The sequence below is a fragment of the uncultured Methanobrevibacter sp. genome (assembly GCF_947169325.1).
In the GTDB taxonomy this organism is placed as follows: domain Archaea; phylum Methanobacteriota; class Methanobacteria; order Methanobacteriales; family Methanobacteriaceae; genus Methanocatella.
The window spans coordinates 1-57,671 of sequence record NZ_CAMVPN010000002.1 but is presented as its reverse complement, the minus strand read 5'-3'; the positions used below and the strand labels follow the sequence as shown (position 1 = coordinate 57,671).

Sequence of the window (57,671 nt, the reverse complement as noted above, 5' to 3'; positions counted from 1 at the left end):
ATACTAATTTTAAAAATGGTAAATCTGATTTAGGTGGAGCTATTTACTTTAAAATGGAATATGTGACTATTGATAATTGTTCTTTTGTTAACAATAGTGCATCTAGTAATGGTGGTGCTATTTATTGTGGTGCCAATTATGGAAATGGAAATAAAATTTCAAACTCCGTTTTTATAAACAATTCTGTAGGTTCAACAGGTTATACTGGAAGTGCTATCTATAATTATGGGTATTATGGTACTGTTGATAAATGTATTTTTATTAACAATACTGGCAATCATGTTGTTTTCCAGTATTCCAAGGAGTATATATCAAATTCTATTTTCTTAGATAATTCTCCAAGTTCAATATATAATTCTTATGGGAAATTTAATAATAATTGGATTGGAAATACATTAGATAATTTTGATGCTGCATTGGTTTCTGGTCATGCTGATAAATGGTTATACTTAAAAATTAAATTTTATGAAGACTATGCAGTTATCTCCTTAAATAATTTATATGATACTAATGCTGCTTCATCAAGTGTTATTTCTGATTATAATCTTCCTGAAGTTACACTAAATATCAATTCAACTACTTTAAGTTTAAACATAAATAAATTTACACTTGATAGTACAGGTCAAGTCAGAGTTCCATATGAATTGATTGGAGAAACAGGTGCATTAACTGTAAGTTATGGTGACATATCTTTAACTAAAGAAAGAGTTTTAGGTGAATTTGATTCACTTCAAACTTTAATTGACAACGCCGATGAAAACTCAGTAATTGAATTTAATCGTGATTACACATACAATGATGATGATGAAATAACCAAAGGAATTCTCATTAATAAAAACATTACAATTGATGGTAAAGGCCATACTATTGATGCAAAAGAAATGACAAGGATTTTCAATGTGCAAGCTTTAAATGTCACCTTCAAAAACATCATATTTGCCAACGGTAAAGGCAATCTGGGTTATGATGATGGAGGTAACCCTGGTGGAGCAATTTACTATAACTTAGACAATACTGATGCTATTGAGTTTAATGTTGATAACTGTACTTTTGTAAATAACACTGCTTATAAAGATAATTTCGAACAAAAATATCAAGGTGGTGCAATTTACATAAAAGCTAATGAAGGAACATACAATATTAAAAATTGTGCATTTATAAACAATAATGCTCTTGGTGATAATGGTGGAGCTATCTACTTAAATATTAAAGATTCTAAATTTGATTTGTATAATTCTAGCTTTATAGGAAACAAAGCATACTATAATGGAGCATTGTACATAGAAACAGATAATACTGAAACAACCATTGACAAATGTCTTTTTAGGGAAAACACCATAACAAGTGCTTCATATTCAAGTATAGGTGCTGCAATTATATGGAAAACAGCAAATGATAATGGAAATAATGTTGTCAAAAATTCAATCTTTATAGATAATGATGGTAATTCTGCTAAAAATAACAATTTTGCATTTTTATTAAAGTCAGGTACTGTAAATATTGATGATAACTGGTGGGGAAGCACTAGTGTAAATTATGATAAACTTGGTGAAACACAGTATGATTATTTTGGAGGAACAATAACTCCGAATAATTGGCTATTTATAGATGCCGTTGTTAGTTCTTATGAACTTAGTTATAATGAAACTTCTACAATCAGATATTATTTAAAATCATTTGATGGAAATGAAATCATAGAATTCGACAATTCACACTTGCCTAATATTGATTTGAATGTTGATTGTGACAAAATAGGGTTGAATAAAAACTGTGTATCTCCTAATGAAGAATTCACTTACACTGCAATAGATTGTGGAAATGCATATATTGTAATTTATTGTAATGGCGTGTCAAATGAGTTGCCAATTACAATATACGGTCCTTATATGGTTCCAATAGTTGATGTTCCTTACATCATGTATGCTGGGCATTACTTAAATAAAGATAAACTTATTAAAACAGATTCAGGTAATTATAATGGAATCACAGTTTCTTGCAATTCTTCTTTAATAGACCCTAATACCGATGTAGGTATTAGGGCAGGGTCTAACGAAGGAACTGCAAAACTCATATTTACTTATGATGGGTCTGTAACTAATTATGGTACTCCTGAAACATATGAACTGGTTGTAAAAGTCTTTAAAGTACCACTTACAATAAATGTCACTAATCTTGAAAGTAGGGAAATTACATTGAATGTCACTGATACATTGGATTTGGATATCGAAGCTATTGTTGATAAAATCCATAATGGTTATGCTCCTGCAGGAGCTTATGTAATAGATTATAAATTTGACAGCAGTGTAATTTCATTTACACATGACTACTATAACAAAACTGATGACCCAAGTTATTATGCAACTGGACATATCACAGCTAAAGGCGGTGGAACTACAAACCTAACAATATGTCTGGCTAGGCTCAATACAGATAAATTCAAATGTGAAAATTATACAATCAAAATCACTGTTAATAAAGCACCAACTGCAGTTGATTTTGATGATAAAGATTCATTTAAAGTCGATGATGAAGGCAATGTTAATGCAATCTTCTATAATAATGGAACACAGGCAACCACTGCACTGATTTATGAAAGCAGCAATGAAAACGTATTCAAATTCATTAATAATGATGGTAACTATAATGCTATGGGCAATGGTACTGCTGTTATAACAGTTAGGTTTGCGGGCAATACAACACATGAAGCTTCATCCAAGACATTAACAGTCACTGTAACCAAATATGGCACTACAACTGCCGTTACCAGCAACAAGGACCTTTCATTAAGGATTGATGAAAAATCTCAAATTGTAGCTAATGTCGATCCTAATGCTGGTGCTTTGGAATATATCAGCTGTAATGAAAGTGTTGCAACTGTTTCAAGCACTGGTTTGATTACCGCACACAGAAACGGTACAGCAACAATAACAGTCAGATATCCTGGAGACAGAAAATATGAACTCTCAGAAGACACCATATCATTAACCGTTTCAAAGAATGCAACTGAAATCACTGCAGAAGATAAAACATTGAAATCAACTGACGAAAACATTGACATCGGTGCTACATTAAACATAACAGATGCATACACTTTAGAGTATTCAAGTGACAATGAAAGTGTCGTAACCGTTTCTTCTGACGGTAAATTAACTGCTGTTGGCGGTGGCGAAGCCCATATAACAATAACCTATGCTGAAAGCGAAAAATATCTCTCTTCAACCAAGACAATTACAGTAACCGTTAATAAGCTTGCATCCGAAATCATTGCAGACACTTCAATATCAACCAATTACTTAAAGCAAATCACAATCAATCCTACTGTTAAAGCAGACGGCAAAGAAGTGAATATTGGAACAATATCCTACTTCATTGGTGATGAGTCAATTTCCAATCCGTTTACTGTTGACCGTGTCGGCAAGTTCAACATTACTGTAAAATATGCTGAAAACAATAAGTTCCAAGCAAGCGAGCTGAACATCTCAGTAACTTCAGATAAAGCTGACAATATCATCAAGGTTGCTGTGGATGATGCGACATATCCTGACAGCATCACCATTAAAGTGAATGCTACAGTTGCGGGAACCTACACAATCGACATTAACGGAACTGCTTATGATGTCGTCGCCAATGACACTGCAGGAAGGTCAGTTAAACTGGCTGCAGGAAGTTATTATGCAAACATCACAGGTTATGCAAGTGATTATTACTACGGCATAACCACTAACGACACATTCACAATAAGCAAGGCATCAAATGATGTCACTGTAAGCGTCACCGACAAATACCTGCCTGGAGATGTAACTGTCAGCGTATCAGCCAGTGTGGCCGGAACTTATCATGTTGTAATCAATGGAACATACTCAGTTGATGTTGTTGTTGGAGCAAACGGTGTCGGTCAAAACACAATCTTACTGCCGGCAGGTGTGAAATATCAGGCCAATACAACATTTGCTGACCATCAAAACTACACAGTAAGCATAACAAATGCTACATTTGATGTAAACAGATCCAACATTAATCTGGAAATCATCATAAACGAAATTGTTTATGGGTCTAATGTAAACGGTACAATAAACACTAATTTGAGCGGAACATACACCGTAAGAATAGCCAACCTCGTAGAGTTTAATGTTGAGTTGAATACTGGCAGTAACACATTCTCCCATGAAGTTCCTCTTCCTGTAGCGACAGGCTATCAGGCAGAGGTAAGTATTGCCCAAAGCGATGACTATAATGCCCAAACTGCCCAAACAACATTTGAAGTTGTACAAACTGCAACAGACTTCAATGCATCATCAACAAAACAAACATATAAATATAAGGAGGAAATAATCCTTAAAATCGAGCTTCCGGATGATGTAACAGGCAATGTCACTTTCAACTATACTGACGGAACATTCATCGGTGAAATCAGTGATGTCACACAATCCAATGAGTTTGCAATGCCTGTTGTAAAGGTTGGTTCATATTCAATTCAGGCCAGATTCAATGGGGATGGAAATTACAGGGCAAGAACCCAAACAGTAAACTTCAATGTCATTCCTGCCGTAAATCAAATCACAGTCGCCGTTGATGAGGTTACCTATCCAAATGTGGCCACAGTCAAAGTCACTGCAGATGTGGAAGGCACTTATAAAGTCAACATTAACGGAACAGATTATGATGTTGTGGCTAATGGTGAAGGTAAACTTATAAAACTGGCTGCAGGCTCATATTATGCAAACGTTACATATTCAAATGAAAACTACACTGCAGACACTCACAATGCCACATTCACAGTCAATAAGGGAAACAACATCATAGTTATCAATGTTGAGGACATCAGTTCTCCGGGTGAAGTGACAGTTAAAGTAACTGCAACTCTTGCCGGAACATACACAATTGACATTAACGGAACCAAAGTGAATGTTGCAGTTGGAAATGAGGGTTTAGGATCAAACAAAACTACTTTAGCGGCAGGTATAGATTATGTCGCAACAGCAGAGGCTGTAAGTGATGAAAACTACACTGTCATTGTCAATGAATGCACATTCACAATTAATAAAATGAATCCGAACATCAGTGCTGGTGATTTGGTAGTTGATGTGGAAGGCACTAACAAGACTAATGTTCAAAAACCTGATAAATTTGACGGAAAATTCACATTCAAAAGCGGCAATGAGTCAATTGCAACAGTCGATGATGACGGTGTCGTAACAGGTGTGTCAGGAGGAACAGTAACTATTACAATAACTTCTCACGATGCCCAAAACTACACTGACGATTCAGTTGAGATAACAGTAACTGTCAATAAGATAGATTCAAACATTGGCGTTGAAGCCGATTCCTTTGATGTTAATGTGAAAGCGAACAAATCCATTGTAATCACCGGTGAATTTGTTGGTAAAGTCAGCTACACTAGCAATGACACTTCTGTAGCTACTGTTGATGAAAACGGTATTGTAACAGGCGTATCAAGCGGAAAAGCAAAAATAACAGTAAATGCAACAGATTCTGTCTATTACAACGATGCAGTTAAATATGTCGAAGTAACTGTCAAAAGGATTCCTTCAGACATTGGTGTTGAAGTCGATTCCTTTGATGTTGATGCAAAATCAAACAACTCCATTGTCATTACAGGCGAATTTGATGGTAAAGTTAGTTACATAAGCAATGACACTTCTGTTGCTACTGTTGATGAAAACGGTGTTGTCACAGGTATAATTGGTGGTAAAGCAAGAATCACAGTTAATGCAAATGAATCAGGCAAATATGAAGATGCAGTTGTTTATGTAACTGTTACAGTTAACAAAATTGCTCCGAATCTAAATGCCAGTGATATAATAGTTGAAATTGATAAATCACAGGCCATAACCGTTCAGCCGAGTGATTTTGGTGGCAAAATTACATTTATCAGCAGCAATGACACAATTGCAAGTGTTGACAGCAATGGTAATGTTAAAGGAATCAAAGCCGGAAATGTAACAATTACAATAAGTGCTAAAAATTCTCCTAAATACCTTGACGATAGCATTATAATAAATGTGACTGTAAATAAAATTAAAGCTAACGGTTTGGATGTAAAAGACACAATTGAAATGGATGTGGATGGTTCCGATGACATTATTGCAAATGATGAATTTGGACGTCAACCAGTATATTCAAGCTGCAACGAATCCATAGCCAAAGTCGATGCTGATGGTCATATCACTCCTGTTAGCGGTGGAATCGTAAACATCACAGTTAGCGTTGATGAAGACGAAATACATCTAGCGGAAAGTAAAAACATTACATTAACAATCAAAAAGATCCCTGCAACCATTGAAGTCGATGAATCTGTAGATGTGGATGTAAAGGAAAATAAGATAATAAATATTTATGGCAGCTATGATGGAACTGTTATATTTGAAAGCACAGATTCTTCCATTGCCACTGTTGACAGTGATGGTAAAGTCACTGGAATCAAGGCAGGAAACGTAACTGTTACCGTCAAATTCTTAAACTCTCCAACATATCTCGATGAAACTCATGAAGTCAATGTCACTGTCAAAAAGATTTCCGCCCAACTTAACGTTAAACCGGATTCAATCGAGATGATTGGCGGTGAAAAAACACAATTGGCAATCAGCACAGAAGTTGATTATGACGGTGAAATCACTTTCACAACTTCAAATTCCTCAATAGCTACCGTTGACAAAAACGGCCTTATCAAAGCTATTGATGACGGAAAAGTAACAATAACAGTTAATGCATCAGAATCTGAGAAATATATTGGTGATGTAAAAGAAATAACCCTAAGGGTAGGTAAACTGACCTATGAAATCACTTTAGACATAGGTGATGTTACTGCAGGAGAAAATGCAACAGCAATCATCACAGCCACTGATGACGGAAAATTGAATGTTACAGTAACAAAAGACTCAAAAATCATTAAAACAGAAATTGTTGATGCAAACAAATACAACAGATACGCAATTTCTGATTTGGGCGTTGGAACTTACAAGATAACTGCCAAATATGATGGAAATGAAAGATACAATGACTTTGAAATAACTAAAGTGTTCACAGTTAATCCAATCTATAACTATGAATTTGATGTGAAAGTTGCAGATACTGTTTTAGGCCAAAAAGCTAATGCTACAATTGCCCTGCCGGCAGGAGCTACAGGTAAAATCAGAATTGGTGAACAGGAATATGACATTAAATCAATAATTGAGTTGCCTGTCCAAAACATTGCCGGTAAAAACAATATTACTGCAGCATATCTTCCAGATGAAAGCTCTCCTTACGCTTCATCTGAAATCACAGCATATTACAATGTTGCCAAAAAGCAATATGATGTTGAAATCATCATTCCAACAGATATTAAAGCTGGAGATGACGCAATTATTGCAATTGACGCTTATGATGGTGCAGTCATGACAGTTTATGTTGACGGTGAAAAGCAGGATGTCAAAGACAGCAAATTCACAATCACTGCAGCTGCAGGAACCCATAATGTCATTGTCAATGTGGTTGAAAGCGATGAATACGTTCAATTGACTGCTAATGCAACATTCAAAGTCACTAAAAGGGCTGCGGCATTGACAGTAAATGCATCCAACACAAAAGTCGGTGAAAAGGTCACTGTTGACATTAACATTACCGGTCCAAAAACAGGAATTGTCATCGTTAATGTGAACGGAAGCGATTATACAGTCAACATATCTTCTGCAAAATCAGTTGAAGTCACCTTGGATAAGGCTGGAAAATATGATGTTTCAGCAAAATATCTTGGTGATGAAATATTTGAAGAAGCACAATCCGATAAGATCGTCATTGAAGTTACTGAAAAAGAATCATCAGGCATTGCTGTTGAAATTCCTGAAAACATCAAGGTCGGACAGACAGTTGTCATCAATGTCACTTCAGCTAATGATCAAATTGAAGTGCTGATTAACGGCGTTGCGCAAAAAATCAACAATTCCAAAGTTGAATTTGAAGTAACAAAAGCTGGCGCATACACAATCATTGTAAACACTAATGAAACCGCAGATTACAGGCCAGATTCATACATTGATTCATTCAATGCCGATAAAAACACAGCTTCAATCGACATTTCCAAAGGAAATATTGTAATTGGTGAGGATATTGAAGTGACCGTCAAATCATATGACGGCGCACAAATTGCAGTATACGTGGACGGCGTTGCACAAACATTGACAGACAACAAGTTCAAAGTGAAAGCAACTGCAGGAACCCATACAATCACTGCAAGCGTTGAGGAAACAGATGAATACCTTAATGCTGCTGCTAACGACACATTCACTGTTGATAAATTGGATTGCAAAATCACAATCAATGCATCCGATGTCAAAGTCGGCGAAAAAGCTGTAATTGACATTAACATCACAGATTCTGCTTCTGGAATCGTCAGCGTCAATGTTAACGGCACAGAGTATCTCATAAATCTGGAAAATGCCAAATCAGTTGAAGTCACTTTCGATAAGGCAGGCAAATATGATGTTTCAGCAAAATATTTAGGTGATGACATCTACAACGGTGCAGATTCAAATAAGATTGCCGTTAAAGCAACTGAAAAGGCATCATCAAACCTCATTGTTGAAATTCCAGATGGCATTAAAGTCGGACAGACAGTGGTCATTAATGTCACTTCACCTAATAATCAAATTGAAGTGCTGATAAACGGAACCGCTCAAAAAGTAAGCAATGGCAAGGTCGAATTTGAAGTTGTCTCTGCAGGCAGTTATCCGATTGTTGTAAACGCATTTGAAACCCCTGATTATAAGTCAGATTCATACATCAACGCATTTTCAGCAGGCAAAAACACTGCAGCTGTTGACATTAACGTGGGAGATATTGAAATAGGATATGATATTGAAGTAACCGTCAAATCATATGGCGGTGCTGACATTAATGTCTATGTCGACGGCATTCGCCAAACAGTTATATACGGCAAGTTCTTTATCAGGGCAACAGCCGGAAACCACACAATCGTTGCAAATGTTGCTGAAAACGACAAGTATCTTTCAGCATCTGCAAACAGGACATTTAAAGTGGACAAAAAGGCCCCGACAATAACAATTAAAGCAAACGACGTAAGGGTTGGTGAAAAAACAACTGTTGACATTAACAGTCCTGATTTCATAACCGGAATCGTCATTGTCAATGTGAACGGCTCTGAATATACAGTGGACATGAATTCAGCCAAATCAATTGATGTCAAACTTGATAATGTTGGAAATTACAGCATTTCAGCCAAATACTTGGGTGATGAACTCTTCACTGAAGCGGATTCAAATGCGATTTCAGTGAAAGCTACAGAAAAAGATCCATCCAACATTGATGTTGTGATTCCGGATAACATCAAAGTCGGCCAAACTGTCATTGTCAATGTGGTATCCGATAATGATAACATAACCGTACTGATTGATGGCAATCCGCAAACCGTAATCGATGGCAAGGTTGAATTTAAAGCTGATGATGCAGGCATTTATCCTGTTGTTGTAGTTGCAGGAGAAACTGCTGATTATGCTCAAGAAACCTATATAGGTTCACTTGCTGTTGAAAAATACGATGCTTCAGTTGAAATAATCTTGCCGAAAGACATTGAAATCGGAAAAGACATTGAAGTTGCTGTCAAATCATACGACGGTGCAGTCATTGCCGTTAATGTCGACGGCAAAGCCCAAAGTGTAAAAGACAATGTCTTTACCATGAAAGCTACTCAAGGATTGCACACAATCATTGCAGGCGTTGCAGAAACTGACAAATACTTAGGCACCACAGCCAATGCTACATTTGCTGTTGACAAACTAGCTTCAACACTCACAGTGAATGCAACAGACGCTAAAGTCGGTGAAAAATCAACCGTGACAGTAAATGTCACAGCAAAAGCAACCGGAATCGTCATTGTAACTGTTGGTGATAAAGAATATTCAATTGACCTTGAAAATGCAACATCAGTTGATGTCGTGATGGATAAAGCAGGAAAATTCAACGTCAGCGCAAGATACCTTGGTGATGACATGTTCAATGCCTCCAAATCAGCTGTCAGGACAATTGAAGTGGCAGAGAAGGAAACTCCAGTCGTTAATGTGACAGTTCCTGAAATCAAGGCAGGAGAAAATGGAAACATTACCTTAAACATTCCAAACGCTACAGGTTCAGTGTTCGTCATTGTCGACGGTGTTGCAAAAGAGGTTGAACTTGATGAAAACGGATCTTTAAGCTATCCATTGGAAGACCTCAAGGCAGGAAACCACACAGTAACCGTAATCTACACCGGAGATGAAAACAACGAGATGGCAATTGAATCTCAGTCATTCAGCATAGACAAAAAGACCAGTGATGTCAATGTGACAGTCGGTGACATTAAGCTTGGTGAGGACTCAGAAATTGCAGTCTCAATTCCAAATGCAACCGGAAACGTGTCACTCATCATTGACGGAGTTGAAACCAGTGTTGCCTTGGATGAAAACGGTAATGTGAACTTCACAGTACCAAGCTTAGCTGCCGATAGCCACAGCATCGTTGTGGTCTATCCGGGTGATGACACACATGCACCTGCAGTTATATCCAAGCAGATTAATGCAACTGCCCATGAAAGTGAATTAAAAGACATTGTAGTAAGCGGTGACGGAAAAATCACTGCAGTTCTGGTTGATGATGCAGGCGCTCCAATCGCAAATGCGAACATTACCTACGCTATAAACGGCAAGCAGTTCAAGACAGCTACCGATGCAAGTGGCGTTATTGTAATTAACGCCTCTGCAAACAGTGTGGTTGACATCAAATATGATGGAAGCGATGTGATATTGCCTTCAAACACTACAATTGAGCTTAAGGATTTGGCTCCGGTAAGACTTGCAACCTCAATCATTGCAAGCGAATACACTACCTATGCAGTTGATTTCGATGCAGGTGAAAGGGGACACTACTTCAAGGTCAGGCTGGTTGATGAAAACGGCAAGCCGTTATCAGACAAACCGGTAAAAATCGGATTCAACGGACATGTCTACAACAAGACCACCAACTCAACCGGTTGGGCGCAATTGCAAATCAACCTGAAACAGGCAGGAAGATACACCTTTGCAATAGCATTTTTAGGCGACTCTGAGTACAACTCTTCATTTACCGTGCAGAACATCAACGTAAAACTGAAAAAGACAAGCATAAAAGCGGCTGCAAAATCATTCAAAGCAGGTGCAAGAACTAAATCCTACACAGTAAACCTCAAAACCGATATGGGATCATCCTTTGACGGCAATGCATACCTCAAGGCAGGTAAGACTGTAACCATGAAACTCAATGGAAGAACATACTTCGCCAAAACAGACGGCAGTGGAAAAGCTACCTTTGCACTTAGCATTTCCAAAAGGGGCAAGTTTGTAGTGGCTTTAAGCTTTGCAGGCGACAAGATGTATGCTTCATCAAGCACTAAAGCAAAAATTACTATAAGATAAGGGATATCATTTTCCCTTATATTTCTCTTTTTTTAGAAAATCGTATATCTGACCATTCACTAAAATATTCATATGAAAAAAGTTAAGATTACAATCCTTAAGACCACTTTAGAATCAAAAACAGAAGAGTAGAGGTGATATTATGAGAAAGTGTCCGCAATGCGGTGAAGAGGTAGAGGAAAATTCAGTTTTCTGTCAGAACTGCGGCTCAAAGATTGACGTTCCTGTTGTAACCACAACAAAAAGCAGTTCAAATGGGATAAATAAGGTCCATCTGATGATTCTTTTCGGATATCTGACACTGTTCATACAGTTCGTGGCGATTCTTGCATCAAGATACAACGTCAGAGTAATCAACTCCGACAGGATTATACTGTATCCTTTGATGTGCATTCTATTGACATTTTATGTCTCATTCAAACTGATTGAAGATGAAAGAACAAGAGTCCATGCCCTGATTATCGTTCTGATTTCAATATTCCTGTTCATTTTCGGAATCATTTAGGGGTCTTGTCGAATTCCTTTTGGGCATATTCATAGAAATGCCCCAGTTCACGGCCGTTGACGAATATGTGGCTGACTGTAATTGAAACGGTCATTTCATGATTTTCGTTTACACGTCCCCATGTAAGAAGCGGCTGGATCTGGTTGGCCTCGACGATGCAGTTGGTGATTGAATCGAAATCAACCCATGGGATGCATGAGAAATTGGCAATGTTTTCCTTATCCCTTAAATGCATGTCGACAGCAAACCCTTCACTTTTTCCCGACAGTATGTCCTGTGACAATTCCTTCACATAATCATGCCAAATTAAGATGCTGTCAAATTTTTCAGGAGGCATGACTCTCATTTCACGATAAATCTCATTTTCCTCATCCATTATCGGACATGTTCCGTCCAGATAATCAAATTCATAAGCCTTGCCGTTTATGATTCTTCTTTTAAGCTGAGGAACCCTGTTTACGGCGTTAAGCAGACATCCCAAAGACATCACAAAAAATGACCTGTCATTTTCATGACACCAATCCCATAATTTTTCAACATTAATACGTGCATTCATGCAGTATCTTGATGACAGAAAATCGATAAACGGATTTTCATCTAAATTAAATTCTATTTCCCTCATTTTTCAACCTAAAACCTATTAAATAGTTACTTTTTTATATGTATTCAATAATAAATATATATGTTATAAATCTTAAGTGGTTATGTTATAATGAAAGTAGTAATTGTAGGCGGAGGAGCTGGAGGAATCTCTACAGCTTCCAATATTCGTAAACTTAATAAGGAAATTGAAATTACAGTTCTCACAAGGGACAACAAGGTTGCATACTCTCCATGCGCAATTCCTTACGTACTGTCCGGTACAATCAAGTCATTCGATGACATTGTGATGAGGACTCCTGAAGATTATAAGGAAAAGGACATTGAGGTTATCACAGAAGCTGAAGTGACAACTGTGGATAGCGAGAAAAAGACTATTGCCTATGTTAAGGACGGCAAGGAAAACGTCATGAACTGGGACAAGCTGGTTCTTGCAACCGGAGGAAATCCGTTTGTGCCTCCTATGGAAGGTGTTGAACTTGATGGTGTATTCAGGATAAGAAACATCGACGACGGTATCCGTGTGCAGGAAGCTATGAAGGAAGCTAAAAGCGCAATTGTCACAGGTGCAGGTCTGATAGGTATTGAAATTGCATTTGCACTTAAAAAACAGGGACTTGATGTAATACTGAGTGAAATGTTGCCGCAAATCGTTCCAAGATCCCTTGACAAGGACATGTCCGACATCCTGGTGAAATACCTTGAAATGGAAGGAATTCAGGTAGTTTTAGGAAAACCTATTACCAAACTCATTGGTGACGGCAAAGTCGAAAAGGCATGCTTCGGCGATGAGGACTTGTATGACGCTGACATGGTCATCATGGCAACAGGTGTAAGGGCGGAACTTGACCTTGCAAGACAGGCAGGATGTGAAATCGGAAGATGGGCAATTCTTGTAAACGACAGGATGGAAACCTCAGTCGAGGACGTGTATGCTGTAGGTGACTGCGTAGAGTCAAAAGACCTCATTTTAGGTTCAAACACCATTTCACAGCTTGGTACAACTGCAGTGCGTGAATCAAAAACTTTGGCACGTACAATCTGCGGCAAAAAATCCAAATTCAATCCTGTGCTGAACTCAATGGTTTCAAAAGTCGGAAAACTTGAATTCGGTGCAGTCGGATACACCACCAGTTTCGCACAGCAGAACAGAATCAGGCCGGTCGTGCAGAAGGTTGAAGCACTTACAAGGGCACGCTACTATCCTAACGCCAAACCGATGGACATCAAGGTAATATGTGATGGAAACGGAACAATCATAGGATGCCAGATTATTGCTGAAGAAAGGGTTGCTGAGAGAATCGATACAATGACACTTGCAATCACCGAAGGCATGACATGCTTTGATTTAAGCAATATGGAATTCGCTTACGCACCGCCTGTATCAATGGTGACAGACCCTCTAATCCTTGCGGTTGAAGAGGTAAGTAAAAAATTCAATTAATTAAATTTATAGGAGATGAAAAATTATGCCAGAACATGGTCACGGTCATCACGGTCACGGAGGCCAAATGACTCCTGAACAACAAAAGCAAATGATTGAGCAGGAATTAAGACTTGCTAAAAACTTAGGTCAAATAAAGCACAAGATTGTCGTCATGAGCGGAAAAGGAGGAGTGGGAAAATCCACCGTAGCTGCAAACATTGCAGAAACCCTCCAGAAACTCGGATTCAAGACAGGCATATTGGATGCTGATATTCATGGTCCTAACATTCCAAAAATGCTTGGAATCGAACTGTACGGTGAAAACTTCAGCAACTACCAGTTTGAAGTATTCAAGGAACTCACAGAAGGAGCAATGGCAAAAGAGACATTTGCAAATGATGAGGAAAAGGCAGAATTCATAAAGGCAAAACAGGAAGAGTACAAGCATTCAATGTTTCCGGTAACACTTCCAAGCGGACTTAAAGTAATGTCCATGGCATTTCTGCTTGACAGCATCGACACTCCAATCATCTGGAGAGGTCCGCAAAAGACCGGTGCAATCAGGCAACTCATTTCAGATGCTCACTGGGGCGAGCTTGACTATCTTATCATCGACAACCCTCCGGGCACAGGTGACGAACCTTTAACAGTGCTTCAGACAATTCCTGATGCTGATGCTGTAATAATGGTAACCACACCTAACGTCGTATCACAGGAAGACGTTTTGAAATGCGTAAAGATGGTTGGAATGATGAACATAGACAAGATTGGACTTATCGAGAACATGGCATATTACATATGTCCACACTGTGATGAAAAGCTCTACATATTCGGTGAAGGAAACGGAAAGGCCTTTGCTGAAGAGATGGAAATCACATATCTGGGAGACCTTCCGATTGAAGAGGCAGTCTCACAGTCTCCAAACAAGGAAGCCGTCATTTCAGTGCTGGACCCTAGCGATGAGGTTTCAAAAAGGTTTGTCGAAATAGTTTCAGACATACAAAAAGAGTTTATAAAAGAGTAAGATTGATTATATAGCTTACTCTTGCAATATTTACGATGTATCCTAAGAAATTAGGATCTTCCTTTAATTTTTTAAAGCAATCTCGTTTTTCAATGATATAATCCTTGTTTTCATCCATTACGTTCAGTGAAAAGTACTGCATTCCGTTAATGTATTCCTGTTCATCTGTAAAAATGGGAACAATATATTCTCCGTCATTGCCATAAGGAATCTTAACAGGCTTTCCGTCCTCAATAGATATGATAAAATAGTTGTCCTTGATATATTCTTTAATTTCTTCTTCTGTTGCATCAATGGCTTTCTGATTCTGATTTTCACCGTGCATGTAAATCATGTTGATGTGATTTTTAAGCTCGGGGTTTTTAATGTCTTCAATCTTCATCATATTAATCTTGGTTTTTATCGTTTAAATAATCTTCAATCTCATCTTTCGGTATGAATCTCAATGCGGCCGAGTTGATGCAGAACCTTCTTGTACCTCCAGGTCCGTCATGGAAAAGATGGCCAAGGTGTGAGTTTGCCTTTTTGCTTCTCACTTCAATGCGTGTGGTGCCATATGAAAAGTCACGGTTCAATGTAATCACGTCATCTGAAACGGGTCTTGAAAATGCCGGCCATCCGCATCCTGAGTCGAACTTGTCATCTGAACTGAAAAGAATTTCACCATCTACCACGTCGACATACATACCATCCTCAAAAAAGTCATCATATTTTCCACTGAATGGCGGTTCTGTTAAAGCAAGCTGTGTTATTTCATACTCTTCACGAGTCAAGTGGTCGAATTCTCCATCATCTATTAAATTTAAATCCACATGACAATATCCCTGCGGATTCTTTTCAAGGTACTTCTGATGATAGTCCTCTGCCGGATAGAAACTGAGTATTGCACGGGCCTCAACGGCAATCCTTTTTGATGATTCTCCTCTTTTTCTTGCCAGAAACTTCAATACAATGTCCTTTTGCGATTCCTCCTGCCAGTAGATTCCTGTACGGTACTGTGTTCCAACATCAGCTCCCTGACGGTTTTTGGAGTAGGGTTCGATGATTTTAAAGAACTCCTCCAAAATGTCCTCAAGTGCGATTATTTTAGGGTTGTAGGTGACCTTAACGGTTTCAGCGTGGCCTGTCTTTCCGGTGCACACCTTTTCATAGGTTGGCGCAAGGTCATTGCCGTTTGCATATCCCACTTCAGTCTGGTTTACCCCTTTAAGTCTTGAGATGTATGCCTCAACACCCCAAAAGCATCCTCCGGCAAGATAGATTACCTGTAACTTTTCAAACATGATTAATAGTTTCCCTTCAAGATTAATTAATTTAGCTGTTGGAAAACATAATTCCGTCAAAAAGATTTTTTAATATAAAAATCAAAATATAATGTGGAGGACATGTTAGAATGTTTTACAGTACTATAATGAAAATCGATTCAATTGACAGATTAAGAGACATCAGGGATGCATTGCTTGTAGAGCAAGGTATCAATCCTACCCGTCAAGGCGAACAGGCCATTAAGGTTGTAGTTGAAAGGATTGATGAAATCCAGGCTACCCTAGATAAGTCTTCAACAAAAAATAAAAACAGAATGAACAAGTGATTTTTGTGATAAGACGTGTAACTAGTAAAAGGAGGCTCTTAAGAAAGAGAATGTATAAGGCTCCCCATACTAGGCATAGAAATTCCACATATTATCGTGAAAACAAGAATTTGGCAAAGCCGTTTCAGGAACCCTTCAAGGACATGAACGGGCCACATATAAGACGCAAAAGAAGGCCTAAAAGGGAAGTGGACAAAGGGTTCAAAATGTCTTACAGAATCAGATACTATCTTGACGATGATATTATAGAGGAAGATGGAGAAGAAATAGAATAGATCTATTCTTCCAACAATTCTTTTTTTGAAATAAACTTATTTTCGCTGTGGGGATTCAGGATAATCCCTCCAAATTCAGCATCATTTTTGGACAGTTCCTTAAACAGCTCAGCTGACACTTCAGTCGGTTCGTAGTCAATTATTTCCAGATACTCATAACCCTTTTCATATTCTTTCAAATCTGAAAATACTATTATCTTAAAGTCATCCAATGAACCGGTCACCAGAAAATCCCTTTCATGGTCCTCTCCGAGTGTCGGGCAGATGTATTTCATCAGAAATCACCTTTTCTGTCCATGTTGAAGTTCTGTGAGTGCGGATTGATTACAAAGCCCTGGAAGAATTCATCCTCATCTGCTATTTTTGAAATGTCATCGGGAGTGATTTCCTTCATTTCAAGCTTGTCCAAAAAGAGCTTTGAGATTTTGGCGCTGCCGAGTGCATATTCCCTGATGTCTGTAAAAACAGGTATAATGTATTCCCTGCTTGATTCAGTCAGTGTCAGCTTTACGAAATCATCCTTTTCATCAACAAGTGTGAAGTAGATCTCTTGGGGATACGCTTTCCTGATGTTTGCCTTGACGGCTTCAAGTTCAACGGCACTTTCGCTTTTAAGCTTTTTTGCCATGTCGGCATATACCTGTATATACTCTTTAAGCTGGCTTTTTGAAGCCTTCACGTTATTTTTCTTGTAGTCTTCGTAATCTTTAGGATTCATGTTTACTCACAGCAGTCGTGAACGTCTTCGGTTGCTATTACAAAGTCCCATTGAGGTGCGTTGATTGCAAGGCCGATGAAGTCGTCGTCATCATGGTGGTCAGCAACGATTTCAGCCCCTGTCCTTTTGTCGCAGGTAAACTCGATGTCTCCGAATTCCTTTTTGAACTCTTCGATAGCAATTTCCGCTTCAGCGTCATCGGTAAATACAGGAATTACAAACTCCTCTTCCTCATCGTTTTCATCGCTGATGATTAAAGCGACAACTTCCTTTTCCTCTGAGGAGTCGTTTGAGACGATGATGAACTCTTCATGGAACACCATATGTTCGATTTCATGGTAGATTTCGTTGAGTTCGGTGATTTCATCAATGTGGTCTGCTTCAAATGCTTCGAAAGCCTCTTCGGTTTCAGGAAGCCCTTCAATCTTTTCGTTTAAATTATCATCAAGTTCTATAAATTTTTCAATAAGTTGTTTAAGTTCACTCATAGTATCACGTAATAATCTATTAAAATAAGTATTCTTTAAAACAAATGAACATTCTCTTCCTAAACACCACTAAAGGAATACAAACGAATGCTCATTTCAACCATCACCATTGTTCATATTATAAAAAAATAGTATATAACAATATGAACAATACTATATAGATTTTTAACCTATATAAAGGTTTAGATTTTTTGGGGTTAATCGAAGTCATTTTCAATGGATTTTATCAGATTGTATATGATTCTGTTTGTGCTCACATCAATATTGTAGGCATCTCCCAGCTCGATTACCTTTCCATTCAGCGAATCGATTTCGGTTCTGATTTTCTTTTTGATGTCCTGGTGTGTTGAAGAGTAGTGGTTGTAGGTATCGGGAACCAGCTTTGAGTAGAATATGTCCCTGTACTCGTCTGGGCTTTCCCAGAGTGTTTCATATTCGCTTGCATCAATGACGTTGAATATCTCATCGATGATTTTGTCCATAATCTCGATTGAATATTCGCTTTCGGTCAGTTTGCCGTAGGCCACATCAAGAATGGCTCCAAGAGGGTTAAGCGCACAGTTGTAGAGCATCTTTGCCCACAGGTACCTGTCGACCTCTTTAGTGATTTCGCAGTTGATTCCGGAAGCAGTAATCATGTCGGCTATTACCTTAAGGTCACTTGGATCCTCTTTTTGAAGGGACCCAATCAGTATGGGTTCGGTGTAGACTGTCACTTCGCTGATGTGTCGCTCAGGCCTTGCAAATCCGGTGATTACACGTGCTGAAAACACTTCTTTCGGCGAAAAGTATCTTAAGTACAATTCATCGTTTCCAAAGCCGTTCTGGAAAATGATGATTTTAAAGTTATCCTTGAGGATGTCCCTTGACTGGTTTAACTTATCTGAGATGTCCTCATTTGCTGTTGTCTTTGAGGTGATGAAGACATAATCAAACGTGTTTTTCGGGATGTCTGAATAATTGTCATATACATTGACGTCTTGCGGTGCAAAGGTGTAGTGTTTAAAAAGACCCACTCTTTTGATTCCGTTTTTTCTTATTGCATCTGCAGTTTCTCCTCTTGCATATATGCTGATGTTTGCATTTTGGGAGAGCATTGAAGCTGCAAGTCCTATTCCCACTGCGCCTGAACCTATTACTAAAACATTCATGATTAAACTTTGTTTTATACCAATAAATATTTTAATGATGAAATCCAAATAATTTTTAGGTATGACTAAATTATTTGTTCTATTATTAGTTTCAGTATAACTGAATTTTAATTATTAGTTTTACCTAAAAAATACTTTAAAATCGATTGATTTAAATAATAATAAGTTTTAACATTATTCAAGGACGATAACATGGAATATTTGATTAGGGACGATAACACACAGAAGGTCTTTTTAAGTGAAGCGAATCTCGGCGTTGAAGAGATTCTTGAGAAAAACTACCCTTACATATTGGATTCGATAAGAGATGAGGGAATAATTCTTAAGGCCAGTGAGTGCAATCTCTTCAAGGAACTGGTCTGGGATAATAAGGTTGTCGGCTTCTGCTCATATGACTTTTCAAGGCAGTTCATCACAGCGGCCCTCAACAACATCTATGTTATTCCCGAGTTTCGCGGAAACGGACTCTTTTTGGATGAGCTTCAAAAGACCATGGTTGAATACAACAAGCCAAGCATAGTCGAGCCTACGCACCTTGTCATTGAACTTTTAATCAAATACGGATTTGCGAAAAGAATCTCCGACAATATTGTTGCAAGTTCCATTGAATTCATCGTTCCGGGAAGCCATGTCATCTCAAACGCCTCATATGAAGCAACCGAAGAGCTCTCGACACATTTCTATGACATCAGCATCTCTGCCTGCATCCATTTTCTAGACATCGACAAGGGAATAGTCGCATACAGCAGCCCTCTAAACTATGACATTGTCAATTATGACTGCCTAGAAAAGAGAGATTCAATAGATGATGCTTATTTTGCCGAAATCAGGGAATTCTTCATGGAAAATGATGTTGAAATCATGAGACAGATCACAGACCTGGAGGACAGGCTTCCGGTGAAGTCATACACATTGGAGGAGGTTGTCGGAGGCGACGGTGAATTTTCAGCCTACATCTCATCGCTTATTGACGATGCCCACATCACTGCTGAAAAGGCACATCAGATAAAGCAGCAGATGATTGAGGAATATGAGGCTGGAATGATTTTGAACGAATCTCTACTAATCCGTCTTGCATATCTCTTTGATGAGAATAAGAAGGTGTCAATAAAGTCCCACACGGACACATGCCAGTACTGCAGCATGCCCATTGACAGCCATGACAGGTTCTGCCACTTCTGTGGAATAAACCTTGACTACAGGCCTGATGAGATGCTTGACAGCCTGATTGACACTATTGATGTGGCTCAGGATGACTTCGAGGAAGACATCAGATATGTCGCATACAAATTTCTAAAGCTGATTGATGAGGGAATCGAAGTTCAATACGCAATGCTGACAATAGAAAACACATATAACATTGACTGGGACATATTGAATCAGTATCTCACTGAAAACGGATATTTTAATGGTGAGATTACCGAGAATGGCTTGGAGTTTTTAGCAACACACCCCTTGCATTTCTATGAGAAGTACAATCTAGACCTTTTCAACTACACTGATTTTGAAGAGTATTTCTACAGGAACAACGCTTTGAAGCCAAAAGAAATAGTTTTGAATTATATTAATCAGTTCGAAAGTGATGAATATATTTTAGAGCTAAAAAAAGAAATAGAGGATAATTAGTTAAATTATCCGAATTTTGAAAAACCGCCAGAACTTCCGCCGGAAGAGCTCATTGTATCAATTATGTTTTTACAGGTATTGATGAATGTGTCACTGTTGTCATAAGTGATGTTTCCTCCGCTTAACTTGTAGTTTTGGCTGTTCTTATTAAAGAAAATATCTGAACTGTATGAATCTGCACCTTCTTTGTAAAGGAAGTAGGTGGTAGTGCCGTTCTGGTCAATCACCTGATTTGAAGTGTATTGCCCGGAGCTGATCAGATTGTTTGCAACATCTGATATGTTCTGGCTGTTGTCAAGCAGGCTGACCGTTATTGTAAGGTTATTGGTATTTGTTAACCTTAAAGCAGTATCATTGATTTTTGTATTGTTAAAGCCATCTTGCTTTGCAAAGTTGCTGCTTCCAATAGCAATGCCGTCAACATTGGTTGGGGTGTTTGCGTCGGTGGATGTATCAGCATCGGAGCCGACAAGATTCAAGTTGTTTGCGCCGACGTTTATGCCGATATAGATGACTATCAAAATAACAAGTAATGCATAAAGTGTTTTCATGTTCAAATCTATTCACCTAGTTAATAGTTATTAAGTTTCAAACTATATAATAATTGTTTTTTCAAATGGCAGTTTTGTTGAAAATGGCTACTTTTTATCTTAGTATGGTAATTTTTGAATATATTATACATTAAGCAAATAATTATACTATTTATACTAAAAAGGATAAATATTACTATATAATTCATAAAAATTAATGGTTTAACAAAATTTAATGAATAATAATTATCAGTATATTATGAATATTGTTAAACATTTGTAATACTAATCTTTAAGAATTATAATATTTTAGGAAAATGGTGTGATTATGGAAATAAACGATAATGTAAAATTAGGTTTAATTGCAGCTATTTCAATAATAGCTCTTTTCGTATTATCCCTATGGATTTCCCAGACACCTGCCAATGACGACAATGCAGTTCGTTTCGGTATTCTAACCTTATTGCCTCCTCTTGTGGCAATCGGTTTGGCATTCATTACCAAAGAGACAATTGTATCCCTGTTCATTGGGGTATTCGTTGGGGAATTCATGTTATGTGTTAACGACCTAAATATCGTCAGCACAGCAATAAACGCTTTTTTACAGATGGGTTCTCAGATTATCAGCTGTATGGCAGATCCTTGGAACGCAGGTATTATCCTTCAGTGTCTGCTTATTGGAGGTATCATCCAGCTGGTAACCAAGATGGGAGGAGCAAAGGCTCTTGCAGAAGCATTCGCTAAAAGGGCAGACACTCCTAGAAAAGCACAGCTCTTTACCTGGATTTTAGGATTATGTGTATTTTTCGACGATTATGCAAACTCACTTATTGTCGGACCTATCATGAGACCTGTTATGGACAAACTCAAAGTATCTAGAGAAAAATTGGCATTTGTAGTCGACGCAACTGCAGCTCCTGTTGCTGGTATCGCAATCATTTCCACCTGGATTGGATTGGAAATAAGTTTGATTGCTGCCGGTTTCCAATCTGTCGGTGCGACAAACGTAACTGGATTCGGTATATTCCTACAAACTATCCCTTACAGATTCTATAATATTTTCATTTTGATTTTCATTGTGATTTCCGCAGCAACATTATATGAATTCGGACCAATGAAAAAGGCAGAACAGGCTGCCCGTGCAAGAAAAGATGGTGAAGAAGTTATAGTACCTCAAGCACCTGGTTTTGATGAAGTTGAACCGGTTGAAGGAATCAAATTATCAGTATGGAACGCTATCATACCGATCGGTACACTTATTGTAGGAGCACTTATCGCATTCTACTGGAGCGGATACACCACCATCTTAGGCGGTGAAGACCAGGCTCTCATAACCCTGATGCATACCTCACCTTTATCATTCAATGGTATTTTTGAAGCGCTTTCAGCTTCAGATGCATCCGTTGCACTCTTCCAGGCTGCACTTTTAGCTTCAATCGTAGCTATCATAATGGCAGTCGGTCAGAAAATCCTCAAAATCGAAGATGCAATATCCGAATGGATTGGCGGTATGAAAACCATCGTTATCACTGGTGTAATCCTTCTTCTCGCATGGTCCTTAGGTGGAGTAATCGGTGAAGTCGGAACCGCAGATTATCTGGTAGGGATTTTAAGTAATACCATACCTCAGTTCATCGTGCCTGCACTTATCTTCGTTTTAGGTGCACTGATTTCATTTGCAACAGGTACAGCTTACGGTACAATGAGTATCCTGATGCCTCTTGCAATCCCATTGGCATGGGCTGTAAGTACCGGAGATATGAACTTTACAATCATCTGTACCAGTGGTGTTTTGACCGGTGCAATCTTCGGAGACCACTGTTCACCGATTTCAGATACAACAATTCTCTCATCCATGGGAACAAGCTGTAACCATATCGATCACGTTCAGACACAAATCTACTATGCAATCTTTGTAGCTTGTGTTGCAATATTCATCGGTTACATCCCAGCAGGATTAGGAGTCCCATGGTACATCTGTATCCCAGTCGGTATAGTTGTAATGTTTATAGGTCTTAGAATATTAGGTGAAAAAGTAGACTTTGATGAAGTTGAGGAAGCATCCTCTTAAACTTCATTTATTTTTTTTTCCAAGAAGATCATCCGGCTTTTGCATATATCCGGTTGTTTTCTTGCTTTTTTTGGCATTTATTTTTGCATCAACTGCAAGCCTGTCGGCTTTCTGATTCAACCTGTTTTTGGAGTGACCCTTAACTTTTCTAAATGACACGTTTTCCTCACCGATACGGTCAATTAAAGTGCAGGTTGCCTTAATGATTTCAAGATTCTTGATAGGTTTTCCGTCAGATTTAACCCATCCTCTTTTTTTCCAGTTTCGCGCCCACTTTGTGAATATGTCAATGGAATATCCGGAATCGGAACAGATTTCAACAGCATCATCACTTGAAGAATTGTCAAGAAAATCCCTGAGTGATGCATAGATTGCATAGAGTTCCATCTCATTGTTTGTTGTAAGGGGACATCCTCCTGACTGCTTTTCAATTATTTCATTATCTTTTAGGCAGATATATGCCCATCCTCCTTCCTTTCTCAGGTATTGTCCGTTTTTGTTAATCATTGTGGCTGCGCCATCGGTGTAATAAGTATATTTAGTCATTTTTCTAACCTCAATTATTCATTTGATTTAATATGATATATAATTTAAATTTAGGTATGCCTAAATTATTTATTCTATGAAAATATTAATTAGTATATGGAAGAAAATCATTTGCCTGTTTTTGGCATAGGGCCATATTTAATTTCTGCAATTGGAATCGTTACAATTACTTCCTTCATATTATCATACTATCATTTGATTCCAGTTTTTAAAATGGATGAATTAAATATGGTTCTTATAATTTTAGGAATAATTTTAATTGTTTTAGGTGCAATCTGCTGGTTGTTGGCGGTTTTCAACTCTAATTTTGATAAGAATGTTAAGGAAAATAATCTGATAACCACAGGAATATATGTCTACATCAGACATCCGATATATGCCTCATTTCTATATATTGCAACAGGAATAATCTCAATCACACAGAATATTATCCTATTCGTTTTGCCGGTACTGTTCTGGGCTTTTTTATCAATTTCAATGAAAAAAACAGAAGAGAAATGGCTTGCTGACCTATATGGAAATGATTATATCGAATATTCAAAAAAAGTAAACAGATTCATACCGAAGGTGATTTGATGGGATTTTTTGACAACATGAGAAAACCGAAAGGAAAATTGGGAAAGATTCAGCTGAAATCAATGAACAAGGAACACACTCCTGTATCGCTGTGGGGATTGAAGCATCTCGACATCAAGCCTGATGATGTTATACTGGATGTTGGATGCGGCGGCGGAATAAACGTAAAAAGAATGGCTGAAAAAGCCCAAAAGGTCTATGGGATAGACTACAGTATCGAAAGTGTCAATCTGTCACGGGAAGTGAACTATCAGGAAATCTATGACGGTAAAGTGGAAATCCAAAAGGGCAATGTCAAAAGCCTGCCGTATGATGACAACACATTTGATGCTGTAACCGCTTTTGAAACAGTATATTTCTGGCCGGATATCGAAAAATGTTTTGGTGAAGTAAAAAGGGTACTTAAACTAGGCGGCACTTTTCTGATTGGAATGGAATCCAACGGATCTGACAACCTGATGATGAGATTATCTGAAAAATTGATTGATATGAATGTATATGATGATGAGGAAATTACTGGATTTTTAACTAACAATCAATTTAGTGAAATAACCGTTTACTTAAGGGATGGTAAAAACAAACAAGAGATAATTAAATCAAATGGAAATGTAATTAGAATGGATGATGATTATAGTAACATTTCTTTTTCCGATAAGTTTCTCGAGTGGATGACGGTTGTGGCAGTAAAATAAAAATATTTTGAAAATGCTTGCTTTTCAACAAGTCATTTTCATCTGGAATTATTTTTCAAGGACTGCAATGTAGTCCATTTGGTTTCTGATGGCTGGAATCCATGTAAACAATTTGGTTATCGGCTTATATTTGTTGACTCCATCAAACAGGTTAACATCACGAACCCATCTGAAGTTTGAATTGAGTTTTAACAGATTATGGCCTTTCTGAACGCCCCAGGTGAATTCGGAATCGGTTTCCTCAACTGATATCTCTTTGCAGTTGTCAACTGAAACCGGTGGCATCACCTCCATGAACACTGTGGCATGCATGAAATTGTCACTTATTATTTTTAATATGTCTGAAACCTCCTTTTCCTGCAGGTACATTGTTAATCCTTCAATAATGATTAGCACATTCCCGCTTTCAACCTTGATTTCATCGGTCCATCCTTCATCCATTGCGGAGTATGCAACGGTTCTGACTCTGTCTGTATCTTCAATGTATTTGAGGCGGAAATTTGCTGAGTTTTCCAGATCCACATTGTACCATTTCATAATCCCGTTGTCAAGCCTGTTGAATCGGGTATCCATGCCTGAAGCGATATTGATTACAGTGCAGTGGGGATGGCTTTTGATGTATTCTCCAACCATGTCGTCAAGAACTATTGTCCTTCCGATAACTCCCATCTTCATCTTCCTGTCCTTGTCTGCAATGGTGAAATCATAGTCTATTTTTGATATGACTTCAATTGCCTTTCTGTCATAGAATTTATGGTTCTTTTCCTGTGAATGCTGTGCTTTGGCAAACAATGTCAAAAGCATGGTTTTTTCTACGCCTTCTAAATTCATAAGTTTTCCTCCATAAGTTAATTGTGGTTATTTAATGGTTGGATGTAATACTATATAAATTTTTAGGCATGCCTAAATTTTTAAAATAATTAAAAAAATATAATCATTTGAAGAAATGGAATGGGTCTTCACAAAGCTTTCTGTATGTACAATGCTTGCAGAGGTACTGTTTTTTGGCCGGAAACTCCTTGTTATTTATCCTTTGGCGAACATCATGCAGGGTATCGATGGCTTCGTCAATCTCGGAATTGTTCAAATACTTTCGTTTGTTGTCTTCATCGCAGACATCCAAAATCCTCAGACGACCGTTTTTTGTAAAGAACACGCCTACTGCAGAAACAGGCCTGTGATATACGTTTTCAACAAGCAGCTTGTAATAGCACAGTTCCAGACGGTATTTGGAAAATGAATTGGAATTGCTTGTCTTGTAGTCAATAACAACCAGATGGCCGTTTTCATCTTCCAGGATGATGTCGCAAATTCCTGAAAACCTGTTTTTATTATCTATAAGATATTCCTCATTTGAATGCAGCTTATAGTTATTGTCAACAAAGACTTCCTTGAAAAACAGTCCCAGATTATCTATATGCTCCTCAAGGTCATAGCCGATATCCAAATCATTTGCAACCTTAATCAATTCATTATGAATGTCGATGTCATCCAGATTATCCTCGAATTTGTCAGTGAATTTCTCCGCAATGAGATGGACGTCACTTCCCCTGGTCATGTACTTGTTGGGTTCGCAGGGAATCTCATCGATATACTGGAATTTGAATTCCTTCGGACATTTAAGATAGGTGTTCACTTTCGATTTGGATAATCTCATACTAATATTTTGGTAAAATAGATTTATATAATTAATCGATTATACTATTTAATAACAAAACATTAGGAGAGTAGTTAATGAAAATTATAGCACTTCAAGCAAGCCCAAGAAAAGGCGGAAACTGTGACGTACTGATGGATGAAATGATAAAAGGTATTGAGGAAAACGGCGGTGAAGTAGTAAAGTACTTCCTTGAAGGCTGTGACATCGCACCATGTAAGGCATGCATGTACTGCGCCGAACATCCTGAATGCGTAAGGGCAGATGACGGAAACAAAATATTGGATGACCTTGTTGGCGCTGACGGAGTAATATTTGCAACACCAATCTACTACGGTCAGATGTCAGCACAGGGAAAATTGATTATCGACCGTTTCTATTCAATAGGCCAAAACCCGGACAAAAGCCTATCAGGAAAAGCAGCATTGATATTTACTGAAAACCAGCCTGAGGGAACTTATGCAGACTACATCGAGCTTACTAAATTCTCACCATTCACATTCATGGGTTATGATGTAATCGGCCATGTCGATGCAGGTTCAGCAGGCCCTGCAGGGATTGTTGCAGAAGAACAGGAAGATAAATTAAAAGAGGCTTATGAATTAGGATTGAAATTCTAAAATAGATTAGAATGGATTCTAATCTATTCCTATTATTTTTTTTATTTCAGTTTCATCTTTGTGAATCATTTTAGATATTTCTTTTATGGAGTGGTTGTTTAATAATTCACGGATGATGTTTTGTTCACCTTCTATTATTCCTTCAGCTTTTTGTTCTTTTTTCCATTTAGCAAATTCGCCTTCGATTTTTCCGCTCACGTTAATCATCTCCTTTAATGCATATTGTTTTTCAGAGTCAATATATTCAATAATATTGAGGTACATTCCTATAATTACTCCATCTAAGTCCTCTTCAGGAATACATTCTTTTTTGGATTTGATGTTTTCACACATCTCTTCAATAATTTTGGATTCGCTTTCTTTTAAATCGAATAGTGGAAATGCAATCAAAAGAGAACATTCCTGTGAAGTCAACTTCAAATTGTTTTCAAATTTGTCTCTAATTATTTTTAAGTCTTCTTGTTTGTTAATGTTTTTTGTTTTAATTATCTTAGGTCTATATGTAAAATCTAGTTTTTTGAATTCACTGATCTTTCCATCTTTTGAAATAACAATGATAATAGCGATTATATTGTCTGTTTTCTCTTTGCACGAGGTATTCCAATGATAATTATATACCTGTTTTAAATCATCTAGTTTGAGCATATTTTTCTTAAACTCAAAAATGATTATCTTTCCCGACTTTGTAATCACTTTGAAATCGTGGAGGAGATCAAATATTTTGAAATTCTCGATTCTTTTAAAGGTAACCAATTCGGTTGGTAATACGTCATCTATTTCTTCTTTAATTCCAAGTACATTTAAAATATGTGCCAGAAAATACATAAAACACATTTTCAGGAACAGATCTCTATTTTTTACATTTTCAATACTCATTTTTTCACCTTTTTTAATTAAGTTTAGGCATTATGATAATTCAAGGATTATTATTTAAATCAATCCGATTTTAAATTAACCCTTTTTAACTCATCAATTATTATATTTTCTATCTTATTTAAATGATTTGTTTGATTTAAGGTAAATTTAAGCATTTAAATTCAATATTGATTTGAATATGTAATTTTTTAATATGAATAGGTCATTATTGCATTGTATTTGGAAAAATGACTTCATTTTGGAAATATCGATTTGGTGTTTTGTTCAAAATTATGCTGGATAATATTGGCAATACATTTAATTACAATTTTCGATAAACTATTTGTATGGGTTTAGGTTCACTTTTTAAAAGAGGCAAAAAAGAGAAAAAAGAGGAAGTCATTGAATCACACATTGACATTAACGGTGATGTGTGTGATGCATGCGAAAAATGCTCAATAGCCTGTCCGAATAACGTGCTGATGATTGTTGAAGACAAGATGTCAGTTCGTGACCCTCAGGTTTGCAAAAGCTGTAGGGTATGCATGGCGATTTGTCCTAATGACTGCATTACTGTTAACTAGGTTTTTACTACATTCAAATTTTTGTATTTTTATGAATATGGTGAACGAAAAGAAGCTAAAGGTAAAAAGAGGGGTTGCGAGAAATTCTATTTGTTTGATTAATTCTGGGGAATCACTTATAGATTTGTCTCAAAAAACCGGAAAATCAGTAAAAGAATTGGAAGAAATTTTAGCTGATTAATTTTCTTTTTAACTAATGTTTTCGCGAATATTGTCAATGAAGCTCCTTTCTTCCAATTTGATTATTTTTGTAATATTGTCTGATTTTTTAATCCTTACAGCATCACCACTGCACACTTCAATGGCTTTTCCATCATAAAGAACATAAGCTTGGGTGTTTTGTCTTAGTTCGGTTATTTTAAGCTCCACTATCGAATCGTCAGATAGAATCACGCTTCTATTGAGTATCGTATGAGGTGCTATCGGCGTCAATGTCATTATCTGTGCTGTTGGGTCAACTATTGGTCCTCCACAGGATAGATTGTATGCTGTTGAGCCTGTCGGTGTGCATACAAGTATTCCGTCTGCAGTATAAGAATTAATCAGTTTAGTGTTCACTATAGCATCGAACCTTACCACGCCGAATGTGTTTTTTGATATTGCAATCTCATTGAGGCTTTCTGGTATCCTAATTTTATCTCCATTTGGTTTGATGATTTCGCCTTCAACCATCATCCTCTCTTCTATTCGAAAGTTGCCGTTTTTAATGTCTGTCAGTGCATCTTTTATTTCATCCGGGGAAATTTCGGTAAGATAACCTAGTGTTCCAGTATTTATGCCGACAATAGGCTTTCCGCCAGACAGTCTTGCGGTTTTAAGAAATGTTCCATCTCCTCCAATGGATATGATGATGTCTGCATTTTCAATATCCTCTGCAACGTCAATGCCCAGTTCCTTTGAAATTTCAAGAAGTCTTTCATGAATCGAGCTTGAGATTTTTTTAAATTCGTCCTTTCTGATGAAGATTTTCATATATAATAGTATGGTTTTTAAATGTTTTAAAGGGTCTTATTAAAACGGGTAGGTAATCGTGCAATAAAAATAAGTAAATAAAAAAATAGTATTATAGGTCGAGTTCATCGGCACCTATAACTTGAATAGTCATATTTTTAACAAATTCTCCACTTTCCTCACCGAAGTTCAAAAAGTGCGGAGAAGCCATATGTCTTTTGAGGGCATCCAGGGATTCCCATTTTTCGACAAATGTTAAAGTTTTCTCGTCTATTGATTTTAACAGTTGATAATCGATATTTCCTTCCTCTTGCAAGGTTTCAAATATCAATTCATCAGCGACTTCAATAATGGTGTCGAGACAACCTTCTTTTGGTTCTACTTTTGCTAAAACAATTATGAAATCCATAACTACTCACCAAACATTTGATATGATTAGTTATATTTTCATATTATTAAAGCTATTCTATTTAATTTTCAATGTAAATTATTTTAATATTAAAACAGATATATAAAATTAGCAAAAAATTTTGGAGAAAAAAGATGATGAGATAGAAAATATGTGTTCCGTCCGTAAGGGTGCTAATCATGACCCTGCTCCGATTCCTGAAGAGGGAAAATGGGTAAAAGCAAAGCAAATCACTGACATTTCAGGTTTTACTCATGGAATAGGCTGGTGCGCACCGCAACAGGGATGCTGCAAATTGACATTGAATGTTAAGGACGGAATTATTGAAGAGGCATTGGTTGAGACATTGGGATGTTCAGGCATGACCCACTCAGCCGCAATGGCAGGGGAGATATTGGTCGGCAAGACAATCCTTGAAGCGCTGAACACCGATCTGGTCTGCGATGCAATCAACACAGCAATGCGCGAATTATTCTTACAGATTGTTTACGGAAGAACCCAATCAGCATTTTCAGAAGGAGGCCTTCAGATTGGTGCAGGACTTGAAGATCTGGGAAAAGGCCACAGAAGCCAGGTCGGAACAATCTACTCCACAAAGGAAAAGGGTCCAAGATATCTGGAGCTCACTGAAGGATACATCACTGAAATCGCACTTGACGAGGACAATGAAATCATAGGATACAAATACATAAACCTGGGCGTCATGCTGGACCTCATCAAAGACGGAGTTGATGCGCTTGAAGCCATTGAAAAGGCAACAGGCCAATACGGAAGATTTGATGATGCGGCCAAAAAGATAGACCCTAGAAAGGAGTGATATTATGAGTTTATTTGAAAGTTATGAAAGAAGAATCAATCAAATCATTCCTGTTTTAGAAAAATACGGCATCAAAGGCCTTGAAGAGGCAAGGCAAATATGTCTCGACAAAGGCTTTGACCCATATGAAATAGTAAAAGGCGTCCAGCCGATATGCTTTGAAAACGCATGCTGGGCATACACATTAGGCGCTGCAATAGCCGTCAAGACCGGCTGCACAAAGGCATCAGATGCCGCTAAGGCAATCGGCGAAGGACTTCAGGCATTCTGCATTCCTGGAAGTGTAGCCGATGACAGAAAGGTAGGTCTCGGACACGGTAACCTTGCATCCATGCTTTTGAGTGATGAAAGCGAATGCTTCGCATTCCTTGCAGGTCATGAAAGTTTTGCAGCAGCAGAAGGTGCAATCGGAATTGCAAACTCAGCAAATGAAGTAAGGGAAAAGCCTTTAAGAGTAATTTTAAACGGTCTTGGAAAGGACGCAGCATTGATTATATCAAGAATTAACGGATTCACCCATGTCGAAACCGAATTCGACTACTTCACAGGAGAAGTCAAAGTCGTTAAGGAAAAGGCATACTCCGACGGTGAAAGGGCAAAGGTCAGATGCTATGGTGCAGATGATGTGCGTGAAGGCGTTGCAATCATGCATTTGGAAGGCGTTGATGTATCCATAACAGGAAATTCAACAAACCCTACACGTTTCCAACACCCTGTAGCTGGAACATACAAGAAGGAATGCATTGAACAAGGCAAGAAATACTTCTCAGTCGCCTCCGGTGGAGGAACAGGAAGAACCCTGCACCCGGACAACATGGCCGCAGGACCTGCTTCATACGGTATGACAGACACCATGGGAAGAATGCACTCTGATGCACAGTTTGCCGGTTCATCATCAGTGCCTGCTCACGTGGAAATGATGGGACTCATCGGTATGGGTAATAACCCGATGGTAGGAGCATCCGTTGCCGTTGCCGTTGCTGTAGAGAAAGCTATGAAAAAATAAGGGATTAAAATCCCTTTTATAATCTTTTTTTGTTGATAACATGTCAAACCTATGGGGACTTGCAGCTAAAGGAATCTGCGAGCACAATGGCAAAATACTGCTTTTGAAAATCAGGTCAAGGTCAACTCACGATGCAGGATTATGGGAATTTCCAGGCGGTAAAGTAAAGAAAAGAGAGTTCTTTGATGCTGCACTTAAAAGGGAGTTTAAGGAAGAGACTGGCCTTGATGTTGAAGTCGAATCACTGTATAATGTAATTCAAAGAGACTACACCGCATGCAAGACAAATCAGGAAATCAAATCAATCCAACTAATCATGAACGTGACCAGCGATAGCGATGAGGTTACAATCAGTGAAGAGCATGATGACTACGGATGGTTTACAAAAGAAGAAGTCCTGAAAATGATTGAAAACGGCCAACTTGCAGTAGCCGCCAAAAAGGCTTTTAAAAAATAGTTTTTGAGTTGGCAACACTTTGTAGCCAACTATAGTTTGATTTTAAAGTGTTACAATTTGTAACACCTTGAAAAAATTTCAGTCAAGTCCTAAAATTTTAGATGCGTTCTTATACATGATAAGCTCTTTTTCTTCATCTGTCAGGTCAATACGGTTGAAATATTCCATTTCGCTTTTGGATTCCCACATCGGATAGTCTGTTCCCCACAATACCTTATCCGCACCATAAGCATGAATCAGATCCAATGCTGTTTCGGGATTTAATGCATATAAACTGGAGCTTAAATCAACATAAAGGTTTGGTGTTCCTGCCAATTTTTCGGTGGCTTCCTCCCACATGCTCCATCCTGCAAAATGAGCTCCAATGAAAGTCAAATCTGGAAACTTGTCTAAAAATGGTTTAATCTGTTCGGGATTTGAATAGCTGTATCTGAAGTCTCCGCAGTGGACAAGCATTGGAACGCCACCGTTGCTTACGACTTCCCCGATCTTGAATGCACGCTCTTCGTTCATGGCAAACTGCTGGAAATCCGGATGAAGCTTGACGCCCTTAAGTCCAAGTTCAATCAGATAATCGAAATCGCCCTCGATGTCATCGCTGTCGGGATGCAGTGTGCCGAAACCGGTAAACAGGTCAGGATGAGCATTCACTGATTCAGCAATGAATTCGTTGATTGATTTTACCTGCTTTGGAGTGGTAGCCACTGAGTGGACAAGATAGTGTGTAACTCCAACTTCATTGCCGTCCCTAATCAAATCGTCCAATTTTCCGTTAAGGGACATGTCCAAATCGTAAAAGTCTCTGATTCCTAAAACCGCTTTGTCTGCTATTTTTTCCGGATAAATATGACAATGTGCATTTACTAGTTTCTGCATAAAATTAAACCACCTTTGTATCTAGATATAATTTTTGATTTCAAGATATAAAAAATTTAATTAACAAGATAGCCACATATACAATAACATGAAGTTTTGTCCTGAATGCGGATGCGAAAACATTGACGAGGCACAGTTTTGCAGAAATTGCGGTTTGGAATTCAATGTTGAAATAGAGAAAAAGTCACAAAAACCACCCAAAGCAAATAACTCTATTGATGCGGGCGGTTTAAGCAGCAATCCAGTAATTTCCAATCTGTTTTTAAAGGAGGATAAATATACTGGGGAGTTAAGGATTGGAAAGGCAAAGACAATCAGCATCGCCATATTCATATTGATGTTTCTCTTTGCAATGACGGTGGGTGTTGAAGGGGCATCATTATTTGCACTTATTCTTACAGCAATCATTTTTGGATTGATATTTGCAGTCCCTACATTTGTAATAGGATATGTCATTGGAATAGTTATAGACGGGATGTCTAATTGATTAAAAAAAGGAAGCGGATGAATCTAATAGAGATTTTCTCCGCTGTATTCGTTTTCTTCGGTATATATTCTAATCAGCCTGTCGACCAGATCATCATACATGAGCCTGTATCCTATTGCGCCGCCGGCAGGTGTTTTGACGTTGTTCAGGCTTAAATTTGAATATTCTCCGCTGTTGTTTATAATGTACCACATGCCATGTGGAGTATATATGAAAAGTTCCCCTTCACCGTCCTTTGAACGGGTTTTGAAGCTGTCTTGAGGGTCGTATATTTTTGTTGAATGGATTGCAAGGCGTGAGAGGTCCTGTTCCGGTCTGGTGCCGGTTCTCTGAAAGAGCATTGTCAGCCATTCATAAGACTTGTCCTTGAGATTTGTCTTTTTGATTGGATCTGCAAACGCTTCCTTTACCTTGTTCTGCCTTTTTTCAAGGGTGTTTGTAATTCCCAGTATTTCCTCAACTTTTGCCACGTCCTTTTCAAGGCATCTCCAGCCTTCAGGCCTTCCGGTTACCTGAACGTTTCCTTCCACAAAGTCCATTCTTTTGAATTTCCTGAAATAGGGCTTTACCTTTTCAAATTCCTCATCGGGGATTTTCTTGTTGAGTCCGTAAAGGTATCCGTACTCGTTGGCGTCATAGCATTTTGTCTCCATTTTCAGTTCTTCTGGTTCCATGATTTCACCTGTTTGGTATATAATTAAATCGTTCGATGCATATAAAACTATTGTATAGCAATCTATTTTAATTTAGAATTTCTAAATATTAATATGGTAAAAGTAAGTATTATGGGATCAACTGGAATTATTGGTAAGAATGTTGCATTTACCCTTGCAAGGGCAGATACTGTGGATGAAATTGTGCTCTTTGCAAGACCTGAAAGCGTTGAAAAGGCAAGAGGAGAGTCATTTGACATGTATGATGCCCTTGCTGCTGAAGACATTGACTGTCTTCTAATTCCATCTTCGGATTATGAGGACCTGAAGGATTCTGCAATTGTATTGATTACTGCAGGCACTCCTCGTGAGGAAGGAATGAACAGACGTGACTTGGCAATTCCGAATGCTAAAATTGTCAATGAATATGCAACTAATATTTCCAAATATGCTCCGGATTCAATAATTCTGATAGCTACAAATCCTGTGGATGTCATGACAACTGTTGCTTTAAAGGCATCCGGATTTAAAAAATCAAAGGTTATCGGTGTTGGAAACCACTTGGATTCCCTAAGACTTAAGGCTTATTTTTCAAGACAGATTAACATTAACAGTTCAGAAGTTCATACTCGTGTCATAGGGGAACACGGCGACCATATGGTTCCTCTCTTAAGTTCAACAACAATAGGCGGTATACCATTAAAGTATTTCGTAAAATCAGTAGATATGGAAGTCCCACGTCTTGTAAACAGACTTAAAAAAGCCGGAAATACCATCATTTCCAAAAAAGGAGCGACAGAATATGGTCCGTCATATGCAATTTCAAACCTGATTTCAACAATAATCACAGATACGCATAAGATTTTGACCGTTTCATCATATCTTGATGGTGAAATCGGTGACGTTTATGGAGTGTCACTGGGTGTTCCTGTTGTTTTAAACAAAAACGGTGTTGCAATGATTGTTCCGCTCCATATGAATGATTTTGAACTTGCTGAGTTTCATGAAGCCGCCAAGGTTGTCAGGGAAACTACGGATGAAGTTTTAAAATCGCTTAAAGAATAATCCGTGTGAAATTATGAATTTTGTTAAGAAATGGACAGAGTCCAGCCTTATATTAAAAATTATCATTGGTTTAGTTATTGGTGCAATTTTAGGAATCACTGTTCCTGAATGGGAAATTATCTCCTTTCCAGGGGAGCTTTTTGTAAGTGCGCTTAAGGCTGTTGCGCCACTCTTGGTATTTGTTTTGGTTGCATCAGCTATTTCCAAAGCAAGAAGTGGTATTGGAGGAAGGTTTAAAACTGTAATTGTCCTATATCTGTTCAGTACTTTTCTCTCAGCAATGGTTGCAATTATTGCAAGCACTCTCTTTCCGGTTACTATCCATCTCACAGATGCAAGTACCGCCACTGCACCGGGTGGCCTTGGCGAAGTGATGCATGATTTAATCATGACTGTGGTATCAAACCCGATAGACCTGTTGGCCCAGGGCCAGTATCTTGGAATACTGTTCTGGTCAATTGTATTCGGTATTGCCCTTAAGATGGTTGCAAGCGGCACAACAAAGGATGTGCTCACCGATTGTGCTGATGCGATTACTTTAGTCGTACGCGGAATTATCCAATGTGCCCCAATAGGTATTATGGGATTGGTATTTTCATCAGTATCTGAAAGCGGACTTGGAATATTTGCCCAATACGGTCAGCTAATCCTGCTTTTGGTTGGATGTATTGCATTCGTTGCCTTAGTAACAGACCCGATTATTTCTGCAGTTGCCCTTAGACGCAACCCTTATCCTCTTGTTTTAACTTGCTTAAGGGAAAGCGGAATCACTGCATTCTTCTCAAGAAGTTCAGCTGCAAACATTCCAATCAATATGCAGCTTTGTGAACGTCTGGGACTTGACAGGGATTTCTTCTCAATCAGTATCCCATTGGGCGCTACAATCAACATGGAAGGTGCTGCAGTTACAATTACCGTGATGGCCCTTGCAGTTTGTCATACCATGGGCATATCTGTTCCTTTGCCGATTACTGTTGTATTATGCATAATATCCACTATCGGAGCATGCGGAGCATCAGGTGTTGCCGGAGGATCACTTTTGCTTATCCCTATGGCATGTTCACTTTTCGGAATACCTGCCGATGTATCCATGCAGGCAGTAGGAGTAGGTTTCATCATTGGAGTAATTCAGGATTCCTGTGAAACAGCACTCAACTCCGCAGGAGATGCCCTATTTTCTGCAACCGCAGAATACCATGACCGCATGAAAAACGGAGAGCCGGTTAACTTTTTAGGCGAATTTGCAAAAGATTAAACATTATTTGTGGGGTTAAACCCACTTACTTATTTTACTAACATTTATATACTAAAAGAAATAATTAATTATTAGATAATTTTAATGAGGTATGTAAATGAAGTTAGTTGTCCAAAGAGTTTCACATGCCAGTGTTGAGGTAGACGGTGAGGTTACAGGCCAAATCGGCGAAGGCTTGATGGCTTTGGTAGGTTTCGGTGAGAACGACACAACCAAAGAGGCGGATTATCTTGCAAGGAAACTTGCAAAACTAAGGGTATTTCCGGATGAGGACGGCCGCATGAACAAATCAGTGCTTGACATTAACGGAAAGCTACTTCTGGTTCCCCAGTTTACCCTATATGGAAAGGTTAAAAAGTACAGGCCTTCATTTCACAGGGCACTTGAACCCGAAAAGGCAACAGAGCTTTTCGACTACTTTACAGAAAAATGCCGTGAATATTGCGAAGTTGAAACCGGAGTCTTCGGAGCATTCATGCAGGTCGATCTGCTCAATAACGGACCGGTAACAATTTTGCTTGAAAAGGAATTTGAAGATTAACACAATTTTAAAACATAAAGATTAAAAAGTAAATCATATAAACTTATAATCATTGGGAGTGTTATTATGCCTGGTGAAAATACAAAAGCTCAAGAAATAAAAAGGTTGACAACCCCATTAACCTTTAAAAATTCTAAGGCTTACGACAGTGAAGGAAGAGCAATAAAATGCGTTGAAACATTATCTGATGTAAGATACATAATCGAGCCTAAGGAAGGCATCCTTACAGATGATGAGATAATGCAGTACGCTCCGGACTCAAAAGCAGCTTCAAGAATCAGACTGAAAAGGGGATTTGGAAAAATGGAGGATGTGCTGCTGGTGCATGAATCCCTTCCATGGATTTTTGGTCTTTATTATGTCATATTGATATGCGTTGCGATTCCGATGCTCTTTGCAAAGAACACTTTTATCCTTCTGGTCTTGCTGGTGTTGTTCATACTGCCTTTGCTTTACTCATACTATATCTATAATCTTAAAAGCTATGAGGTCAAATCCAGGCCGAAACTTAAGAAAAAAGACACTCCAAAGGTTTCAAAGCCAGAAGAAATTCCAAAAGAGGAAGTGCAAACTGGAGTTTCATCCCTTAAATCTTATGAAAGTGAAATCAATAACCTGAAAGTGTTGTTTGACGTTAAGGAAAACGTGGTTCGTGATTTGATTCATAAACGTTTCGAACCTCCTCAAATCACCTATGACAGGTTCATATCAATGGTCGATAAGGCCCATAAGATGTTCTATAATCAGGTAGATTCTTCAACAAGCATAATCAATCTGGCGGTTGAAGACACTCCTAGAATCAGGAACGAGATTGAAAATAAAATCAGCAACATGAAAACAATCATCGATCAGATTGAGGAGCTCACCAATGAGCTGGTAATCAATATCAGTTCTGATAAGCAATCTGATGAAGACGTTAAAATATTGCTCGATGATATGGAAAACCTCATAGGTTCTGTAAAGGATTATGGTGGTGAAGATGAGTAAAAATTGTCCGGAATGTGGAAATGAAGTGCCTGACGATGCACATTTCTGTGCAGACTGCGGACATGATTTTTTCCAAAAGAATTCAGGAGGCCGAAGCTCTGAGAGCATATTCTCTAACGGCAAGATATTTTTAATTCTCATAGCAGTAGTTGTTGTCATTGGAGTGGCAGTTATTCTCAGCTCCGGCTTTGGAGGAAATGGCAATACAGATGTTGCTGATGTTGACGAGCATGATGTTGACTTGACGATTACCGAAGTGTCAGGATATGACGGTGATGATTCAGGCAAAACCTATTATGCAATATACACCTATGCTCTATTTAATAAAGTCCCTTCAGATTTAAAGGGATATAACATTAAAACAACCTATGTGGATGAAAATGGCTCTGAAATAGGTCATGAAATTGAAAAACTTGATAATGTGTATTATGACAGCGATTATGCGCTCAGTTTTGGACACTATGATACATATAAAAAGCCGAATCCTGACCATGTTAATGTGGAAATCATAAAAGGCGGAAAGACTGTTGACAATTATACTTCTAAAATAGATCAAAGTAAAATCGATTATTTAAACTAAGGTGATAGAATGGCGGAATTCTCTTTAGACATTGATGAAATTAAAAGTGATGTTGAAAAATCCTTAAAAGAGGAAGAAGAAAAGCTGGAAAATACCAGCGTTATCAAAACTCAGGCAGACAATAATGCCACTGCTATATTTGAAGCTGACCTGAACAATCCTCAGGAAAGGGAAAGTATCTTAAAACCTTTGGAAAATTTCGGTATGGATGACATGTCCAAATCAGCATCAAGAAATGAGATGCTGGCAACAAGATTTGTTGACATGTCAAAAAGCGGAAAGGAAGCCGAAAATATTGGTGACAAATTGTCAGACCTTGAAAGGCAAATGAAAGATCTTGACCCAAGCAAGGTTGACTTTTCAAAAAAAGGAGTTTTAGGAGGCTTGCTTAATCCTGTCAGAAAATACTTTGACAAGTATGAGAAGGCGGAAGTTGCCATTTCCAACATCATAGAATCCCTTGAAAACAGTGGTAAAATCCTACAAAACGATAATACAACCCTTTTAAGTGAAGAAAACTACTTGAGGGGAGTTACCAATAAGCTAATGACTGACATTGAACTTGCAAAACAGATGGATGAATCAATCGAAGCGCAAATTCAGCAGGCGATATATGAAGGAGTTGATGAAAACAAGATTGATTTTGTGCGTGAAGAGATACTGTTCCCTCTCAGGCAAAGGATAATGGACATGCAGCAGATGATTGTTGTAAACCAGCAAGGAATAATCTCCCTTAATGTAATCAGAAGAAACAACAAGGAACTTATCCGTGGTGTGAACAGGGCTAAAAACGTGACAGTTTCAGCCTTAAGAACTGGAGTCATGGTTGCAAGTGCACTCTATGACCAGAAAATCGTAATGGATAAGATCAACATTCTCAATGCAACCACTGAAAACATCATAGAATCCACTTCCAAGATGCTTAAGGAGCAAGGAAGTGAAATTCAAAAGCAAAGTGCAGAAGCCATGATTTCACCTGACGTGCTGAAGGCATCATTTTCAGAAGCGCTTCAGGCAATTGAAGATGTAAGCACATATAAGCAGCAAGCACTTCCAAAGATGAAGGAAACCATCAACATGTTCTCAGACATGGCTGATGACGGTCAAAAGGTAGTTGAAAAATTAGAAACAACCAATAATACTGTACTTGAATAGAAATGAATACTCTAGAAAAAATCAAAAGGTCCTGGTGGGTAATCCTTTCATTCATAATGTTTTTGAATGGATTCGGATTTATCTACATCGGATCCAAGCACAACAACAGGAATTGGATTCTGGAAGGTATCATATACGAGCTTCCATGGTTCATATACTTCATAATGTATGGCCTATATGGCACTCCTATAGGATTCAATGTCACAGGCACATTCGTGTTCATATCAGTGATGATGATGCTCGTTAGCATAATAAGGTCCGTTTGGGTGGCCGTTAAGCTGGCAGACGTATATGACAATGAGGAAAAGTACACTATCCAGTCAACAGTTCTCACAAAACAGTCACAAAAGAAAAACGATAACTCAAAGACCAATATCGGATGCTGCCTTTGTATTCTTGTGATATTTTTCATATTCATGATAATAGTTCTCTAAGTGATATAATGGGCAAAAAGCTTAAAATCTCAATTTTAGTTATTGTTTTGGCATTTATTATTGTTGCAGGAGCATATGTGCATACTAATTATCAGGCAACTGCAACTGCAACTGCATATTTGAATGGAACAAGAGATGTTAATGTCACTAATGTAACTACTGGACTATTTCTTGATGGTCCGGGTAATGATTCTGCACTGATTTTCTATCCGGGGGCAAAAGTGGAATATACTGCATATCTTCCTATGTTTACACAGATTGCCAGTGAAGGGGTTGACTGTTATCTGGTAGACATGCCGATTAATTTCGCATTTTTAGGAGTTGATAAGGCAGATTCAATCATTAACGAATCAAATTACTCACATTACTTCATGTGCGGTCATTCCTTAGGTGGTGTTATGGCCGGTGAGTATGTAAACCATTCCAGTGATGTCGACGGTTTGATATTGATATGCTCCTATCTGGATAATCCAGTCAATGTTCCTGTTCTATCAATATACGGATCTGAGGATACTGTAATGAATATGGACAACTACAACAAATCCAAATCACTTATTGTCAATAATTTCACGGAAATTATTGTCGCCGGAGGAAATCATGCCCAATGGGGTGACTATGGCGAGCAATCCAAAGACAGTCCGTCACATATCACTGCCGAAGACCAGCAAAAGCAGGGAGCTGATGAAATCATCAGATTCATCAAGCAATGGACTTGACTGTTCAGATTACCTTTTTTGATGAATGGAATCATATCCATCATCATTAGAATTTTTAAACCAACAATAACAGTGGCAGTTACAAATAATTTAATGAGTATAATATCCTTTTCATATACTAAATTTATATAAGCAATACAGAATATAACTTATTTTATGATTGGAAATGATTGGGATTCAGTCCTAACAGAAGAGTTTGAAAAGGATTACTTTCTAAATATCATTGATTTTATCGATGCAGAATACGCATCAAAAACCATCTATCCACCATATGATGATATTTTCAATGCATTTAAGCTAACGGAATTGTCAAACGTTAAAGTGGTCATTTTAGGCCAGGACCCATACCATGAGGAAGGCCAGGCTCATGGCCTTGCGTTTTCAACACCGGAAGGCAGGCCTATTCCAAGGTCTCTTAAAAACATCTTCAAGGAAATCAATGCAGAATACGATTATCCGATTCCGGATTCAGGTTGTCTTGAAAGTTGGGCACAACAGGGCGTGTTTTTGCTCAATACTGTCCTGACTGTTGAAGCAGGCAATGCAAACTCCCACAGCAAATGCGGATGGCAGACCTTCACCGATAATGTCATTAGGATATTGAACAGTCAGGAACAGCCAATCGTTTTCATGCTGTGGGGAAAGCAGGCGGAAAAGAAAAAGGAACTGATAACAAATCCGAAGCATCTTGTTTTGATAACATCCCATCCTTCCCCATTTTCAGCAAGACGTGGATTTTTAGGATCCAATCATTTCAAATTGGCCAATGAATATTTAAGGGACAATAACATTGAAGAAATCAACTGGAGATTATGACAATGGATTTTAAAAGGGTATTTTTAATAGCATTCTTGTTTTTGGTACTGCTTTCAACTGTTGCAGTTGTCAGTGCCGATGATTCATATTCCATCAGCAAGGCCCATGTGGATTTGTGTGTTTTAAATGACGGATTGCTGCAGGTGGATGAATCATATGTCTACAATTTTGACGGCACATTCAATGGAGTATATAGGGACATTCCCCTAAAGGAAGGTGAAAGCATTGAAAACGTTAAGGTCTGGGCTGATGGAGCATATCCTGTTCTCGAACAGACCTCGGAAGACGGAAAGGAGCATCTTAAGATATACCTCTATGCCGATTCCGCCCACACCAAAAAGATAAGCGACTGCACAGTAACAGTCTACATCCAGTATGACATGAAGAATGTCGTTACTGTATTCAATGATGTCGGAGCGCTGCAATATAAGCTGTGGGGCGAAGAATGGGATGTCGGCGTTGGAGAAGTCACAGCATACATTGAACTTCCAAATGGGAAAGGAAATGAATATTACCTCAATCCCGAAGAGCTGACATATTCGTCAAGCATCGACGACAATGTCATTTCAGTGGAATCCAACTCAATTTCAAAAGGCAAGTATTATGAATTGCTAGTTCTGATGCCTGTCGATGATTTCTCATCATCCCCTTATGCAAAGCATGTTGACAGTGACGGAAGGGAAATGATTCTAAAAAATCTTGAGGACAGCAAGAATTCACAGAAGTTCTGGGGGTCAGTGACATGGATTGCTGAAATATTCTCACTGATATTCGTTCCATTCTCGGCAATAGGAACCTATCTCAAATACGGAAGGGAACCTAAGGTGAATTATGATGGGATATATGAAAGGGAGCCTCCTACGGATGACCCTCCGGCCGTTGTAAATGCGATGATTGACAGCGACACATTCGCAACACCGAACAAAAAGGGATTTGAAGCGACAATAATGGATCTGATAGATAGAAAGGTATTCTCTATTCACAAGGAAAATGATGATTTGTTCCTCACGGTCAATGAAGGTGCAGATAATCTGGATAAGGCCGAATCAATTGTTGTGGATATAATAAATCACTTCGCAAACAAAGGCGTTTTGAATTTGACCAAACTTGATGACAGGATGGATAGCGAAAGCAATGCCAAATGGTTTTTGGACCACTTTGAAAGCTGGCAGACTGCAGTTGAAGAGGAATATCTCTCTGAAGATATTCAAAAGAGATACTTTGACGATACAGGCACTGTCATTGCACAGGCAATAAGCCTTTTGGGAATGGGATTGGGAATTGTCTTTGTCCTTATTTTCCTTTTCTTCGATTTCGAAGGAAGCACAACATTGCTGGTCATAGGCGTTGCAGTTGCTGTGTTTTCATATTTCCTGCTCAACAGGCGCGATGATATTTTTGGAAGATGGACAGAAGAGGGTCGTGTCATCTATCTGAAATGGAAAAACTTTAAGAAATTCTTAAACGATAACAGTTTAATGAAAGAACACCCTCCGGAATCAATAGTTGTATGGAAGAAGTACTTGATTTATGCGACCTCCCTTGGAGTAGCTAAAAGCGTTGAAAAAGCGATGAACCTTCAGATACCTAATGTCCATGATTATGATGATGGTGTGTTCATGTACCACTATTACGGATACCATACATTTTACCATTCATATGACAGTGCACATAGCACTACAACATCCTCAGATTCAGGTAGCTTCGGCAGTGTCGGAGGTGGATCCGGTGGTGGAGGTGGAGGAGCGTTTTAGCTTCTCTAATTAATCACTCCAACACTGAATCCATTGGTTCCAACAGAGAAGAATGAATGGTGCCCGTTATCCTGAGGATAGTCATATCTTTGGGATTCAATGGCATCAACTATCTTATAAGTTTTATATTCGTCATTAAGAATGGAATAAAACTCATCGTGTGAGTATTTTGAAGGAGAAACTCTTTTTACAATCTCCTTTATTTCAGGTGTTATCTCTGTTCCTCTGAATGTGATATAGTAGAATTCTTCACCGGCAGAAAACCACAGCTTTGAATTGTTTTTCTCGTCATGGCGGTCGTAATTCATGAAGTGAACTGCGTCATGGCTTGAAACATTGACCTTTTTTGATTGGCCTTGCTCAAGGAAATATCCATAAAGGCTCATGATATTTGGATTGACGTATCTTATTGTAAACTCATCGATGTCCTCGTCGAATTCATACATGTGGAAGTCGGAATGGTAAGGGTTTTCGAACTGAGGAGGTATCCTGAACTCCTCATAGCCTACGGTGGCCTTTGTCCAGTTGGATGAGTCTATGGCCACAGCACAGTTGATCATTAAAAACAGTGCCAGTGAAAATATCAGTATCTTTTTAAGCATGTTAATAGTTTGTGAGTAATTGTATTTATATTACTATCTCGTAATCCGTATTTCTGTTGTCCCTCATTCTTGAGTCCATATCGACCAGGTCATATACCAGCGGATTGGCTATGAGCACTGACCATATCTCATAGGTTGTTTTGACAAAATTGTCATTCAGCTTAATGTGGTCATTGACGATAGGGCATTTGTAGGGAAATTCGCTTTCGTCAAAAATCAGATGAAACTCTCCGTTTTTATCAAGGTGAGGTATCAGTGGAAATGTCCTGCACTGAATCGGCCTGATTGACCTGTCGCACTTTGGCGGGTTGACGCATTTGACAAGATAAATCTGGCCTTTCCATGAATGAGGATATTTGATTTCTGATGAATCGATGAAGTAAAGCTCAAATTCATCGGAGTCTTCATACATAAGCTCTTCGCCCGGAAGCAGGTAGAGTGCAAGCTCCTCATTTCTGTAGTCTTCCGCATCATATACGCAGCAGACCTCACCGCAAAGCTTTCCGCAGTCAAAATCAACAGGGCTTACCTCATCAAGCCTTTCATATATTCTCTTGATTGATTTTTTCATTTCACTAGCTGAAATTTCCATATAGATTATTTTGAATTTAAACAGATTTAAGTATTTTTAATTACTAACATAACATCAATGATTGATTTGCCGTGGAACATTATTGTTGGAAACATAATTTCATTGGTTGCGGGGATTTTCCTGATTCTGAGCATGTGGGTCAATGATGAAAAGCGGGCCTACAAGCACCAGTTTCTCAATGCCTTCGTACTGATGATATCCTCCATATTCTTTTTATCATGGACTGGCGTTACCACAATGGCCATAGCCGCCACAAGAAACATCTTTGTCTACAAGGGCAAGTTAACCCTCAGTTGGACGATATTTTTTATCATACTGTCAGTCGCTCTTGGTTTGATGGTTAATACCATGGGAGTCATTGGGCTTTTGCCGATAATTGCAATCGTTCAGATTACCATCTGCAATTATGCCTTGAAGTCAATAAAATGGATCAAGTTAAGCTTCATCGTCAATGAAATCTTTTATATTATATATTTCATTGCCATTCTGGATTTTGCATCTTCAGCAATCGAACTGTTCACCGCGTTGGTCGGCGTGTATTCCTGGGTAAAATTAATTAAAAATGAAAGCTAATGTGATAATATGCAGATGAGATTGGAAGAAAAAGATGACTATTTGAAAGTGGAGGAAATGGTTAGAAACGCCTTCTGGAACATATATCGGCCTGGAGCTTACGAGCACCTCATAGTCCACAATCTTCGAAATCATGAAAGTTTCATCAATGATTTGGCATATGTAATCGAGAATGACGGCGAAATCATAGGCCACATCAATTATTCCTACGGCAGCATCACTTACGAAAACGGTGAATGTGAAAAAGCGGCTGTGCTGGGCCCGATAGCCATTGACAAGAAACATCAAAACATGGGATATGGATCAAAACTCATTGAATTCACATTAACGGCTGCAGAAGAGAAGGGCATGCCATATGTCTTTGTCATTGGTGATGAAAACTATTATTCACGCTTCGGCTTTAAATCAGCATCAAGATATCAGATGTATCTGGAAGGAACAGACGCCTCTGAGGAATGTCCGTTTTTCATGATAAAAGTATTTGATGAGAGCAAATTAAGGAAAGGAATTTTTAAAAATCCTGATGTCTTTGATGTGGGTGAAAGTGATGTTGACGAGTTCGACAGGCAATTCGAACATAAGGAAAAGCTAATACTAGAAGGACAGTTAGGTGTTTAATATGAATTATCTTATAATTAACGGGTCTCCAAGAAAAAAGAATACTTGGGCAGTTGTAGAACAGGTCAAGAAAAGTCTCGACGGCAATTTTGAGGAAATTCAGTTGGCAAAGGAAAAGATTCCCCTTTGCAACGGATGCATGAAATGCATAATGGACGGGGAGGAAAAGTGCCATCACTTTGAAAAGGTAAAAGGCATATTGGAAAAGATTGAAAAGGCCGATGCAGTTATAATCACTTCTCCGGTTTATGCGATGAACGTGTCAGGCCTTATTAAGAACTTCATTGACCACACCGCATATCTCTATCACCGACCTGTGTTTTTCACAAAAAAGGCGCTGGTTGTTGTAACCACAGCGGGAACCGGCCATAAGAAGGTGGCAAAATATATGGATGAAACACTAAGGCATTGGGGAATAAACAAGGTATATCAGCTCAAATTCGCCTGCGGAGGAAAGGAGTCTCTTGATATAAAAGCCATCGACAAGGTTGCAAAACAGTTCGCAAAGGATGTTGAATCAGGCAAGCTGCATTCACCAAAATTCATGGACATAATCTTTTTCAATGTCTGGAAGGCAATGGCAGTAATGGATAATCCAATTAAGGCAGACTGCATATTCTGGCATGAGACAGGTCTTGTCAATCATGACTTTTCACCTGAAGTGAAATTGGGAATCGTAAAAAAAGCCTTTTCAAAAATAATGTTTGCAATATTAAAAAGAGTGATGTAGAGAGATAAGTCTCTCTAAAATTATTATTCGTTGGCCAATTTTTCCAGCTCATCGCCTGTAAGATGGAAAACGTTCCAGTCCTTCTGCTTTGCACCCAATGAGAGATAAAAGTCAATGCTTGGTTTGTTCCATGAAAGGCATGTCCATTCAAATCTTCCGTAACCTCTCTCGACAACGATCTTCGCCAGCCTTTTAAGCAGTGCCTTGCCGTATCCTTTACCTCGAAACTCAGGGTCTATGAAGAGGTCTTCAAGGTGAAGGTTTGCGTTTCCAAGATATGTTGAAAAGCTAAGGAAAAACAGTGCAAAGCCTATCTCCACTCCGTCTTCAAGTGCAAAGATGACTTCAGCCTGATGCCTTTCAAAAATCCACATTCTTAAATCATCTTCAGTGGCGATGACCTCATCCAGCCTTTTTTCATAATCTGCAAGCTTTTTGATGAACTTCAATATCAAACCGACGTCTTCCTCGGTTGCATTTCTAAATGTTAATTCGGACATAAACTTATTTTTATTGGTTATGATAAATATAATGCTATGTTCAGAAAGATGAGACGTCAAAGGCAGGAGCTTTCACAGGAAGAATGTATTGAGATATTGACTGATGAGCCACGGGGAGTTTTGGCGCTTTTGGGTGATGACGACTACCCGTATGCGCTTCCGATGAGTCATGTATATGTCGACGGCAAGATATACTTCCACGGTGCCAAGAAAGGGCATAAATTGGATGCGGTCAGGAAATATCCGAAGGTTTCATATTGTGTTGTGGACAATGGAGTTAGAAACGAAGGTGAATGGTGGTATACCTTCAGAAGCGTCATTGCATTTGGAAAAATCAGGACATTGACTGACAGAGATGAAAAGATAGAAAAGCTGACCCATCTTGGAGACAAGTTCTTTCCGACCCATGAGGAGACTGTTGATGAAATAAATAAGCTATTGGATAAGACAGAAGTCTTTGAAATCAGCATTGAGCATATGACCGGCAAAATCACCGTTGAAAAATAGCCTCACCAAATAATTATTTGAATTGAGTTACCCAAAAAAGTAGATATGATGATGAGAAGAAAAGAGGTTGGATTCCTCTCATCATTTCAAAAGTTAATTTTTAGTTAGGTCTATCAGTATTGAACTTGTCGCTTGATTTGATTCCCACAAGTGAAGCGAATACTGCAATTATGCATGCAGCAGTACATATTGCACAGATTGTCTGTGATGCCTGCACAATCATGGATGCGTATTGAGGAGCAAGTTTCAGACTGCCCATTACCCAAGCAAATATCAGTGTGAGAAGACCCAGGCTCATTGTCTGGCCTATTGTTCTCATTGTTGCCTGTGAAGCTGATGCGGTCGGAGCATCCTTAGGCGGGACTGAGCTCATGATTGCATTCATGTTCGGACTTGAGAAGAGTCCCATGCCGAAACCCTGAAGAACCATTGCCAATACTACAAGATACAATGGAGTGTCCTTTGTAAGGAATGTCAATATCAGCAATGCCACAGTAGCTATTCCCATACCGATTGCGGCAAGCTTCTGCGGATGAATCTTGTCTGACAGCTTTCCTGCATTAGGGGCCATTATTGCCATGATGATTGGAGTGATGATCAGTATCAGTCCTGCCATCTGGGCGTCCCATCCTCTTACATACTGGAAATGGTAATTTAGGATTGTTGTAACAACCATAACTGCAATGTAGCTGCATAAAGCTGCAATGTTTGATGATGTGAACTTCCTGTTCTTGAAAAGGTTCATGTTAAACACTGGGGATGTTTGCCTTAATTCATATGCTCCGAATATTACCAGCAGGATTAATCCCGCAACTGTTAGAATCAGTCCGTTTGTGGTTGTCAATGTTGTAAAACCGTAGATGAATGCAAGAATTCCAAGCCCATATATGATTGAACCTATCTTGTCGATTTTGTCCTTTTCATATGTTTTCCATTCGCCAGGTATCTTTAATACCATCAATAGGATGCATATAACTAAAAACGGAATCACAAAGTAAAACATTGATCTCCAGCCGAGATTATGCACCAGAAATCCGCACAGCACAGGTGAAAGAGATGTTGCAAGATACACTCCTGTTACAGTAAATCCAAGTGCCTTTCCTCTGTTTTGCGGTTTTACTGCATGAACTACCATTGCCATGGCAGATACGTTCAGGAATGCGACTCCTGCTCCCTGAAGCATTCTGAAGATTAAAAATGACTCTGTTGAAAATGAAAGGCATGCTCCGATTGATGCTATCAGATATACTATGACTCCCATCAGCAATGATTTCTTAACGCCGAACTTTCCTGAAATCTGCCCTGCGGGAACTGTAAACACAGCAACCACAAGGAAAAATATTGTAGGAACCCAGTTTTGAATAACGTTGTTCATTGCAAATTCCTGTGCAATGGCCGGGACTCCTATAATTATCCCATTGGATAAAAACACTGCAAAAAATGATGTAATAAATGATACAAATATTACAACTGTTTCCAAATCGAATTTCATAATTTATCCCTCTTTTTAATTATTAAATGAATCTTTAGATTGAATGCCTACTAATGAGGCGAATATTGCTGTTATGCAGATTATGGTACAAATAAGACAAATCAGCTGTGATGCCTGAACAATCATGTTGGCATATTCCGGCATTAGCTTTAAGCTGCCCATTATCCAAGCAAAAATTAAAGTTAGAAGACCTAAACTCATTGTCTGACCTATTGTTCTCATTGCAGACTGTGCCGCTGATGCGTTTGGGGTTTCATTTGGCGGAACTGAACTCATTATTGCATTGGTGTTCGGTGTTGTAAACAGTCCCATTCCGATGCCCTGCAGAACCATTGCAATTACAATCAGATAAATGGAGGTGTTAGCATCCAAAAATATCAGTATCACCAATGTCACAGTCGCTATGCTCATTCCTATTGCGGCCAGCTTCTGCGGATGGATTTTGTCTGAAAGCTTTCCGGCATTAGGTGCCATTATTGCCATGATGATGGGAGTTATTATCAGCATAATGCCGGACATCTGTGCATTCCATCCTCTGACGTATTGGAAATGGTAGTTGAGAATGGTTGTTATTGCTGCAATTGCAAGATAGCTGCACAATGCCGCAATGTTTGATGATGTGAACTTCATGTTCTTGAACAGTTTCATGTTGAATGCAGGACTGTCAGCTTTAAGCTCCCAATATGAAAAGACAGCCAGCAATATGAATCCTGAAGCTACACACATCATGCCGTAAAAGTTAATCAGATTGGTAAATCCGTAGATGAAAAGCAGAATTCCTATTCCATATAGGATGTATCCTATAGAATCGATTTTGCTGTTTTCGTATGTTTTCCACTCTCCAGGTATTTTCCATATCATCAAGGCCAAACATAAAACCAGAAATGGAATCACAAAGTAGAACATGGACCTCCATCCGAGGTTATAGACCAGAAATCCGCACAATACCGGTGATAGTGATCCTGCCAGATATATTCCGGTCACTGTGAAACCCAGTGCTTTTCCTCTGTTTTTTGGGTTTACTGCTTGCACGACCATTGCCATTGCAGACACGTTCAAAAATGCAATTCCAATGCCCTGCATTACTCTGAAAAGCAAAAAGGATTCTGTTGAAAATGAAAGGCAGGCACCGATTGAAGCCAGAATGAAAATGACCACTCCGACAATCAGGGATTTTTTAACTCCGTATTTTCCTGAAATCTGTCCTGCCGGAAGAGTAAAGACTGCAATGACAAGTAGAGCTATTGTTGGAATCCAGTTCTGAATGACATTGTTCATTTCAAACTCACTTGCAATTGAAGGCACTCCCAATACGATTCCCGCTGATAGGAATACTGCAAAAAACGATGTGATGAAAGATACAAAGACGACTGCAGTTTCCAAATCGAATTTCATGATTTATCCCTCAATAAGTTTCATTCCATTGATTGCAATTTCAATGATTCTCTCTTTCAGCTCATTGTCTTCATCTGTTATTCCGACTTCGGCTTCCCAGTCCTTTGAAATCTGCCTTATCCTTGGAACTATTTCACTGCCCTTTTCGGTAGTGTTCAATATATATTTTCTCCTGTTTTCGGGATTTATTTCTCTTTTGATGTATCCTTCGTCCTCGAATTTTCTCAAGACCTTGGCAATGTTTCCCTTGCTTTGGCCGAACATGTTTACAATGTCTTCCTGTGAACAGTTTGGATTGTCGTAGATGAATATTATGTATCTCATGTTGTGGTCGAAATCCAAATCTTCTATCTTGGATTTCATGTATTTCTGTTGATTTAGAGATATGTTGTGAATCCAAGCAATAAACGGGGAATTCTTCACCAGGTTCTGTGTACTTTCGTCATCCATTTCATCACCTGTTTTAACATATGTCTAAAAAATAATATAAATGTTTCTAATGAAACAGTTGTAAATGAAACAATTATATTTTTTCGCCACCGCAGCAAACCCTCCACCTATAATTTACACGCAAAAGTAAATATTGATTTAAACTTGTAAAATTACAAACAAAAAGCAATAATGCTTTTAATCATTTAAATACTTATATACTACTTCTTTTAATAGACATTAATACCTCAACAAGAGGATTTTTAAAATCAAATAAAAATGAGGTGTTATGAAAAATGTCAAACTTTGATTTTTTGAAAAGCTTTAATCAGGAACTCTACGATATTGGAGTCAAACTTGAAGATGATGTTTTGAACTCCCCAAGGGCAGTGACAGCAGATGCAACACTGTTTTTGGAAACAATAGTCAATGACATGTATAGGCTGTCAAAAAAGAAACTTGAAAGCCATATGATTTCATTCTACAAAAAGATTGACAATCTCTACAGGCAGGGAGTCATATCATACATCTTCAAAAACAAGCTTCAGGAGGCATATAACCTAAGAAACAAAATCCATAAGAACTACAAAAACACCCAGGAAGAGAGGAATGTGGCATTTGACCTTCACAAAAGACTGTACTACATTTCCAAAAAATATTTCAGGGACTTCTGCGAAAGCGAAAGGTACATTGACATTCCCGATTACAAAAAACCGCAGCACAGGGAATTCCACTTTGACAACTGCATCATCTGCGGCAAGCCAAATGAGGATGCATCGTCAAATCTCTGCAATATCTGCAATGGAAAAATCGACAATGCAAACCTCCTTCTGTCAATCAAGAATTCATTTGAGGATTCAGGATTTACAAAAAGAGATCTTGTCAATTACGGATTGGATGAAAGCGAGGCAATTTCATTTTTGATGGAACTCTCAAAGGATAATGTCATCATGAAAAAGGGCGAGACATATCACATAAACGACGAGATGTTCCAACGTATGATGGATGAAATCAACGAATATATTGACATCAGCGTACTCCTCATGCAGTTTTACAATGACAGGATTTCAGCAGGAGAGGTCAAAAACACTTTGGAGTACTGGAAAGGAGGAGTGAAGCAGAAAAACTACTGCGAGTTCTACAGGCTTGTAAACCTGAAGCTTGAAAGGGACTTCGAGGAAAATCTCCTCAAAAGCGAAAACATCAAGAAAAGCATGAAGGATTCATCCATGGATGATTTGAACATCAGGGAATGGTTCAACCATAGGAAGGATGAATTCATCGCCGGAGAGCTGAACGAAGCATTCATAATGTACAATGAGCTTCAGATAAAGAGCTATTTCAACTATAGAAAAAGGAACATAAATGAGGATAAAATCCGCCAAAAGCTTGAGCTTTCAGATGAGATGTTAGAGTTCTGGCAGACCCATTTCATGAGCGAGGATTTCATGAAGATGACCAACGACATCAAAAAGGACCTCATCATAAAGGAAATCAAGAAAAACAAAAGCCTCAAGGATGCATTGAAATCAATCGGCATCAGCCAGAAGGAATTTGACAGAATCTACTACATGTCCAAAAAGTCAGGTGATGGGTTTCACAAGACATTCGATGCTGAATATACCCAAAAAAGACAGAAGACATTCATCAAGCATCTGGGCAAAAGCAACCTGAACAGCGCAATCAGAATAAGCAAGATTACCCGTGATGAATTCTACAGATGGTATTACACAGGTGAGATTGACTATTCGCAGTTCTACATGAAGACAACAAAAATCCTCATGGAAAAATATCTCAATTACCGCCAAAGGGGATTTTCAAAACCTGAAATACTCAAGAGGATGAACATCTCAAAGGACATGGTAAAGTCATGGAGCAAGCACACAGACATGGACCTGCTTCTGGAATTCGAAGAGGAAAACGCGAAAATCACTTCAAGTCTGATAAAAAGGGGAAAAATCATAAATGCCCTTAAGGAAGACAAAAGCAAGGAAGAGGCCATTTACTCAGCAGGCGTCAGTCCGAAGGAATTCCTTGAATTGTACAACAGCAGCCGAAAGGAGAGAAGCAACTTCCATGCCAGATTTGATCAGGAATATGAGGAAAACCGCAAAAGGCTATTTCCAAAGCTTCTAATAGACAATGATTTCTACAATGCCATCCAGAAATGCGAGATTAGCCAGAAGGAGTTCAATGAATGGTATATAAAAGACCAGGACATGTACATGTCAACAAATCATCCAACACAGTTTTACCTAAAGACTACAGAGCTTTTGATGGAAAAGTACATGAAAGCAAGATATGAGGGAAAAAACATGCCCGATGCGGCAAGAAGCATTGGCCTTTCAAATACGATTGTCAGCAAATGGCTGAGGCATATAGAATATGACCTATTTTGGGATTTCAAAAAGAAAAACGACCAGCTTGAAATCAAGCTGATTATCGACGGATTTAAGGATTTGAAATCAAAACAGGAAGTCTCAGACACATATGACATTCCTTTAAAGACAATCGAGGAATTCATCAACCTTGGAAAAAGCGGATTTGAAGAGTTTGCAAGGATTTCAGAGCTGTATGAGGATTATGTCGTTCCGAACCTCCTCAAGAATTTCCTGATGGAATTCGAAAATAAGCCATATGCCAAAGCCCTGAAGAACTCAAGGATTACCGAAGAGGAGCTTAACTACTACTACAAGCTGGGCAACTACGGCAATGACAAGTTCAAGTATTTCAGCGAAGCATATCTCAATCTTAAGATACATCTCTTTGTGAAGGCCACCATCGCCAAGAAGTCCAAAAGGATAGCAATGAAAAATGCCAACCTCACTAAAGAGGAATACCTTGAAAAGGAGGAGAAAATCACAAGGTTTGTATTGGGTGGCAGGTTCAAAATCATTGCAGAAGAGATAAGCAAAAGAAAAACCACAGGAACCAAACTGGCGAAAAAGGCAGGAATCACTCTTGATGAGATATATGACTGGTATCTTAAAGGCAAGGACGGTGATGAAACCTTCAAGGATTTCGCATTGATTTTCGAACTTGGGGTATTGATTCCAAGCATCCTTCAGTACCAGTGCTCACTATCAATAGGCATTCCTAAAAATTGGCTCAACAAGCAGATCAAAAAGGAAATCGGCTTAGGCGAATTCAAGATTTGGGAAAAGTATGATATCCTAAATCAGGACATCGAGTATCTAAATATCCAAGGGGCCGAAGGGGTCGATGAGGAAAAGCTCAAAAGCATCCTCAAGAATTCCAAATTCATCAAGACCTACTTCAGGGAGGCTGATACAAGCATATTCGATTTGATTAAAAGTTCCATCAACGGAAATGCAAAATTCGCAATATCTCCAATAAAGATTGTCGATGATGAAGGCGGAAGCTGATTTTGCCTGACATTAACGCCATGCATTTGCGAAAACTGTTAAATATTGAAAGTTACATACTATTCAACATATCCTAAGGGTGATTGACATGAGCGATAGGGATGAACTTTTAGAAGAATTGTCTGCACTTGAACATGAGCAATGGATTCATTGGTCAAAATCAGTACATGAATCAATAGAAAAGTTGATTGAACTTATAGATGTTAACAGCCTCTCTCAAGAGGATGTGCAATTCATTGAAACACAAAAGGAAAGATTGGCAAGATGGGAAAGCTATTGGGTCGATTATGATGAGCTGAGCGAAAAGGTAAAAGAACAGGACAGGAAATATGCAAGAAAAATAATAGAAATGTTTGAAAAATAAAAAAAGGGATGTTATTATTCGTTGAGAGTCCAATAACATCTTTTAGGTGAAACGATTGTTTCATCTTTTTTCAATTCTTTCATGATTTTGTCCACTTCTTTTTTCTCGACACCTGATATTTCACTAACTTTTGTAGCGTTTAAAGGTTCTTCGGAATTTTTGAATGCTTCAATAACTTTTTCTTTGTTATCCATATGTATCACCTAATACTATTTTATTTAAATTATTATTTAAGAGTTAGTGAGGTAAATATTTTCAAATTAATTTGATAGAATTTCATAAATTACTTAATGTTTTAAATACATTTTTTGATAGATATATTTTATATACAAATTTTTCAGATTGGTGAACATATGGCAAAGTCAAGTGTTGATGAGGACTCATGCGTGTCTTGCGGATGCTGCCTTAAGGTATGTCCGAAAGATGCAATTGAAGTTAAAGATGGAATGTATGCGAAAATTGATGATGAATTATGCATTGGATGCGGTAAATGCGTTCTTGAATGTCCATCGTCAATCATTGAAGGAAAATGTGCCAAAAAGGCCAACAAGGTCGAATTCAAAAGGTGGTACGATTACCTTTGGATATTTACAATCGCATACTTCACGTTGGGATTCTTCAACATAATATTTGCCTGGCTTGGAATGATATGCTTCATAGTGCCGTTGCTTTTTGCATTGTTCAAAGGCAACAAGGGATTCTGCAACCGTTATTGTGACAGAGGTCAGCTTTTGGGATTGCTTGGAGGTAGAATAGGTCTTTCCAGAAAAAGGGATGTACCAAAATGGATGTATTCAAAGGCTTTCAGATACGGCTTTTTGGTATTCTTCTTTGCAATGTTTTTCGTGATGCTCTGGAACACATATCTTGTATTTGCAGGAACCAAATCACTCACACAGGCAGTCACCCTGCTGTGGACAATCAATGTGCCTTGGTCATGGGCATATCATGGAAACGTAATAGCTCCATGGGTTTCACAGTACGCCTTCGGATTCTACAGCGTGATGCTTACTTCCACCATTCTCGGTTTGGCGACAATGCTTCTCTTCAAGCCAAGATCATGGTGCGTGTACTGTCCTATGGGAACAATGACACAGGCAATCTGCAAAGTCGAGCACAGAATCAAAAATAGATGAGAATCGAATCCATCTATTTTTTTACTATTTTTTTTGAATCATGTTTCGGCGATGATTTTTCAGTAACATACGGGCCAATGTTAGTCTTCAATTATATTGAAAGAACGCTTCATTAAAATGAATGTTTTAAAATTTCAATTGAAATTATTGAATGAATCTGACATTAACGCCAACCTTTTCAATTTTCTGAATCAATCTAAATAAGGGATATATATCAAACAATTACAGAAATGAATTTTGATATGAAAATCGTGAATGTTAATGTTATAAACTACAAAATCAATATTTAAACTAATGATTAAAAAGGAACATATCCTAATTTTAATTCTCCTGATTGTCATTTTGGCTTTCAGCATTGCAATCGTCAATGTCAATCACAAGGAGGCAAAATCCAACATTAACACAACCGATAATGAGGTTCTTGCCAATAATTCGAAAGGAAGCGTCAGTGTCATTAGACACATAGGAAACCCTGACGGCAAAAGGATAGCATATGTGGTGGGCCTTCACCCTTTGGAAAACCAGACTCACAGGACACTGGTCAATCTGCTTCCCACATTAACGGATCTGAATTGCTGCTATGACATATATATCGTTAATGTAACAAGTGACATAGGATATTATGGGGACGGTTCATCAGATGACAGTCCCGGACGCCAGAACGGCCAGAATCTTGCATATGAATATGTTTATCCTCAAATCGTTGACGGAAACTATGAGCTTGCCGTTGACGTTCACTCAAATGTGGGTGCTTATCCATATCAGACATTCGTTTTCTCTCCGGTGAAAGAGGGATTGGGTGTGGATTATGCCCATGAGGTTTCAGATGAGGCGGTGAATATATCATATTATGCTCCGGATTCAACAACAAGCGGACCATATCTCACAATTCCATTGAATGAAAATGGAGTTCCCGCATTCTACTATGAGGAATACAGCTTTGCGCCTCAGGACGTGAAGGATTCCCACATGCTGGAACTTATCTATGCGGTCGATGGTTTGGAATTTTAAAAAAAGAAGTTGTGGATGGCTATTACATCCATCTTTTTAATTTTGGAAACATTTCTTCAGACATTTTTCTTGCTTCCTCTTCGCTCATGCCTGTAGCTTCAGCGGTTTTTGGAACGCAGAAATCAATCATCTCCTGCATTGTCACATCGCTTGTGAACTCTCCGTCCTGATAGCAGTATTTGCAGTAGTCTTCGCTTTTGGAACCGTCTTTTTCAGTCCCGAAGTCGTCGTCAGCCATTGGCATGGCACAGGATTGGCAAAATTTCATATCTTCAAAGTTCATATAAGTTACCTCCAACTGTATATTGTAGAAGTAGGTATAAATAAGTTTACCCAGAGCATGTGAAAAGTATTCGTGCGACAAGCTAGGGTCTATTTCCCATTTAAATCAGTGAAAT

General features: G+C 38.4%; 59 protein-coding genes (1 of these 59 running past the window's edge). 35 read left to right on the top strand and 24 right to left on the bottom strand.

Annotation, left to right across the window (positions count from 1 at the left end; translation table 11 throughout):
* Positions 1–11,444: the 3' portion of an Ig-like domain repeat protein gene (locus Q0W26_RS00625; RefSeq protein ID WP_298521426.1), read on the top strand. It extends 4,153 nt beyond the left edge of the window; the window shows 11,444 of its 15,597 coding nt (coding positions 4,154–15,597); the start codon falls outside the window, past its left edge; the stop codon is at positions 11,442–11,444.
* Positions 11,445–11,586: 142 nt separating this feature from the next.
* Positions 11,587–11,949: a zinc-ribbon domain-containing protein gene (locus Q0W26_RS00620; RefSeq protein WP_298521424.1), complete on the top strand. Its 363-nt coding sequence runs from the start codon at positions 11,587–11,589 to the stop codon at positions 11,947–11,949.
* On the opposite strand, the gene Q0W26_RS00615 is transcribed toward Q0W26_RS00620, so the two are convergent.
* Positions 11,942–12,571: a CatA-like O-acetyltransferase gene (locus Q0W26_RS00615; RefSeq protein ID WP_298521423.1), complete on the bottom strand. Its 630-nt coding sequence runs from the start codon at positions 12,569–12,571 to the stop codon at positions 11,942–11,944. The two genes, Q0W26_RS00620 and Q0W26_RS00615, sit on opposite strands and share 8 nt — an antisense overlap.
* Positions 12,572–12,661: 90 nt before the next feature.
* Here Q0W26_RS00615 and Q0W26_RS00610 point away from each other — a divergent pair, with 90 nt between their 5' ends.
* Together Q0W26_RS00610 and Q0W26_RS00605 are read left to right on the top strand one after the other, a co-directional pair.
* The gene (locus Q0W26_RS00610) at positions 12,662–13,993 is read left to right on the top strand and encodes an FAD-dependent oxidoreductase (protein WP_298521421.1); all 1,332 of its coding nucleotides are present in this window, start codon (positions 12,662–12,664) and stop codon (positions 13,991–13,993) included.
* Between the two features lie 25 nt (positions 13,994–14,018).
* Entirely contained in the window at positions 14,019–14,999 is a 981-nt protein-coding gene (locus Q0W26_RS00605) for an Mrp/NBP35 family ATP-binding protein (protein ID WP_298521419.1), read from the top strand.
* Here Q0W26_RS00605 and Q0W26_RS00600 read toward each other — a convergent pair.
* Together Q0W26_RS00600 and msrA are read right to left on the bottom strand one after the other, a co-directional pair.
* Positions 14,986–15,381, bottom strand: coding sequence for a hypothetical protein (locus Q0W26_RS00600; RefSeq protein ID WP_298521417.1), 396 nt, complete (start codon positions 15,379–15,381; stop codon positions 14,986–14,988). The two genes, Q0W26_RS00605 and Q0W26_RS00600, sit on opposite strands and share 14 nt — an antisense overlap.
* A gap of 4 nt (positions 15,382–15,385) precedes the next feature.
* Positions 15,386–16,282, bottom strand: a complete 897-nt coding sequence (gene msrA, locus Q0W26_RS00595; RefSeq protein ID WP_298521415.1) for a peptide-methionine (S)-S-oxide reductase MsrA — start codon at positions 16,280–16,282, stop codon at positions 15,386–15,388.
* A gap of 110 nt (positions 16,283–16,392) precedes the next feature.
* On the opposite strand from msrA, the gene Q0W26_RS00590 reads away from it, so the two are divergent.
* Both Q0W26_RS00590 and Q0W26_RS00585 read left to right on the top strand, forming a co-directional pair.
* On the top strand, positions 16,393–16,590 hold the full coding sequence (locus tag Q0W26_RS00590; RefSeq protein ID WP_298521414.1) for a hypothetical protein: 198 nt from the start codon (positions 16,393–16,395) through the stop codon (positions 16,588–16,590).
* 5 nt (positions 16,591–16,595) lie between these two features.
* The gene (locus Q0W26_RS00585; RefSeq protein ID WP_298521413.1) at positions 16,596–16,865 is read left to right on the top strand and encodes a hypothetical protein; all 270 of its coding nucleotides are present in this window, start codon (positions 16,596–16,598) and stop codon (positions 16,863–16,865) included.
* 2 nt (positions 16,866–16,867) lie between these two features.
* On the opposite strand, the gene Q0W26_RS00580 is transcribed toward Q0W26_RS00585, so the two are convergent.
* The 4 genes from Q0W26_RS00580 to Q0W26_RS00565 form a co-directional block, all read right to left on the bottom strand.
* A complete protein-coding gene (locus Q0W26_RS00580; protein WP_298521412.1) occupies positions 16,868–17,140 on the bottom strand; it encodes a hypothetical protein in 273 nt (90 codons plus the stop codon).
* On the bottom strand, positions 17,140–17,583 hold the full coding sequence (locus tag Q0W26_RS00575) for a hypothetical protein (protein WP_298521411.1): 444 nt from the start codon (positions 17,581–17,583) through the stop codon (positions 17,140–17,142). The genes Q0W26_RS00580 and Q0W26_RS00575 overlap by 1 nt, the downstream gene beginning before the upstream one ends.
* A 2-nt stretch (positions 17,584–17,585) precedes the next feature.
* The gene (locus Q0W26_RS00570) at positions 17,586–18,071 is read right to left on the bottom strand and encodes a hypothetical protein (RefSeq protein WP_298521409.1); all 486 of its coding nucleotides are present in this window, start codon (positions 18,069–18,071) and stop codon (positions 17,586–17,588) included.
* 197 nt (positions 18,072–18,268) lie between these two features.
* Positions 18,269–19,222, bottom strand: coding sequence for a ketopantoate reductase family protein (locus Q0W26_RS00565; protein ID WP_298521407.1), 954 nt, complete (start codon positions 19,220–19,222; stop codon positions 18,269–18,271).
* Positions 19,223–19,414: 192 nt separating this feature from the next.
* On the opposite strand from Q0W26_RS00565, the gene Q0W26_RS00560 reads away from it, so the two are divergent.
* A complete protein-coding gene (locus Q0W26_RS00560; protein ID WP_298521406.1) occupies positions 19,415–20,848 on the top strand; it encodes a GNAT family N-acetyltransferase in 1,434 nt (477 codons plus the stop codon).
* 5 nt (positions 20,849–20,853) lie between these two features.
* Here Q0W26_RS00560 and Q0W26_RS00555 read toward each other — a convergent pair whose 3' ends face one another.
* On the bottom strand, positions 20,854–21,405 hold the full coding sequence (locus Q0W26_RS00555) for a hypothetical protein (protein ID WP_298521404.1): 552 nt from the start codon (positions 21,403–21,405) through the stop codon (positions 20,854–20,856).
* A 301-nt stretch (positions 21,406–21,706) separates the two neighbouring features.
* Here Q0W26_RS00555 and Q0W26_RS00550 point away from each other — a divergent pair, with 301 nt between their 5' ends.
* Positions 21,707–23,449 carry a Na+/H+ antiporter NhaC family protein gene (locus Q0W26_RS00550; RefSeq protein WP_298521402.1) on the top strand — a complete coding sequence of 581 codons (1,743 nt, stop codon included), beginning with the start codon at positions 21,707–21,709 and terminating at the stop codon, positions 23,447–23,449.
* A 3-nt stretch (positions 23,450–23,452) separates the two neighbouring features.
* Here Q0W26_RS00550 and Q0W26_RS00545 read toward each other — a convergent pair whose 3' ends face one another.
* Positions 23,453–23,995, bottom strand: a complete 543-nt coding sequence (locus tag Q0W26_RS00545; RefSeq protein WP_298521401.1) for a ribonuclease H — start codon at positions 23,993–23,995, stop codon at positions 23,453–23,455.
* A 213-nt stretch (positions 23,996–24,208) separates the two neighbouring features.
* Here Q0W26_RS00545 and Q0W26_RS00540 point away from each other — a divergent pair, with 213 nt between their 5' ends.
* Positions 24,209–24,571, top strand: a complete 363-nt coding sequence (locus Q0W26_RS00540) for an isoprenylcysteine carboxylmethyltransferase family protein (protein ID WP_298521400.1) — start codon at positions 24,209–24,211, stop codon at positions 24,569–24,571.
* Positions 24,571–25,263 carry a class I SAM-dependent methyltransferase gene (locus Q0W26_RS00535; protein WP_298521398.1) on the top strand — a complete coding sequence of 231 codons (693 nt, stop codon included), beginning with the start codon at positions 24,571–24,573 and terminating at the stop codon, positions 25,261–25,263. The genes Q0W26_RS00540 and Q0W26_RS00535 overlap by 1 nt, the downstream gene beginning before the upstream one ends.
* Before the next feature lie 48 nt (positions 25,264–25,311).
* Here the strand turns inward: Q0W26_RS00535 and Q0W26_RS00530 are convergent, their stop codons facing one another.
* Together Q0W26_RS00530 and Q0W26_RS00525 are read right to left on the bottom strand one after the other, a co-directional pair.
* On the bottom strand, positions 25,312–26,094 hold the full coding sequence (locus Q0W26_RS00530) for a class I SAM-dependent methyltransferase (protein ID WP_298521396.1): 783 nt from the start codon (positions 26,092–26,094) through the stop codon (positions 25,312–25,314).
* 103 nt (positions 26,095–26,197) lie between these two features.
* A complete protein-coding gene (locus tag Q0W26_RS00525) occupies positions 26,198–26,920 on the bottom strand; it encodes a PD-(D/E)XK nuclease family protein (RefSeq protein WP_298521395.1) in 723 nt (240 codons plus the stop codon).
* Between the two features lie 77 nt (positions 26,921–26,997).
* Here Q0W26_RS00525 and Q0W26_RS00520 point away from each other — a divergent pair, with 77 nt between their 5' ends.
* Positions 26,998–27,540 (top strand): flavodoxin family protein, encoded by a 543-nt coding sequence (locus Q0W26_RS00520; protein WP_298521393.1) that lies wholly within the window; start codon positions 26,998–27,000, stop codon positions 27,538–27,540.
* A gap of 18 nt (positions 27,541–27,558) precedes the next feature.
* Here Q0W26_RS00520 and Q0W26_RS00515 read toward each other — a convergent pair whose 3' ends face one another.
* A complete protein-coding gene (locus tag Q0W26_RS00515; protein WP_298521392.1) occupies positions 27,559–28,416 on the bottom strand; it encodes a hypothetical protein in 858 nt (285 codons plus the stop codon).
* A 326-nt stretch (positions 28,417–28,742) separates the two neighbouring features.
* Between Q0W26_RS00515 and Q0W26_RS00510 the strand changes: the two genes are divergently transcribed.
* Entirely contained in the window at positions 28,743–28,979 is a 237-nt protein-coding gene (locus tag Q0W26_RS00510) for a 4Fe-4S dicluster domain-containing protein (RefSeq protein WP_298521391.1), read from the top strand.
* 40 nt (positions 28,980–29,019) lie between these two features.
* Positions 29,020–29,160 (top strand): hypothetical protein, encoded by a 141-nt coding sequence (locus Q0W26_RS00505; protein WP_298521390.1) that lies wholly within the window; start codon positions 29,020–29,022, stop codon positions 29,158–29,160.
* A gap of 8 nt (positions 29,161–29,168) precedes the next feature.
* Here the strand turns inward: Q0W26_RS00505 and Q0W26_RS00500 are convergent, their stop codons facing one another.
* Both Q0W26_RS00500 and Q0W26_RS00495 read right to left on the bottom strand, forming a co-directional pair.
* Positions 29,169–29,951 carry an NAD(+)/NADH kinase gene (locus tag Q0W26_RS00500; protein WP_298521388.1) on the bottom strand — a complete coding sequence of 261 codons (783 nt, stop codon included), beginning with the start codon at positions 29,949–29,951 and terminating at the stop codon, positions 29,169–29,171.
* A gap of 91 nt (positions 29,952–30,042) precedes the next feature.
* Positions 30,043–30,339, bottom strand: a complete 297-nt coding sequence (locus tag Q0W26_RS00495) for a putative quinol monooxygenase (protein ID WP_298521386.1) — start codon at positions 30,337–30,339, stop codon at positions 30,043–30,045.
* 151 nt (positions 30,340–30,490) lie between these two features.
* Here Q0W26_RS00495 and Q0W26_RS00490 point away from each other — a divergent pair, with 151 nt between their 5' ends.
* Genes Q0W26_RS00490 through Q0W26_RS00480 form a run of 3 tightly spaced genes read left to right on the top strand, consistent with a single transcriptional unit; the run spans position 30,491 to position 32,619 of the window.
* Positions 30,491–31,156 (top strand): iron-sulfur cluster assembly scaffold protein, encoded by a 666-nt coding sequence (locus Q0W26_RS00490; RefSeq protein WP_298521384.1) that lies wholly within the window; start codon positions 30,491–30,493, stop codon positions 31,154–31,156.
* A 4-nt stretch (positions 31,157–31,160) separates the two neighbouring features.
* A complete protein-coding gene (locus tag Q0W26_RS00485) occupies positions 31,161–32,162 on the top strand; it encodes a GGGtGRT protein (protein WP_298521382.1) in 1,002 nt (333 codons plus the stop codon).
* A gap of 40 nt (positions 32,163–32,202) precedes the next feature.
* The gene (locus Q0W26_RS00480) at positions 32,203–32,619 is read left to right on the top strand and encodes an NUDIX domain-containing protein (RefSeq protein ID WP_298521380.1); all 417 of its coding nucleotides are present in this window, start codon (positions 32,203–32,205) and stop codon (positions 32,617–32,619) included.
* A gap of 78 nt (positions 32,620–32,697) precedes the next feature.
* Here Q0W26_RS00480 and Q0W26_RS00475 read toward each other — a convergent pair whose 3' ends face one another.
* The gene (locus Q0W26_RS00475; RefSeq protein ID WP_298521379.1) at positions 32,698–33,495 is read right to left on the bottom strand and encodes an amidohydrolase family protein; all 798 of its coding nucleotides are present in this window, start codon (positions 33,493–33,495) and stop codon (positions 32,698–32,700) included.
* Positions 33,496–33,583: 88 nt separating this feature from the next.
* Between Q0W26_RS00475 and Q0W26_RS00470 the strand changes: the two genes are divergently transcribed.
* Positions 33,584–33,982, top strand: a complete 399-nt coding sequence (locus Q0W26_RS00470) for a zinc-ribbon domain-containing protein (RefSeq protein WP_298521377.1) — start codon at positions 33,584–33,586, stop codon at positions 33,980–33,982.
* Positions 33,983–34,005: 23 nt separating this feature from the next.
* On the opposite strand, the gene Q0W26_RS00465 is transcribed toward Q0W26_RS00470, so the two are convergent.
* A complete protein-coding gene (locus Q0W26_RS00465; RefSeq protein WP_298521376.1) occupies positions 34,006–34,656 on the bottom strand; it encodes a hypothetical protein in 651 nt (216 codons plus the stop codon).
* Between the two features lie 93 nt (positions 34,657–34,749).
* On the opposite strand from Q0W26_RS00465, the gene Q0W26_RS00460 reads away from it, so the two are divergent.
* The 10 genes from Q0W26_RS00460 to Q0W26_RS00415 all read left to right on the top strand — a co-directional run bounded on the left by Q0W26_RS00460 (position 34,750) and on the right by Q0W26_RS00415 (position 43,938).
* Positions 34,750–35,700, top strand: coding sequence for a malate dehydrogenase (locus tag Q0W26_RS00460; protein WP_298521375.1), 951 nt, complete (start codon positions 34,750–34,752; stop codon positions 35,698–35,700).
* A gap of 13 nt (positions 35,701–35,713) precedes the next feature.
* Positions 35,714–36,955, top strand: a complete 1,242-nt coding sequence (gene sstT, locus Q0W26_RS00455) for a serine/threonine transporter SstT (protein WP_298521374.1) — start codon at positions 35,714–35,716, stop codon at positions 36,953–36,955.
* Positions 36,956–37,052: 97 nt separating this feature from the next.
* Positions 37,053–37,496, top strand: coding sequence for a D-aminoacyl-tRNA deacylase (gene dtd / locus Q0W26_RS00450; protein WP_298521373.1), 444 nt, complete (start codon positions 37,053–37,055; stop codon positions 37,494–37,496).
* 66 nt (positions 37,497–37,562) lie between these two features.
* The gene (locus tag Q0W26_RS00445; protein ID WP_298521371.1) at positions 37,563–38,483 is read left to right on the top strand and encodes a hypothetical protein; all 921 of its coding nucleotides are present in this window, start codon (positions 37,563–37,565) and stop codon (positions 38,481–38,483) included.
* Entirely contained in the window at positions 38,476–39,063 is a 588-nt protein-coding gene (locus tag Q0W26_RS00440) for a zinc ribbon domain-containing protein (RefSeq protein WP_298521369.1), read from the top strand. The genes Q0W26_RS00445 and Q0W26_RS00440 overlap by 8 nt, the downstream gene beginning before the upstream one ends.
* Before the next feature lie 9 nt (positions 39,064–39,072).
* Positions 39,073–40,218: a toxic anion resistance protein gene (locus tag Q0W26_RS00435; RefSeq protein WP_298521368.1), complete on the top strand. Its 1,146-nt coding sequence runs from the start codon at positions 39,073–39,075 to the stop codon at positions 40,216–40,218.
* A 2-nt stretch (positions 40,219–40,220) separates the two neighbouring features.
* Positions 40,221–40,652, top strand: a complete 432-nt coding sequence (locus tag Q0W26_RS00430) for a hypothetical protein (protein ID WP_298521367.1) — start codon at positions 40,221–40,223, stop codon at positions 40,650–40,652.
* 8 nt (positions 40,653–40,660) lie between these two features.
* Entirely contained in the window at positions 40,661–41,368 is a 708-nt protein-coding gene (locus tag Q0W26_RS00425; protein WP_298521366.1) for an alpha/beta hydrolase, read from the top strand.
* A 156-nt stretch (positions 41,369–41,524) separates the two neighbouring features.
* Positions 41,525–42,184: a uracil-DNA glycosylase gene (gene ung / locus Q0W26_RS00420; protein ID WP_298521365.1), complete on the top strand. Its 660-nt coding sequence runs from the start codon at positions 41,525–41,527 to the stop codon at positions 42,182–42,184.
* Between the two features lie 2 nt (positions 42,185–42,186).
* Positions 42,187–43,938, top strand: a complete 1,752-nt coding sequence (locus tag Q0W26_RS00415) for a DUF2207 domain-containing protein (RefSeq protein WP_298521364.1) — start codon at positions 42,187–42,189, stop codon at positions 43,936–43,938.
* A gap of 5 nt (positions 43,939–43,943) precedes the next feature.
* Here Q0W26_RS00415 and Q0W26_RS00410 read toward each other — a convergent pair whose 3' ends face one another.
* Together Q0W26_RS00410 and Q0W26_RS00405 are read right to left on the bottom strand one after the other, a co-directional pair.
* Entirely contained in the window at positions 43,944–44,540 is a 597-nt protein-coding gene (locus tag Q0W26_RS00410; RefSeq protein WP_298521363.1) for a hypothetical protein, read from the bottom strand.
* Between the two features lie 25 nt (positions 44,541–44,565).
* On the bottom strand, positions 44,566–45,132 hold the full coding sequence (locus Q0W26_RS00405; protein ID WP_298521361.1) for a hypothetical protein: 567 nt from the start codon (positions 45,130–45,132) through the stop codon (positions 44,566–44,568).
* A 57-nt stretch (positions 45,133–45,189) separates the two neighbouring features.
* Between Q0W26_RS00405 and Q0W26_RS00400 the strand changes: the two genes are divergently transcribed.
* From Q0W26_RS00400 to Q0W26_RS00390, 3 genes are read left to right on the top strand one after another with little or no spacing between them, the layout of a single operon-like run.
* Positions 45,190–45,705 carry a YgjV family protein gene (locus Q0W26_RS00400; RefSeq protein ID WP_298521359.1) on the top strand — a complete coding sequence of 172 codons (516 nt, stop codon included), beginning with the start codon at positions 45,190–45,192 and terminating at the stop codon, positions 45,703–45,705.
* A 9-nt stretch (positions 45,706–45,714) separates the two neighbouring features.
* Positions 45,715–46,323 carry a GNAT family N-acetyltransferase gene (locus Q0W26_RS00395; protein ID WP_298521357.1) on the top strand — a complete coding sequence of 203 codons (609 nt, stop codon included), beginning with the start codon at positions 45,715–45,717 and terminating at the stop codon, positions 46,321–46,323.
* A 1-nt stretch (position 46,324) separates the two neighbouring features.
* Positions 46,325–47,053, top strand: coding sequence for a flavodoxin family protein (locus Q0W26_RS00390; protein ID WP_298521355.1), 729 nt, complete (start codon positions 46,325–46,327; stop codon positions 47,051–47,053).
* A 23-nt stretch (positions 47,054–47,076) separates the two neighbouring features.
* Here Q0W26_RS00390 and Q0W26_RS00385 read toward each other — a convergent pair whose 3' ends face one another.
* Positions 47,077–47,553, bottom strand: a complete 477-nt coding sequence (locus Q0W26_RS00385; RefSeq protein ID WP_298521354.1) for a GNAT family N-acetyltransferase — start codon at positions 47,551–47,553, stop codon at positions 47,077–47,079.
* A 36-nt stretch (positions 47,554–47,589) separates the two neighbouring features.
* Here Q0W26_RS00385 and Q0W26_RS00380 point away from each other — a divergent pair, with 36 nt between their 5' ends.
* Positions 47,590–48,060, top strand: coding sequence for a pyridoxamine 5'-phosphate oxidase family protein (locus Q0W26_RS00380; protein ID WP_298521353.1), 471 nt, complete (start codon positions 47,590–47,592; stop codon positions 48,058–48,060).
* Positions 48,061–48,160: 100 nt separating this feature from the next.
* Here Q0W26_RS00380 and Q0W26_RS00375 read toward each other — a convergent pair whose 3' ends face one another.
* The 3 genes from Q0W26_RS00375 to Q0W26_RS00365 are packed head-to-tail and all read right to left on the bottom strand — an operon-like array spanning position 48,161 to position 51,397.
* The gene (locus Q0W26_RS00375) at positions 48,161–49,552 is read right to left on the bottom strand and encodes an MFS transporter (RefSeq protein WP_298521352.1); all 1,392 of its coding nucleotides are present in this window, start codon (positions 49,550–49,552) and stop codon (positions 48,161–48,163) included.
* Between the two features lie 15 nt (positions 49,553–49,567).
* Positions 49,568–50,947, bottom strand: coding sequence for an MFS transporter (locus Q0W26_RS00370; protein WP_298521350.1), 1,380 nt, complete (start codon positions 50,945–50,947; stop codon positions 49,568–49,570).
* Positions 50,948–50,950: 3 nt separating this feature from the next.
* Positions 50,951–51,397 carry a MarR family winged helix-turn-helix transcriptional regulator gene (locus Q0W26_RS00365; protein WP_298521348.1) on the bottom strand — a complete coding sequence of 149 codons (447 nt, stop codon included), beginning with the start codon at positions 51,395–51,397 and terminating at the stop codon, positions 50,951–50,953.
* Positions 51,398–51,672: 275 nt separating this feature from the next.
* On the opposite strand from Q0W26_RS00365, the gene Q0W26_RS00360 reads away from it, so the two are divergent.
* Both Q0W26_RS00360 and Q0W26_RS00355 read left to right on the top strand, forming a co-directional pair.
* On the top strand, positions 51,673–54,762 hold the full coding sequence (locus Q0W26_RS00360) for a hypothetical protein (RefSeq protein WP_298521347.1): 3,090 nt from the start codon (positions 51,673–51,675) through the stop codon (positions 54,760–54,762).
* An 88-nt stretch (positions 54,763–54,850) separates the two neighbouring features.
* On the top strand, positions 54,851–55,126 hold the full coding sequence (locus Q0W26_RS00355; RefSeq protein WP_298521346.1) for a hypothetical protein: 276 nt from the start codon (positions 54,851–54,853) through the stop codon (positions 55,124–55,126).
* A 14-nt stretch (positions 55,127–55,140) separates the two neighbouring features.
* Here the strand turns inward: Q0W26_RS00355 and Q0W26_RS00350 are convergent, their stop codons facing one another.
* Positions 55,141–55,320: a MarR family transcriptional regulator gene (locus tag Q0W26_RS00350; RefSeq protein ID WP_298521345.1), complete on the bottom strand. Its 180-nt coding sequence runs from the start codon at positions 55,318–55,320 to the stop codon at positions 55,141–55,143.
* 159 nt (positions 55,321–55,479) lie between these two features.
* Between Q0W26_RS00350 and Q0W26_RS00345 the strand changes: the two genes are divergently transcribed.
* Together Q0W26_RS00345 and Q0W26_RS00340 are read left to right on the top strand one after the other, a co-directional pair.
* On the top strand, positions 55,480–56,262 hold the full coding sequence (locus Q0W26_RS00345) for a 4Fe-4S binding protein (RefSeq protein ID WP_298521344.1): 783 nt from the start codon (positions 55,480–55,482) through the stop codon (positions 56,260–56,262).
* Between the two features lie 294 nt (positions 56,263–56,556).
* The gene (locus tag Q0W26_RS00340) at positions 56,557–57,273 is read left to right on the top strand and encodes a hypothetical protein (RefSeq protein WP_298521343.1); all 717 of its coding nucleotides are present in this window, start codon (positions 56,557–56,559) and stop codon (positions 57,271–57,273) included.
* 22 nt (positions 57,274–57,295) lie between these two features.
* On the opposite strand, the gene Q0W26_RS00335 is transcribed toward Q0W26_RS00340, so the two are convergent.
* Positions 57,296–57,556, bottom strand: coding sequence for a zinc ribbon domain-containing protein (locus Q0W26_RS00335; RefSeq protein ID WP_298521342.1), 261 nt, complete (start codon positions 57,554–57,556; stop codon positions 57,296–57,298).
* Positions 57,557–57,671: the final 115 nt, after the last annotated feature.

Bases quoted from the DNA above. Each gene is read 5' to 3' on its own strand.
- Q0W26_RS00620 (WP_298521424.1), top strand. From the start codon at position 11,587: ATGAGAAAGTGTCCGCAATGCGGTGAAGAGGTAGAGGAAAATTCAGTT.
- Q0W26_RS00615 (WP_298521423.1), bottom strand. From the start codon at position 12,571: ATGAGGGAAATAGAATTTAATTTAGATGAAAATCCGTTTATCGATTTT.
- Q0W26_RS00610 (WP_298521421.1), top strand. From the start codon at position 12,662: ATGAAAGTAGTAATTGTAGGCGGAGGAGCTGGAGGAATCTCTACAGCT.
- Q0W26_RS00605 (WP_298521419.1), top strand. From the start codon at position 14,019: ATGCCAGAACATGGTCACGGTCATCACGGTCACGGAGGCCAAATGACT.
- Q0W26_RS00600 (WP_298521417.1), bottom strand. From the start codon at position 15,381: ATGAAGATTGAAGACATTAAAAACCCCGAGCTTAAAAATCACATCAAC.
- msrA (WP_298521415.1), bottom strand. From the start codon at position 16,282: ATGTTTGAAAAGTTACAGGTAATCTATCTTGCCGGAGGATGCTTTTGG.
- Q0W26_RS00590 (WP_298521414.1), top strand. From the start codon at position 16,393: ATGTTTTACAGTACTATAATGAAAATCGATTCAATTGACAGATTAAGA.
- Q0W26_RS00580 (WP_298521412.1), bottom strand. From the start codon at position 17,140: ATGAAATACATCTGCCCGACACTCGGAGAGGACCATGAAAGGGATTTT.
- Q0W26_RS00575 (WP_298521411.1), bottom strand. From the start codon at position 17,583: ATGAATCCTAAAGATTACGAAGACTACAAGAAAAATAACGTGAAGGCT.
- Q0W26_RS00570 (WP_298521409.1), bottom strand. From the start codon at position 18,071: ATGAGTGAACTTAAACAACTTATTGAAAAATTTATAGAACTTGATGAT.
- Q0W26_RS00565 (WP_298521407.1), bottom strand. From the start codon at position 19,222: ATGAATGTTTTAGTAATAGGTTCAGGCGCAGTGGGAATAGGACTTGCA.
- Q0W26_RS00560 (WP_298521406.1), top strand. From the start codon at position 19,415: ATGGAATATTTGATTAGGGACGATAACACACAGAAGGTCTTTTTAAGT.
- Q0W26_RS00550 (WP_298521402.1), top strand. From the start codon at position 21,707: ATGGAAATAAACGATAATGTAAAATTAGGTTTAATTGCAGCTATTTCA.
- Q0W26_RS00545 (WP_298521401.1), bottom strand. From the start codon at position 23,995: ATGACTAAATATACTTATTACACCGATGGCGCAGCCACAATGATTAAC.
- Q0W26_RS00540 (WP_298521400.1), top strand. From the start codon at position 24,209: ATGGATGAATTAAATATGGTTCTTATAATTTTAGGAATAATTTTAATT.
- Q0W26_RS00535 (WP_298521398.1), top strand. From the start codon at position 24,571: ATGGGATTTTTTGACAACATGAGAAAACCGAAAGGAAAATTGGGAAAG.
- Q0W26_RS00530 (WP_298521396.1), bottom strand. From the start codon at position 26,094: ATGAATTTAGAAGGCGTAGAAAAAACCATGCTTTTGACATTGTTTGCC.
- Q0W26_RS00525 (WP_298521395.1), bottom strand. From the start codon at position 26,920: ATGAGATTATCCAAATCGAAAGTGAACACCTATCTTAAATGTCCGAAG.
- Q0W26_RS00520 (WP_298521393.1), top strand. From the start codon at position 26,998: ATGAAAATTATAGCACTTCAAGCAAGCCCAAGAAAAGGCGGAAACTGT.
- Q0W26_RS00515 (WP_298521392.1), bottom strand. From the start codon at position 28,416: ATGAGTATTGAAAATGTAAAAAATAGAGATCTGTTCCTGAAAATGTGT.
- Q0W26_RS00510 (WP_298521391.1), top strand. From the start codon at position 28,743: ATGGGTTTAGGTTCACTTTTTAAAAGAGGCAAAAAAGAGAAAAAAGAG.
- Q0W26_RS00500 (WP_298521388.1), bottom strand. From the start codon at position 29,951: ATGAAAATCTTCATCAGAAAGGACGAATTTAAAAAAATCTCAAGCTCG.
- Q0W26_RS00495 (WP_298521386.1), bottom strand. From the start codon at position 30,339: ATGGATTTCATAATTGTTTTAGCAAAAGTAGAACCAAAAGAAGGTTGT.
- Q0W26_RS00490 (WP_298521384.1), top strand. From the start codon at position 30,491: ATGTGTTCCGTCCGTAAGGGTGCTAATCATGACCCTGCTCCGATTCCT.
- Q0W26_RS00485 (WP_298521382.1), top strand. From the start codon at position 31,161: ATGAGTTTATTTGAAAGTTATGAAAGAAGAATCAATCAAATCATTCCT.
- Q0W26_RS00480 (WP_298521380.1), top strand. From the start codon at position 32,203: ATGTCAAACCTATGGGGACTTGCAGCTAAAGGAATCTGCGAGCACAAT.
- Q0W26_RS00475 (WP_298521379.1), bottom strand. From the start codon at position 33,495: ATGCAGAAACTAGTAAATGCACATTGTCATATTTATCCGGAAAAAATA.
- Q0W26_RS00470 (WP_298521377.1), top strand. From the start codon at position 33,584: ATGAAGTTTTGTCCTGAATGCGGATGCGAAAACATTGACGAGGCACAG.
- Q0W26_RS00465 (WP_298521376.1), bottom strand. From the start codon at position 34,656: ATGGAACCAGAAGAACTGAAAATGGAGACAAAATGCTATGACGCCAAC.
- Q0W26_RS00460 (WP_298521375.1), top strand. From the start codon at position 34,750: ATGGTAAAAGTAAGTATTATGGGATCAACTGGAATTATTGGTAAGAAT.
- sstT (WP_298521374.1), top strand. From the start codon at position 35,714: ATGAATTTTGTTAAGAAATGGACAGAGTCCAGCCTTATATTAAAAATT.
- dtd (WP_298521373.1), top strand. From the start codon at position 37,053: ATGAAGTTAGTTGTCCAAAGAGTTTCACATGCCAGTGTTGAGGTAGAC.
- Q0W26_RS00445 (WP_298521371.1), top strand. From the start codon at position 37,563: ATGCCTGGTGAAAATACAAAAGCTCAAGAAATAAAAAGGTTGACAACC.
- Q0W26_RS00440 (WP_298521369.1), top strand. From the start codon at position 38,476: ATGAGTAAAAATTGTCCGGAATGTGGAAATGAAGTGCCTGACGATGCA.
- Q0W26_RS00435 (WP_298521368.1), top strand. From the start codon at position 39,073: ATGGCGGAATTCTCTTTAGACATTGATGAAATTAAAAGTGATGTTGAA.
- Q0W26_RS00430 (WP_298521367.1), top strand. From the start codon at position 40,221: ATGAATACTCTAGAAAAAATCAAAAGGTCCTGGTGGGTAATCCTTTCA.
- Q0W26_RS00425 (WP_298521366.1), top strand. From the start codon at position 40,661: ATGGGCAAAAAGCTTAAAATCTCAATTTTAGTTATTGTTTTGGCATTT.
- ung (WP_298521365.1), top strand. From the start codon at position 41,525: ATGATTGGAAATGATTGGGATTCAGTCCTAACAGAAGAGTTTGAAAAG.
- Q0W26_RS00415 (WP_298521364.1), top strand. From the start codon at position 42,187: ATGGATTTTAAAAGGGTATTTTTAATAGCATTCTTGTTTTTGGTACTG.
- Q0W26_RS00410 (WP_298521363.1), bottom strand. From the start codon at position 44,540: ATGCTTAAAAAGATACTGATATTTTCACTGGCACTGTTTTTAATGATC.
- Q0W26_RS00405 (WP_298521361.1), bottom strand. From the start codon at position 45,132: ATGGAAATTTCAGCTAGTGAAATGAAAAAATCAATCAAGAGAATATAT.
- Q0W26_RS00400 (WP_298521359.1), top strand. From the start codon at position 45,190: ATGATTGATTTGCCGTGGAACATTATTGTTGGAAACATAATTTCATTG.
- Q0W26_RS00395 (WP_298521357.1), top strand. From the start codon at position 45,715: ATGCAGATGAGATTGGAAGAAAAAGATGACTATTTGAAAGTGGAGGAA.
- Q0W26_RS00390 (WP_298521355.1), top strand. From the start codon at position 46,325: ATGAATTATCTTATAATTAACGGGTCTCCAAGAAAAAAGAATACTTGG.
- Q0W26_RS00385 (WP_298521354.1), bottom strand. From the start codon at position 47,553: ATGTCCGAATTAACATTTAGAAATGCAACCGAGGAAGACGTCGGTTTG.
- Q0W26_RS00380 (WP_298521353.1), top strand. From the start codon at position 47,590: ATGTTCAGAAAGATGAGACGTCAAAGGCAGGAGCTTTCACAGGAAGAA.
- Q0W26_RS00375 (WP_298521352.1), bottom strand. From the start codon at position 49,552: ATGAAATTCGATTTGGAAACAGTTGTAATATTTGTATCATTTATTACA.
- Q0W26_RS00370 (WP_298521350.1), bottom strand. From the start codon at position 50,947: ATGAAATTCGATTTGGAAACTGCAGTCGTCTTTGTATCTTTCATCACA.
- Q0W26_RS00365 (WP_298521348.1), bottom strand. From the start codon at position 51,397: ATGGATGACGAAAGTACACAGAACCTGGTGAAGAATTCCCCGTTTATT.
- Q0W26_RS00360 (WP_298521347.1), top strand. From the start codon at position 51,673: ATGTCAAACTTTGATTTTTTGAAAAGCTTTAATCAGGAACTCTACGAT.
- Q0W26_RS00355 (WP_298521346.1), top strand. From the start codon at position 54,851: ATGAGCGATAGGGATGAACTTTTAGAAGAATTGTCTGCACTTGAACAT.
- Q0W26_RS00350 (WP_298521345.1), bottom strand. From the start codon at position 55,320: ATGGATAACAAAGAAAAAGTTATTGAAGCATTCAAAAATTCCGAAGAA.
- Q0W26_RS00345 (WP_298521344.1), top strand. From the start codon at position 55,480: ATGGCAAAGTCAAGTGTTGATGAGGACTCATGCGTGTCTTGCGGATGC.
- Q0W26_RS00340 (WP_298521343.1), top strand. From the start codon at position 56,557: ATGATTAAAAAGGAACATATCCTAATTTTAATTCTCCTGATTGTCATT.
- Q0W26_RS00335 (WP_298521342.1), bottom strand. From the start codon at position 57,556: ATGAACTTTGAAGATATGAAATTTTGCCAATCCTGTGCCATGCCAATG.